Origin of the sequence: Azospirillum sp. TSH58 (assembly GCF_003119115.1) — a bacterium.
Taxonomy (GTDB): Bacteria; Pseudomonadota; Alphaproteobacteria; order Azospirillales; family Azospirillaceae; genus Azospirillum.
Window position 1 is genome coordinate 1,277,772 of the sequence record NZ_CP022364.1, and the last position, 56,122, is coordinate 1,333,893.

A 56,122-nucleotide genomic window follows, 5' to 3' on the forward strand; every position below is an offset into this window, starting at 1 on the left:
AAGACCGCTTGGGGGAATGCCATGGCCGCCACCGCCCGCCCGCGCCGCAGCGTGCTCTACATGCCCGGCTCCAACACCCGCGCCCTGGAGAAGGGGCGCAGCCTGCCCGCCGACGGGCTGATCCTCGACCTGGAGGACGCCGTCGCCCCCGACGCCAAGGCGGAGGCCCGCGCCACCATCAAGGCGTCCATCGCCGCGGGCGGCTATGGCGGGCGGGAACTGGTGGTCCGCACCAACGGGCTGAACACCCCCTGGGGCTACGACGACCTCGTGATGGCCGCCGCCAGCGGCGCCGACGCGGTGCTGCTGCCGAAGGTGGAGAGCGCCGACATGGTCCGCCAGGCCGAGGCGGTGCTGCGCGCCAACGGCTCGCCGGACGGGCAGACCATCTGGTGCATGATGGAGACCCCGCTCGGCATGCTGAACGCCAAGGAGATCGCCGGGGCCAGCCCGAAACTGGGCGGGCTGGTGATGGGCACCTCCGACCTCGCCAAGGATCTGCACGCGGCCCACACGCGCGACCGGCTGCCGATGCTGACCAGCCTCGGCCTCTGCCTGCTGGCGGCGCGGGCCTACGGCCTCGCCATCCTCGACGGGGTGCATCTCGACCTGAACGACGACGCGGGCTTTGCCGAATCCTGCACCCAGGGGCGCGAGCTGGGATTCGACGGCAAGACGCTGATCCACCCCAAGACCATCGCCGCCTGCAACGCCGCCTTCGCCCCCGGTGACGACGAGATCGCCCAGGCCCACCGCATCATCCAGGCCCATGCCGAGGCCGTCGCCCAGGGCAAGGGGGTGGTTCTGGTGGACGGGCGGCTGGTGGAGAACCTGCATGTCGAGAACGCCCGTCGCCTCGTCGCGATGGCCGAGGCGATCCGGGCGCTGGAGACGGCGGGCTGACACCCGCCGCTCCGGTTTCATAACATCGGATCAGGAATCGCGGCGCGCCTGGGCGTCCTTCACGAACTGCGACACCCGCCCGATCTCGCGCGGATCGGTCTCGACCGTCCGGCGCCCGCTGGGGATCGGGCGCATGCCCTTGCGCGGGGTGCGTCCGGGGGACGGGTGCTGGGGCTGCGCGTCCTTCTTGCGCTTCAGCGCGTCCTGAAGGTTGGCCTGGACGATCGCGCGGCGCCGCTCGGCGCGGAACCGCTCCAGCCGCCCGTTCACCCGCTTCAGGGCGCGCGCGTAGACCTGCTTCTTGGCGGACAGGCCGCGTTCGCTGGCGTCCGCCGACTGCTGGCCGGTTCCGCTGGCCTTGCCCCGCCGACCGCGCCGCCGCGCCGCGATGATGTCGCGCGCCCGGTCGCGCTCCCCGCGCAGCCAACGGGCGAGCGTCAGGGTCTCGTCAGGCGGCAGGCTCTCCAGTTCCGGGTAATGGCTGCGGCGGACCTGCTCGAATTCCTTTTCGGACAACAGCCGTCGTTCGGCCGTGAGTTCGACTCCCATCGTTGAACCTCTCTGCTTCGTGGTCCCGCTTCGGCTTACCCCCGTCCGGTCAACCGATCGGGAGGCGAAGCGTTCCCCGGCTCGACCCGATGCGCCCCACTGCCACTTACGGGTGCCGAAGGAATCGGAATCACGACCTCTCCGGAACCAAGTCGCCCCCCATCGGTTTTCCGACATGTGGCAGAGGTGGAGGTTGAAGATGGCCTCGAAAGACAACGGCCAAGGCGAAGTCCAATCCGGGAGCGGTCGCACGTCGAACCGCGGCTTCGCGTCGATGGACCGTGACCGGCAGCGCCAGATCGCCAGCAAGGGCGGGGAAAGCGTGCCAGCCGACAAGCGCAGCTTTTCCAAGAACCCGGAACTCGCCGCGGAGGCGGGGCGGAAGGGGGGCCGGAGCGTACCGGCATCCTCACGCAGCTTCTCCAAGAACCCGTCCCTGGCCGCCGAAGCGGGGCGGAAGGGCGGGCAGGCGAGCCATGGCGGACGCGGGGCCGCCATACGCCCGGGCGAAGGCGACTGACGGCACCAACGAGAAAAGCCCCTCTCCGGAACCGGAGAGGGGCTTTCTTTTCATGCTCCGCTGGTCAGCAGCCCCCAGCCGGCCGGGCCGGGGGCGCGACCGGTCAGGAGGCCAGCTTGTCCAGTTCGCGCAGGATCGAGTCGCCCATGACGGTCGTGGAGCAGCGGGCCATGCCCGGCGCCATGATGTCCGCCGTGCGCATGCCGCCCGACAGCACGTTCTGCACGGCCTTCTCCAGCATCTTCGCCTCCTCGTCCATGTTGAACGAGTAGCGCAGGCACATGGCGAAGGACAGCAGCGTCGCGCAGGGGTTGGCGAGGTCGCGGCCGGCGATGTCCGGGGCGGAGCCGTGCACCGGCTCGTAGAGCGCCTTGCGCTGGCCGTTGGCGTCCGGGGCGCCGAGCGAGGCCGACGGCAGCATGCCGAGCGAGCCGGTCATCATCGCCGCCTCGTCCGACAGGATGTCGCCGAACAGGTTGTCGGTGACGATCACGTCGAACTGCTTCGGGTTCTTCAGCAGCTGCATGGCGCCGTTGTCGGCGTACATGTGCTCCAGCGTGACGTCGGAGAATTCCTCCTGATGGAGCTTCGTGACTTCCTGGCGCCACAGGAGGCCCGATTCCATCACGTTGGCCTTCTCCATCGAGTGGAGCTTGTTGCCGCGCTTGCGCGCCAGCTCGAAGGCGACGCGGGCGACGCGGCGGATCTCGCTGGTGGTGTAGACCTGGGTGTTGACGCCGCGGCGCTCGCCGTTGCCGATGTCGGTGATGCCGCGCGGCTCACCGAAATAGACGCCGCCGGTCAGCTCGCGGACGATCAGGATATCCAGGCCCTTGATGACGTCGGCCTTCAGGGTCGAGGCGTCGACCAGGGCGTCGAACACCACCGCCGGGCGCAGGTTGGCGAACAGGTTCAGCTCCTTGCGGAGCGACAGCAGGCCGGCTTCCGGACGCTTGGTGTAGTCGGTGGGGTTGTCCCACTTCGGGCCGCCGACGGCGCCCAGCATCACCGCGTCCGCCGCCAGGGCGTCGGCCAGCGTCTCGTCCTTCAGGGGAACGCCATAGGCGTCGATGGCCGCGCCGCCGACCAGCCCTTCGGTGACGTCGAAGGTGACGTTGCGCTTGCGGTCGAGCCAGTCGATGACCCGGCGCACCTGGCGCATGACCTCCGGACCGATCCCGTCGCCGGGCAAAAACAGAAGCTTCTTGTTGGCGGGCATGGCGCACGCACTCCCCATTGGAGACTTTATCAGTGTTGTCTAATCCGCGGACCGACAGGCCGGAAGGTGGTTGCCGCCCCCCCGGTCCGCAAGGCCGTCATGGCCTGATGCCATTGGGCCGCTGACCGGTTGGGCCGGATCAGCCCCAGAGCCAGGGCTGGCCGCCGCGCTGCTTGCCTTCATACTGGTCGATGAAGGCGGCCTGCTGCATGGTCAGGCCGATGTCGTCCAGCCCGTTCAGCAGGCAGTGCTTGCGGAAGGGGTCGACCTCGAAGCTGATCTTGCCGCCGTCCGGACCGGTGATCTCCTGCTTTTCCAGATCCACCGAGACGATGGCGTTCGACCCGCGCGACGCGTCGTCGAGCAGCAGGTCCACCTGCTCCTTCGGCAGCTTGATCGGCAGGATGCCGTTCTTGAAGCAGTTGTTGAAGAAGATGTCCGCGAAGCTCGGCGCGATGATGCAGCGGATGCCGAAATCGGCCAGCGCCCACGGCGCATGCTCACGCGAGGAGCCGCAGCCGAAATTGTCGCCCGAAACGAGGATCTTGGCGCTGCGGTAAGCCGGCTTGTTGAGGACGAATTCCGCGACCTCGGCACCGTCGGGGGTGTAGCGCATCTCGTCGAAAAGATGCTTGCCCAGCCCGGTCCGCTTGATGGTCTTCAGGAATTGCTTGGGAATGATCATGTCGGTGTCGACGTTGATCATCGGCAGCGGCGCCGCAACACCGGTGAGAACCGTAAACTTTTCCATCGCCAGAATCCTGTCGCGCAAAAGAGGCGCAAGCGTGTGCATGCGGAGTTCGGTGAATAGCAGACCCGTCCCGCCATTGCCAGAGGAAGCTTGCCGCAAATGCCGCTCGCGGCGCGCGATTCCGCATCCCGGAACACAGCCGGACGCAACGAAATTGCTTCCGAATTCCCTCCGCCATGTCCTTCGCCGCCCCCGGCCCGGCATCCGGTCCTTGCTGCAGGGCGCTCCCTCGCCTACCAAGGGGCGGACGCTTCCCTGGGTTCCGCGACCTTCATGACCTTGCTCCCCACCGCCCGCCGCCCGCGCACCGCGGCGCTCGCCTTCCTGCTGCTGGCCCCGCCGCTCTACGGCCTGCTCGGGCTGGCGCTCGGCATGGACGCCAACTGGGACCTGCGGAACTACCATTGGTACAACGCCTACGCCCTGCTGACCGGCCGTCTGGGCATGGACATGCTGCCGGCGCAGATGCCCAGCTTCTACAACCCGCTGCTGGACGTGCCCTTCTATCTGCTGGGCAGCCATCTGCCGGCGCGCGCGGCGGGATTCGTCTGGGGGACGCTGCACGGGCTGAACCTGGCGCTGGCCTTCCTGCTGGCCCACGCCGCCCTGCGCGTCGGCGGGGCGGGGCAGCGGGTGGCGCTGGCCGCTTTGCTGGCGGTAATGGCCGGTTTCGGGGGCGGCACGCTGGGGCTGCTCGGCACCACCTTCCACGACAACATGGTCAGCCTGGGCGTGCTCGGCGCGCTGGTCGTGGTGGCGGGATCGCTGCCGCGGCTGATCGACGGGCCGGTGCCGGGCGCGGTCGCGCGGGTGGCCGCGGCGGGGCTGCTGGCCGGGGCGGCGATGGGGATGAAGAACCCCACGGTGATCTACGCGGTCGGGCTCTGCCTCGCCTTCCTGGCGCTGCCGGCACGGCCTTGGCGGCGGCTGTGGCTGGCCTTCGTCTTCGGCCTCGGGGTGCTGGGCGGGCTGGCGCTGTGCGGCGGCTTCTGGATGGCCCATCTGTGGGTGGAGTACGGGAACCCCGTCTTCCCGCACATGAACCAGTTCTTCAAGTCGCCCTTCGCGGCGCTGTCCGGCTACGTCAACGTCAGCTTCTTCCCGGACTCGCGGCTGGAGCGGCTGTTCTTCCCGCTGGTCTTCCCCTTCGCGCCGCTCAAGGTCGGGGAGGTGCCCTTCTTCGACCTGCGCGTCCTGGCGCTGTTCCTTCTCGTGCCCGTCGCCGCGGCGCTGGCGCTGCTCGGGCGGGCCTTCCGCCGGCCCCCGTCCAGCGGAACGGCCGCGGGACTGACCGACACCGCCGCCACGCGCTACCTGCTGACCGCCATGGCGGTGACCTACGCGCTGTGGGTGGGGATGTTCTGCATCTACCGCTATCTGGTGCCGCTGGAGATGCTGGCGCCGCTGGCCATCGTCATGGCGGCGGGCCTGCTGCCGGTGCCGCGCCGGGTGGCGCTCGCCCTGGCGGCGGCCCTCCTGCTGCTGGTCCAAGCCACCGCCCGGCCCGCCGACTGGGGCCGCGTGCCGTGGAGCGAGCGCTGGGTCGAGGCCGCCGTTCCGCCCATCGAGGATCCGGACGACACGATGGTGCTGATGGCCGGCTATTGGGCGATCTCCCACGTCATTCCGGCCTTCCCGCCGCGCATTCCCTTCGTGCGCATCCAGTCCAACTTCCTCCAGCCGGATTCGGTCGGCAACGGCTACCTCGCTTTGATGCAGGACAAGGTGGGGGCGCACCGCGGGCGCTTCCTGATGCTCAGCACCATCCCCGACACCCCCGGCGCGGCGAAGGCCGCCGCCCTGCTGGGGCTGCGGGTGGCGCAGGACAACTGCCGCGTCATCCCCAACAACCTGGGCGAGCCGCTGAACCTCTGCGCCGTGCAACGAATGGCCGACCTTGAAAGGTCAGTGGATTAAATCGGGCGAGTGTGCTGTTTAACCTTACACCAGCACCGTTTCGAAGCGCATCGCCATGACCGTCTCCACCATCGACCGACCGGCCGACCGGCCATCCGACCGGCCCGCGGCGTCCGCAATCCCGGCCCCAATCCCGGAGGCGGACCCGGACACGGCTCCCGTGGTGGCGGTGCTGATCCCCTGCTACAACGAGGAGGCGGCCATCGCCGCCGTCGTGCGCGACTTCCGCGAGGCGCTGCCCGACGCGACGGTCTACGTCTACGACAACAACTCGTCCGACCGCACGGTGGAGGTGGCGAAGGCCGCCGGCGCCGTGGTCCGGCACGAGCCGTTGCAGGGCAAGGGCAACGTCATGCGCCGCATGTTCTCCGACATCGAGGCGGACGTCTACGTGCTGGTCGACGGCGACGACACCTACCACGCGCCATCGGCCCCGCTGATGGTCAAGCGGCTGTGGGACGACCAGCTCGACATGGTCAACGGCGCCCGCGTCACCGAGATCGTCAAGGCCTACCGGCCCGGCCACCGCTTCGGCAACAAGCTGCTGACCGGCATGGTCGCGCGCATCTTCGGCAACCGCATCCAGGACATGCTGTCGGGCTACCGCGTCTTCTCGCGGCGCTTCATCAAGTCCTTCCCGGCGCTCGCCAGCGGCTTCGAGACGGAGACGGAGCTGACCGTCCACGCGCTGGAGCTGAACATGCCCATCGCCGAGATCAAGGCGCCCTACAAGGACCGCCCGCCGGGCTCGCACAGCAAGCTGAACACCATCCGCGACGGCGTCCGCATCCTGCGCACCATCGTCAATCTGGTGAAGGAGGAGCGCCCCCTGCCCTTCTTCGGCGCCATCTTCGCCGCCCTCGCCGCGGCGTCGGTGCTCCTCGCCTGGCCGGTGGTGGCGACCTACCTGCAGACCGGGCTGGTGCCGCGCCTGCCCACCGCCGTGCTGTCCACCGGCCTGATGCTGCTGGGCTTCCTCAGCCTGACCTGCGGCCTGATCCTCGACACGGTCACGCTGGGCCGCCGCGAGGCCAAGCGCATGCGCTACCTGTCCATCCCCGCGCCGGGCGTCCATCCGGTCCGCAAAGCCGCCGGGTCCTGACCATGGGCAACCTCATCGGCGCCCTGTCCGACAGCCGGCTCGGCCGGCTGGCCGTGCAGTTCGGCAAGTTCGGCCTCGTCGGCGTGGTCGGTCTGGTGGTGGACACGGCGGTGGTCTACGCGCTGGTGTTCGGCGCCGGGCTGGAGTTCTTCGCCGCCCGCATCCCGGCCTATCTGGCCGCCGCCACCACGACCTTCGCGCTGAACCGCGCCTTCACCTTCCGCGGGGCCGCCGACGCGCCGCTCTACCGGCAATGGGCGGCCTTCCTGGCCGCCAACGCCTTCGGCGGGGTGGTGAATTACGGCGTCTCGATCGGGCTGGAAGCCACCCTGCCGCTGGCCGAGGCCCATCCGGTGCTGGCCGTCGCCGCCGGTTCGCTGTCCGGCATGGTCCTGAACTTCGCCGCCTCCAAGCATCTGGTCTTCAAGGACGCCTGATCCTTGAAGACCTGAAGGCTCCCTCTCCTTCCGGATATCGCCGGAAGTCTCATTGTGCGCTGCCGCGGACACCCGAAGTCCATGGAATGGGGCGCATCCAACGGGAATGGCCCCAACACCGCCCTGCATCGCAGGAGCCGGGAGGTAGCCATGAACAACGGCGATGTGCTGTGGGCTTGGGTGGCCGGAGTCACCGTGTCCGTTGCCCTGCTGGTCGGGCTGTCCCGCGCGGACGGGCCGCCGACCCACGCCACGGACGGGCATTTCACGCTACCCGACATGGCGATGGGCGCCGCGGGTTGGGATTACGAGGCGTGGGAGCGGACCGGCGGAACGCCGCCGCGGCCCGAGTCGGAGGACGCGCTCGCCCGGATGCTCGACATGCTGGAGGGCATTCCCCCGGCATCGGGCGCCGCCCTGCCCGACGGGGACACGGCCGACACCGGCGGGGCCGAAACCCACTGACTCCGTGAACTGTTTGCCATGGCCACCCCGTGCGGCCATGGACTCCGCGGGCCCGGTCGCCATATAACGGCGGTCATGACGCGCGAATTCCTGAAGATGCACGGGCTCGGCAACGACTTTGTCGTGATCGACGCCCGCAACACGCCGTACACGCCGGCCGAGGCCGAGGTGCGTGCCATCGCCGACCGCAAGACCGGGGTGGGCTGCGACCAGTTCATCGTGATCGAACCGGCGAAAACGGACGGCACGGCGGGCTTCATGCGCATCCGCAACGCCGACGGCGGCGAGGTGTCGGCCTGCGGCAACGCCTCGCGCTGCGTCGGCTGGCTGCTGATGGAGGAGGCGGGGGCGGAGCGCGTCGCCTTCGAGACCAACGCCGGCATCCTTCAGGCCAGCCGCGCCGACAACGGGCGCATCACCGTGGACATGGGGCCGGCCCGCCTGGACTGGGCGCAGATCCCGCTGGCCGGCCCGGCGGACACGCTGCGCGTCGACGCGGTGTCGCACGGTGGCTTCGCCGGTCCGGTCGCCGTCAACATGGGCAACCCGCACGCCGTCTTCTTCGTGGACGACGTCGAGGCGGTGCCGCTGGCCGAGGTCGGCCCGGTGTTCGAGAATCACCCGGTCTTCCCCGAACGCAGCAACGTCGAGTTCGTCCAGGTGCTGTCCCCCGGCCGCGTCCGCATGCGCGTGTGGGAGCGCGGGGCCGGCATCACCCAGGCCTGCGGAACCGGCGCCTGCGCCACCGCGGTCGCCGCGATCCGCCGCGGGCTGACCGACCGCAAGGTCGACGTCATCCTGGACGGCGGCACCCTGACCATCGAATGGCTGGAGGACGGCCGCGTCCTGATGACCGGCCCGGTCGCCCTCAGCTACAGCGGGCGGCTGTCTGCGGAGTTGGCGGCCGCCTGAATGAATGGCCGCCCGTTAGGCTGAAAGAGCATGAGCGACACTGTGACCAACGAGCCGGAGATCGTCACCTTCGGCTGCCGCCTCAACACCTACGAATCCGAGGTGATGCGCACCCATGCCCGCAACGCGGGTCTGGAGGACGTCGTCATCGTCAACACCTGCGCGGTGACCTCGGAGGCGGAACGGCAGGCGCGCCAGACCATCCGCAAGCTGCGCCGCGAGCGCCCCAACGCCCGCATCGTGGTGACCGGCTGCGCCGCCCAGATCGACCCCCAGCGCTACGGCGCCATGCCGGAGGTCGATCAGGTGCTGGGCAACCAGGAGAAGCTGCAGCCCGAGAGCTGGGGCCTGGCCCCGGCGGAGAAGGTGCTGGTCAACGACATCATGTCGGTCAAGGAGACCGCCGGCCACCTGATCGGCGGGTTCGAGGACCGGGCGCGCGCCTTCGTCCAGGTCCAGCAGGGCTGCGACCACCGCTGCACCTTCTGCATCATCCCCTACGGCCGCGGCCCGTCGCGCTCCGTCCCGATCGGGGCGGTGGTGGAGCAGGTGCAGGCGCTGGTGAAGGCCGGCTACAACGAGGTCGTGCTGTCCGGCGTGGACATCACCAGCTTCGGCCCCGACCTGCCGGGCACCCCGACGCTGGGGCAGATGGTGCGCCGCCTGCTCGCCCTGGTGCCGGAGCTGCCGCGGCTGCGCCTGTCCTCGCTCGACTGCATCGAGATCGACGACGACCTGTGGCGGCTGATCGAGACGGAGCCGCGGCTGATGCCGCACCTCCACCTGTCGCTCCAGGCCGGCGACGACATGATCCTGAAGCGCATGAAGCGCCGGCACAGCCGCGCCGACGCCATCGCCTTCTGCGAGCGCGTGCGCGCCCTGCGCCCCGACATGGTCTTCGGCGCCGACTTCATCGCCGGCTTCCCGACCGAGACCGACGAGATGTTCGAGAACACGCTGCGGCTGGTCGGGGAGTGCGGCCTGACCTGGCTGCACGTCTTCCCCTACAGCCCGCGCCCCGGCACCCCGGCCGCCCGCATGCCGCAGGTGGACGGCGGCCTCCGCAAGGAACGCGCGGCCCGTCTGCGCGCGCGCGGCGCCGAGGCGGAGGCCCGTACGCTGGCCTCCCTGGTCGGGCGCGAGGTGTCGGTGCTGGTCGAGAAGGACGACCTCGGCCGCACCCAGCATTTCGCCGAAATCCGCCTGGGCACGCCCCGGCCCCCCGGCTCCGTCCTGCGCGCCACGGTCACCGGCGTGGCCGGCGGCGCGCTGACCGGCACCCCCCTTTGAGAACAGTGGACACGCCATGATCCTGCGTTGGTTCGGCCGCAAGAAGCCCGAAGAGCAAGCCCGCAAGGACGAGACGGCCGCCCCGCTCCCGGAGCCGGTCCCCGCCGAGCCTGCGCCCGCGGAACCGGTGGCCGCAGAGCCGGTGGCCGAGGAGCCGCCGGCCCCCGAGCCGGAGCCCGCGCCGCCGGAGCCGCTTCCCGAACCCGAGCTGCCGCCCCCGCCCGCGGTCGAGACGCCGCCCCCGCCGCCCATCGCCCCGCCGTCCGAACCGGAGGAGCGCGAGGACGCGCCGGAGATCGTCCGCGACGACCTCCCCGCGGCCCTGACCGCCGAGGAGGAGAAGCCCAAGAAGGGCTGGTTCGCCCGGCTGAAGGACGGGCTGTCCAAGTCCTCGTCCAAGCTGACCGAGGGCATCTCCGGCATCTTCACCAAGCGCAAGCTCGACGACGAGGCGCTGGAGGAGCTGGAGGAGCTGCTCATCACCGCCGACCTCGGCCCGACCACGGCGGCCAAGGTGACGGCGGAGCTGGCGCGCACCCGCTTCGGCAAGGAGGTCAGCCCCGAGGAGGTCAAGGCCACGCTGGCCGCCGAGGTGGCGAAGATCGTCGGCCCGGTGGCCAAGCCGCTGGTCATCGACGCCGCGCTGAAGCCCCACGTCATCCTGGTGGTCGGCGTCAACGGCACCGGCAAGACGACGACCATCGGCAAGCTGGCCCGCCAGTTCCGCGCCGAGGGCAAGACGGTCATGCTGGCCGCCGGCGACACCTTCCGCGCCGCCGCGGTCAGCCAGCTGAAGATCTGGGGCGAGCGCACCGGCTGCCCGGTGATCGCCCGCGACACCGGGGCCGACGCCGCCGGCCTCGCCTTCGACGCGCTGGAGGAGGCGCGGCGCCAGGGCGTGGACATCCTGCTGATCGACACCGCGGGCCGCCTGCAGAACAAGGCCGGCCTGATGGAGGAGCTGCGCAAGATCGTCCGCGTCATCAAGAAGGTGGACGAGAGCGCCCCGCACACCACCTTGCTGACGCTGGACGCCACCACCGGCCAGAACGCGCACAACCAGGTGGAGGTGTTCCGCGACATGGTGAACGTCTCCGGCCTGATCCTGACCAAGCTGGACGGCTCGGCGCGCGGCGGCGTGCTGGTCTCGCTGGCCGAGCGCTTCAAGCTGCCGGTGCACGCCATCGGCATCGGCGAGGGCGTCTACGACCTGCGCCCCTTCGACGCCGACCAGTTCGCCAAGTCGCTGATGGGGCTGCCGTCCCAGTAACGGCGGCGTAACGGCGGCCCGGTGGCGGCCCCTTGGCGGCCCGGTGGCGGAAGGAGCGAGAAAGGGACTTCCGGCAGCTTCACCCAGGCCCTATCTGAAGAGTCATGACGGCTGCCCAGACCTCCCCCTCCCCCGTTCCTCCCGGTCCTGTCGAGCGCTTCACCGACGCGGACGCCGCCCTGGCCCTCGTCAAGGACCTCTACGACCGCAACACCGCCTATCTGCGCAATCGCTTCGCCGCCTTCACCCGCGGCGAGGACGGCGGACGGCGGGAGCAGGCCCATTACCCCTATGTCCGCCTCTCCACCGCCTCGGCGGCCACGGTGGACACGCGGCTGGCCTACGGCTTCGTCGAGGGGCCGGGCACCTACTCCACGACGCTGACCCGCCCCGACCTGTTCGACCGCTATTACCGCGAACAGCTCTCGCTCCTGCTGCGCAACCACCATGTTCCGCTGGAGGTCGGGGTCAGCGACGAGGCCATCCCCATCCACTTCGCCTTCCCCCAGGGCATGCATGTCGAGGGCGACCTGACGCCGGAGCGGCTGGCCGGCCTTCCCGACCTGTTCGACCTGCCCGACCTCGCCCGCATGGACGACACCATCGTCAACGGCACCTACGAGGAGGCGCTGAACACGGTGAAGCCGCTGGCGCTGTTCACCGCGCCGCGGGTGGATTTCTCGCTGCACCGGCTGCGCCACTACACGGCGACGGCGCCGGAGGATTTCCAGAACTTCGTCCTGTTCACCAACTACCAGTTCTATGTGGACGAGTTCATCCGCATGGCTCGCGAGATCATGGAGCCGGCCTCCGATCCCGAGCTGGCCGACTACCGCAGCCAGTACGACCGCTTCGTCGAACCGGGCGGCGTCATCGCCCACAACGCGAATCTGGGGGGCGATCCCGGCGAGGCGCCCACCAACGGCGCGCGGCTGCTCCGCCTGCCGCAGATGCCCGCCTACCACCTGACCCGCCCGGACGGCAACGGCATCACGCTGGTCAACATCGGCGTCGGCCCGTCCAACGCCAAGACGATCACCGACCACATCGCCGTGCTGCGCCCGCACGCCTGGATCATGCTGGGCCACTGCGCCGGCCTGCGCAGCACGCAGCGGCTGGGCGACTATGTGCTGGCCCATGGCTATGTCCGCGACGACCATGTGCTGGACGCCGACCTGCCGACCTGGGTGCCCGTCCCGGCCCTGGCCGAGGTGCAGCGCGCCCTGGAGACGGCGGTGGAGCGGGTGACCGGCCTGTCCGGCTACGCGCTGAAGAGCATCATGCGCACCGGCACCGTGGCGACCATCGACAACCGCAACTGGGAGCTGCGCGACCACCGCGAGCCGCTGATGCGCTTCAGCCAGAGCCGCGCCGTCGCGCTGGACATGGAAAGCGCCACCATCGCCGCCAACGGCTTCCGCTTCCGCGTTCCCTACGGCACGCTGCTCTGCGTCTCCGACAAGCCAATGCACGGGCAGCTGAAGCTGCCGGGCATGGCCGACCGCTTCTACCGCGAGCGGGTGGACCAGCATCTGAAGATCGGCGTGCTGGCCATGGAGCTTCTGCGCGAGCACGGCATGGAAACCCTGCATTCCCGCAAGCTGCGCAGCTTCGCCGAGGCGGCCTTCCAGTAAGGTAAGCCATTCTGCCTCACCCGAAAGTGCAGGCGCCAAAGGGCGTCCGCGTCTTATCTTGGGGTGCTCGGCAACGAAGGGAATTGGACCAATATGGCCGTGCGTGCAGGTTGGAGCGTCATCGCCGCCCTCTCATTCGGGCTGGCGGCAGGACCGGTGCTGGCCCAGGACGGTGTTCCGAAAACCGACAGTGCCCCGAAAGCCGACAGTGTTCCGAGCACGGAAACCGCTCCGCCGCCGGAAACCACGCCGCGGTCCGGCCCGTCCATCGGCGCCTGGGTCGACAACGACCTGTTCGGCGGCGGCACCGACCGTTACTACACAAACGGAGTCCAGTTCTACTACGTCTCCGGCGACCGCCCGACCTACGGCAACATCGACTGGCTGGCCAACCTCGTCCCCTGGATCGGGGAGCATGGGGTGCGGCGCTACGGCATCGCCTTCGGCCAGAACATGTACACCCCCAGCGACATCACCAAGCCGATCCCCGACGCCACCGACCGCCCCTACGCCGGCTGGCTGTACGGGCGCCTGTCGGTGATTTCGGAAGAGACGCGGCAGGTGGACCGCATCGACCTAGACCTCGGCATGGTCGGCCCGGCCTCGCTGGCGGAACAGACCCAGAAGGCGGTGCACCGCATCGTCCCCGGCGCCCGCTGGCCGGAAGGCTGGGACTACCAGCTCAAGAACGAGCCGGGCATCATCCTCAGCTACGAGCATGTCTGGCGCGCGGAGCGGCCGACGCGCATCGGCCCCTTCGAGGCGGACATCAGCCCCCACGTCGCCGGCAGCGTCGGCAACGTCCTGACCTTCGGCGGGGCGGGCGTCACGATGCGGCTGGGCGGCAACATGGCGCCGCCGGTCGGCGCGCTGATCCTGCGCCCCACCGCCAGCATCCCCTATCAGGACAGCGTGGCCGCGGGCGCGCCGCGCCCGCCCTTCTCCTGGTACGTCTACGCCGGGGCGGAGGGGCGCGCGGTCGCCCGCAACATCTTCCTCGACGGCAACAGCTTCCGCGACAGCCGGTCGGTCGACAAGCACAACTTCGTCGCCGCCTTCCAGCTCGGCATCGCGCTGCGCTACGGCCCGTTCGGCATCTCCTACGCCCAGAACTTCCTGTCGCCGGAGTTCGAAGGGCAGAAATCCTACAGCAACTACGGCTCGATCCGCGCCTCCTACCGGTTCTGACCAAGCCAGGGGGGATCACCCCGCTTCCCTCTTTATCCCAAGCCCGGTTCGGTCTATGTGAGGGTCATGAACCAATACGCCCGACTGCTGATCGAAGCCGGCCCGCTGGCGGCCTTCTTCATCGCCAATTCCCAGGCCGGCATCATGATCGGCACCGCCGTCTTCATGGTGGCGATCAGCATCTCCGTGCTGGTCTCCTGGCGGTTCGAACGCAAGGTGCCGGTGATGCCGGTGGTCGGGGCGGGTTTCGTCCTGCTGTTCGGCGGACTGACCCTGTGGCTTCAGGACGACCTGTTCATCAAGATCAAGCCGACGCTGGTCAACCTGTTGTTCGCCGCGGTTCTGTTCGCGGCGCATCTGACGCGGCGCAACGTGCTGAAGCATGTCCTGGGGTCGGTGCTGAACCTGACCGACGCGGGGTGGCGCACGCTGGCGATCCGCTGGGCGTGGTTCTTCCTGCTGCTGGCCGCGCTGAACGAGGTGGTGTGGCGCACCATGACCACCGACGCCTGGGTGAACTTCAAGGTGTTCGGCATCATGCCGCTGACCCTGCTGTTCAGCGCCCTCCAGGCCCCGCTGATCCTGCGCCATCAGGTGCCGGAGGAGCCGCCGGCCGAGAAGTCCTCCTCCGCCTCCTGACCGCCCCCTCTTTCCCACGGAGCGCACCCGCCATGTCCCAGGATTACCCGCGCGACCTGATCGGCTACGGGTCCCGTCCGCCGCACCCCTACTGGCCGGGCGGGGCGCGGGTGGCGGTGCAGTTCGTCATCAACTACGAGGAGGGCGGGGAGAACTGCGTCCTGCACGGCGACGCCGCGTCGGAGGCCTTCCTGTCCGAGATCGTCGGCGCCCAACCCATCGTCGGCATGCGCCACATGAACATGGAGTCGATCTACGAGTACGGCTCCCGCGCCGGCTTCTGGCGGCTGCACCGCATGTTCACCCAGCGCGGCCTGCCGGTGACCGTCTACGGCGTCGCCATGGCTCTGGAGCGCAACCCGGACGCCGTCCGCGCCATGCAGGACGCCGGGTGGGAGATCGCCACCCACGGCTACCGCTGGATCGACTACCAGCATCTGCCGGAGGAGGTGGAGCGCGAGCACATGCTGCGGGCCATCGAGGTGCACACCCGCGTCACCGGCTCGCGCCCGCTCGGCTGGTATCTCGGGCGGTGCAGCCCCAACACCTGGAAGCTGGTCTCGGAGGAGGGCGGCTTCCTCTACAACGCCGACAGCTACGCCGACGACCTGCCCTATTGGGACGACCGCTTCGGCCGGCCGCAGCTGATCGTGCCCTACACGCTCGACGCCAACGACATGCGCTTCGCCACCAACCAGGGCTTCAACACCGGAGAGCAGTTCTTCACCTACCTGAAGGACAGCTTCGACGTGCTCTACGCCGAAGGGGAAGACCAGCCGAAGATGATGTCGGTCGGGCTGCATTGCCGTCTGGTCGGGCGTCCGGGGCGCGCCGCGGCGCTGGCCCGCTTCCTCGACTATGTGGGGAGCCACGACAAGGCGTGGGTCGCCACCCGGCTGGACATCGCCCGCCATTGGATGGCCGAACACCCCTACCGGCCGGCGGCCTGATCCGGGAGGAAGCGAACCGGGCGGGCGTCCAGCCCAACTTTCTCACGCCAATTCGTCGCATCGGCGTTTGAACGAACGTCGAAATACAGTAGAAGGTCTTTGGATCGCGGCGCGGCCCTTTCGGGGCCGCGGTCCCGTGACTGCCGATTCCTTGCGATCTTCAACTGGGTGCGCACGCCGCCGTGACGTTCAAGGATGAGATGAAGGCCGCCGGTCAGACGGCGGATCACAAGGCGCGCCCCATGGCCGATGCCCCCGCCGACGATGGCGGGGAGGCCAGGGACGACATCGCCCGCCTTCTGCGCGCCCTCAACGACGACCTGAAGGCCGACCCGGCGGAGGATGACGATCTCCTGTCCCCGGACGCCGGGCGGAAGGCGGAGCGGCACCTGCCCATCGGCAAGATCGCCGCGGCGCTCGCCGCCGCCATCGGCATCGGCGCGGTCGTCGTGATGCTGGACCAGGGCGGGGACGCGCCGTCCCCGCCCCCGGCGCCGCTCATCACCGCCGTCCCCAGCGCCCCGGCCCCCGGCGGCGGCTCGCCCGGCGGCGTGGCTCCGGCCCAAGCCAAACCGGAAGCGCTGATCACCCGCGCGGCGCCCGCCCCCGCTCCGGCCCAACAGACGCCGATGCAGACGCAGACCGTCGTCGCTCCGGCCGCACCGGCGCCCGCCGTGGCCACGCCGCCCATGGCGCTGCCGCAGATTCCGCCGCCCGCGCTGAAGGTGCCGGAACCGCCGGCCCTGCCGCCGCCCGCCCCCGCCGTCACCAAGCCGGCCGACCCCGCGCCGCACCCCGTGGAATCAACGGAGAGCGCCAAGGCCCCGGCGCATCCGCCGGCTTCGACCCCGACGCCGCCTCCGGCCGAGCCCGCCAAGGCCCCGGCCGCCGCCAGGACCACGGAGACGGCGGAGCTTCAGGCCATGCTGTCGGCCCCGCCCCCGCCGGCCGCGACCCAGCGTCCGGCCGCCGCTCCGCGCCCGGCGCCGCAACCGGCCAAGCCGGCGCCCAAGACCGTCTCCACCCCGCCCGCCGCGGCGCCCGCCATGCCGTCGTCGTCGGGCGTGCTGACTCCCCCGCCGTCCGCCGCCGCTGTGGACGGGCGCTACGCCGTGCAGGTCGGGTCCTTCCAGCAGGCCGACAACGCGGAGGGTCTGGTCCGCCGCCTGCGCGGTCTCGGCTTCAACGCCTACGCGCTGGACTGGACGGATGCCGAGCAGCGGTCCTGGCACGTCGTCCGCGTCGGCGGCTATGCCGACACCGCCGCCGCCCGTCAGGCCGCCGCCTCGCTGAAGGGCAAGGTGGAAGCGCAGCCCATCGTCGTCTCGACGCGCTGACCGCAGGCAACGACGGCGCCGCGACAAACTGTCGCTGCCGACTATTCCGCTTCTTTCCTTTGCAAAAGCCCGCCCGCAATTTCGGTATTGCGGGCGGGCTTCGTCTTGATCTGTCCTTCTCCTTGCCGCTAACATGGGATTGAACAGGCACGCATATTAGAACAAGCGCAGCCCGCAAGAAGCCGGCGCACCAGACCGGCGAACCGGAGGAAACCCTGGTATGAAGCCGACGATCCTGGTCGCCGACGATGAGCCCAGCATCGTCCTGTCCCTGCAGGTCCTTTTGCAGAAGGCGGGCTTTGCCGTGCGCATCGCCCGCAACGGCGAGGAAGCCCTTGACTCGGTTGCGGAAAGCACGCCCGACCTGATCCTGCTGGACGCCATGATGCCGCGGCGCGACGGGTTCGACGTCTGCCAGTCGCTGCGCGCCAACCCCGCCTACCAGTCGCTGCCCATCATCATGCTGACGGCCAAGAGCCGCGACGTGGAGCGGCAGAAGGGCATGGCGCTGGGCGCCACCGACTACATCACCAAGCCCTTCTCGACCCGCGACCTCGTCACCACCGTCCGCAAATACCTGAATCCCGAAGGCAGCGCGGGCGGAACCGCGGAGCCGCAGCCATGAGCGCCCCGGCGACCACCGGAAGCGCCGGAACCGCCGCTCCGGCGACCGCCCCGGCGGAGCCCCGGCGGATCATCCCGCTGGCCTTCCGCGCCGCCGGCGTCGGCCTGCCCCTGCTGTCGGTGGGGGCCGCGGTCGGCTTCAGCGCGAACGGCGACCCGAACGCCTTCGTCACCTACGCCGTCACCATGACCGCCGCCATGACCGCCGGGGTCTGGGGCCTGTGGAGTCTGGTCGACCGGCGGCTGCTGCGCGCCTCGGAGACGCTGAGCCGCGAGGCCGGGCTGATCGCCCATGGCGCCGCCGACGGCAAGACCGGCGCGCGCATCCCGCTGGCCCGCTACGGCGACCTCGCCCCGGTGGCCAAGGCGGTCAACGAGCTGTCGGACAAGCTGTCCGCCGCCCGCCGCGACACCGCCCGCATCGTCGCGGAGTCGACCGCCAAGGCGGAGGAGCAGAAGACGCGGCTGGCCGCCGTCCTGCGCGACCTGCACGAAGGCGTGCTGGTCTGCAACCTCAAGCACCAGATCCTTCTCTACAACCAGACGGCGCTCGACATCCTGCATCTGGCCGGCGACCTCGGGCTGGGCCGCTCCCTGCTGCATTTCGTGGTGGCGGAGCCGGTCACCCACACGCTGGAGCGGCTGACGCTCCGCGTCCGCGAGGGGCGGCACGTCAACCACGAGCACGGCACCACCGCCCAGTTCGTCGGCGCCACCACGGACGGGCACATCCTGCTGGCCGGGCGCATGAGCGCCATCCTGCAGGACCCGCCGGAAGGCTCGGACGAGCCGCCGACCATCACCGGCTACGTCATCACCCTGTCCGACGCGACCAGCGAGCTGGCCGCGCTGGGCCAGCGCGACGCCCTGCTGCGCGAGGCGACGGAGGGCTTCTGCGCGCCCATCGCCAACCTGCGCGCCGTGCTGGAGACGCTGGACGACACGCCGGAACTAGGGCCGGAGGAGCGCGCCGCTTTCCAGGCCGCGCTGATGGACTCCTCCAACACCCTGTCGGAGCGGCTGGCCCGCGTTACCAACGCGTACCGCAGCGTCGTCACCGGCTCCTGGCCGATGAGCGACATCCACTCCACCAACCTGATCAACCTGATCCGCCACCGGGTCGGGCCGGACGCCCAGTACGGCGTGACGCTGACCGGCCTGCCGCAATGGGTGCACGGCGACAGCTACAGCCTCGTCATCCTGTTCGGCTATCTGATCGAATACGTCTACGCGCTGACCGGGGTCCCCGCCTACGACCTGTCGGTGGAGCCCGGGGACAGCTGGGTCTATCTCGACATCACCTGGCGCGGCCCGTCGGTGCCCAGCGGCATCGTGGACAGCTGGCTCGACCACCCGCTGCCCGACGCGCTGGGCGGCCTGACCGTCGGCGACGTGCTTCAGCACCACAAGAGCACGATGTGGAGCGAGCCGGTGAAGGGGCCGGGATCGGACGACGAGCTGCTGTCGCGCCTGCGCGTGCCGCTGCCGCCAGCGCTGAAGCCGCCGTCGGCCCACACGGCGGCGCGCGGCGGGGCGCGGCCGGAGTTCTTCGACTTCAACCTGCTGCACCAGCCGCTGGCCACCAGCGAGCTTGGCCGCACGCCGCTCGACCAGCTCCATTACGTCGTCTTCGACACCGAGACGACCGGCCTGTCCCCCAGCACCGGCGACGAGATCATCCAGATCGCCGCCGTGCGCGTCGTCGGCGGGCGCATCCTGACCGGCGAGACCTTCAACACGCTGGTCAACCCGAAGCGGAGCATCCCGGCGGAATCGATCCCCTTCCACGGCATCACCGACGCGATGGTGGCCGACAAACCGACCATCGACAAGGTGCTGCCGCAGTTCCGCGGCTTCGTGTCGGGCGCCGTGCTGATCGCCCACAACGCCGCCTTCGACCTGAAATTCCTGAAGATGAAGGAACGGGCGTCGGGCGTGCGCTTCGACAGCCCGGTGCTCGACACCATGCTGCTGTCGCGGATGCTGCTCGGCGAGGGCGGCGACCACACGCTGGACGGCATCGCCGAGCGGCTGGGGATCGAGGTGGTGGACCGCCACACGGCGCTGGGCGACAGCCTCGTCACCGCCGCGGTCTTCCTGCGCATGGTGGAGATGCTCAAGGAACGCGACGTCCGCACGCTCGACGACGCCATCCGCGGCGCCAACATCATCGTCGAGCTGGCGGCGCGGGAGCGCGCCTTTTGACCGGGGGGCCCGCCCCGCAACCCGCAACCCCGCCCTCCGCGCCCCCCGCACCGCGCCGGGCGGGCGCCGACCGCCTGATCGCGCTGTTCCTGTTCGGCGTCGTCGCCTTCAACCCGCCGCTGCTGCGCGTCTTCGGCGCCGGGGACACGCTGCTCGGCCTGCCGCTGCTGTACGTGTACGCGCTGGGGGTGTGGGGCGGGGTGATCGCGCTGTCCGCCGTTCTGCTGGAACGCAGGGGGCGCTGACATGCCCTGGCCCACCATCGTCGCCGCCAGCTTCGCCTATCTGCTCCTCCTCTTCGCCATCGCCTGGTGGGCGGACCGGCGGGCGGACGGCGGGCGCAGCGTCATCGCGTCGCCGTACGTGTACGCGCTCTCGCTAGCGGTCTACTGCACCACCTGGACCTTCTACGGCTCGGTCGGGCGGGCGGCGTCGCTGGGCATCGGCTTCCTGCCGATCTATCTCGGCCCGACCCTGCTGATGCTGCTGGGGCCGCTGGTGCTGCGCAAGATCCTGCGCATCGCCAAGGCGCAGCGCATCACCTCCATCGCCGACTTCATCGCCTCCCGCTACGGGCGCAGCCAGGGGCTGGGCGGGCTGGTGGCGCTGACCGCGGTGATCGGGGTGACGCCCTACATCGCCCTGCAGCTCAAGGCCGTGGCGGTCAGCTTCGACGTGCTGTGGGGCACCGACCCGTCCGGCGCCACCGGCGGCCTCTCCCTGCCCGTCGTCCTCGACAACGCCTTCTACGTGGCGGTCGTCATGGCGGCCTTCGCCATCATGTTCGGCACGCGCCACATCGACGCGGCCGAGCATCACGAGGGCATGGTGGCGGCCATCGCCTTCGAATCCGTGGTCAAGCTGGTCGCCTTCCTGGCGGTCGGCGCGGCGGTGGTCTGGGGACTGCACGACGGCCCGACCGAGCTGTTCGCCACCGCCGCGGAGCATCCGGAGATCCGCGACCTCTTCACCTCCGCCCCGGCGCTGGCGGACGGGTCGTGGCTGACCATGACTCTGCTCTCCATGGCGGCGGTGCTGTGCCTGCCCCGCCAGTTCCAGGTGACGGTGATCGAGAATGTGGACGAGCGGCACCTGACCCGCGCCCTGTGGCTGTTCCCGCTCTACATGCTGCTGATCAACCTGTTCGTCCTGCCGGTGGCGGTGGCCGGGCTGATGCGCTTTCCCGACCGGGCGGTGGACCCGGACATGTTCGTGGTGGCGCTGCCGCTGGCCGCCGGGGAGGACTGGCTGGCCCTGCTGGCCTTCATCGGCGGGCTGTCGGCGGCCACCGGCATGATCGTGGTCGAGGCCATCGCGCTCTCCACCATGGTGTGCAACGACATCGTGATGCCGCTGCTGCTGCGCGCCCGCAGCGCCCGGCTGGAGCGGCTGCACGACCTGTCGCCGCTGCTGCTGACCATCCGGCGCGCCGCCATCGTGGCGATCCTGCTGCTCGGCTACCTGTATTTCCGCATCGCCGGCTCGGCCTACGCGCTGAGCGCCATCGGCCTGATCTCCTTCACGGCGGTGGCGCAGTTCGCCCCGGCGCTGATCGGCGGCGTCTATTGGGCGGGGGCGACCCGGCGCGGCGCTCTGGCCGGCCTCAGCGCCGGCATCCTGACCTGGGCCTACACGCTGCTGCTGCCCAGCTTCGCGCGGTCCGGCTGGCTGCCCGCGTCCTTCATCGACCAGGGGCCGTGGGGCGTCGCCCTGCTGCGGCCCTACGCCCTGTTCGGGCTGGACGGCATGGACCCGCTGACCCATGCCCTGTTCTGGAGCATGCTGCTCAACATCGGCCTCTACGCCGTGGTGTCCCTGCTCGACCGCCCCGGCCTGGGCGAGCGGGCGCAGGCCACCGCCTTCGTCGAGGTGTTCCAGCACCGCGACCCCCCCCTGCCGACGGGCGCGTGGCGCGGCACCGCCACGGTCGGCGACCTGCAGCGCATCGTCGCGCGCTTCCTCGGCCCGCAGCGGGCGGAGGCGGCCTTCGCCCAGCATGTCCGCCGCCACGGGCCGCTGGAGCCCGACCGCCGGGCCGGGGCGGAGCTGGTGCGCTTCGCCGAACGTCTGCTCGCCGGGGCCATCGGCGCCGCGTCGGCGCGGGTGGCGCTGGCCTCCGCGGTCGAGGGCGGCGAGGTCAGCTACCCCGAGCTGATGCGGATGCTCGACGAGACCAGCCACGTCATCGAATACAGCCGCCAGCTCGAACACAGGACGGCGGAACTGCAGCGCGCGTCGGCCGCGCTCCGCGCCGCCAACTTGCGGCTGACGGAGCTGGACCGGCTGAAGGACGAGTTCCTGTCCACCGTGACGCACGAGCTGCGCACGCCCCTGACCTCCATCCGCGCCCTGACCGAGGTGCTGCACGACAACCCCGACATCGAGCTGGAGCAGCGGCAGGAGTTCCTCGGCCTCGTCATCACCGAGAGCGAGCGGCTGACCCGCCTCATCAACCAGGTCCTCGACATGGCGAAGATCGAGGCCGGGGAGATCGACTGGCAGGTCGGCCCGATGGACCTGGGGTCCGCGCTGGAGCAGGCGGCGGCGGCCACCGCCCGGCTGTTCCACGAGCGCGGCATCGCGCTGGCCGTCGCCATCCCGCACGGTCTGCCGGCGGTGCGCGGCGACCATGACCGGCTGGTGCAGGTGGCGGTGAACCTGCTGTCCAACGCCGCGAAGTTCACCCCGGCGGGCGGGCGGGCCGCGCTGTCCGTGGCGGCGGAGGGCGAGGCCCTGCGCGTGACCGTCACCGACAGCGGCCCCGGCATCGCCGCGGAGCATCAGGCCATCGTCTTCGACCGCTTCCGGCAGGTCGGCGACACCATGACCGACAAGCCGCAGGGCACCGGGCTGGGGCTGGCCATCAGCAAGCGCATCGTCGAGCATCTCGGCGGCCGCATCTGGGTGGACAGCGCCCCCGGCCGCGGCGCCACCTTCGCCTTCACCGTTCCGCTGGCAGGAACAGGTGCGGCAGGAACTGGCGAGCGGGCTGTGTCACAAAACGATCAAACGGCGAAAGAACCGGACCATACCGGCGGAACGCGCTCCGGTTGACACAGGTCAGTCCAGTTGCCTTAACGAATCCTTATACGTGTTTCAGGCAGGTTTTTTACCAAATGCCGGACATGAACAGTCTCCCGGACGGGGCGTTGCCCGGTCGGGTTGCAAGGAGACGGGCGGTGACTTTGATCAAGTGGAGCGACGAGGGGGGGACGGTGCGGCTGGGCCTGCCCAGCGACCTCGACCTCGCCATGGCCCAGCCCCTGCTGGACAGCCTGCGCGCCGGCTTCGCCGCCTCCGGCACCGTCATCGCCGAGGCCGCGGCCGTGGAGCGGGTCAGCACCGCCTGCGTCCAGGCGCTCCTGGTCGCCTCCCGGCACGCCGCCGAACAGAACCGTACGTTCGCCATCGCCCAGCCGTCCGAGGTCCTGGCGGAAGCCTGCGAGGATCTGGGGCTGGACGGCTGGTTGAAGCAATGGAGCCAAGCGTGAAGAAGAAGGTACTCACCGTCGACGATTCGCGGACCATGCGGGACATGGTCTCCTTCACGCTGAAGGGCGCCGGCTACGACGTGGTCGAGGCCGCCGACGGCCAGCAGGCGCTGGGCGTCATCGGCGCCAACAAGGTGGACCTCGTCATCACCGACCTGAACATGCCGGTGATGGACGGGCTGACCCTGATCCGCCGGCTGCGCGCCACCCCGGCGCACCGCACGCTGCCCATCCTGATGCTGACCACCGAGGCCGACGAGAAGAAGAAGTCCGAAGGCCGGGCGGTGGGGGCGACCGGCTGGATCGTGAAGCCCTTCAACCCGGAGAAGCTGATCTCCGTCGTCCAGAAGGTGTGCGGCTGACGCCGCGTCCTGGCTTGTGAGGGGGCGTCCGTGGAAGACCTGAGCCGGTTCAAGCAAACCTATTTCGACGAAAGCGCGGAGCTGCTGGAGGTCGCCGAGGCCGGCCTGCTGCGGCTGACGCCGGGCGAGGTCGATTCCGACGAGGTCAACGCCATCTTCCGCGCCGTCCATTCCATCAAGGGCGGCGGCGGCGCCTTCGGCTTCACCGAGCTGGTCGCCTTCGCGCACGAGTTCGAGACGGTGATGGACGGGGTGCGCAACAACACCGTCCCCGTCACGACCGAGCTGGTGGACACGCTGATCCGCGCCAACGACCTGCTGGGCCAGATGCTGGCCTACGCGCGCGAAGGCGACCCCGCCCCGGCGGGGACCACCGACGGCACCGTGGCCGCCCTGCGCCGCCATCTGTCGGGTGGGGCTCCGCAGGCCCAGGCTCCGGCCGCGGCCCCCGCCGCTCCGGCGCCGGTTCCCGTCTACGCCGACGACGAGGACGACGAGGCCGGGCTGTTCGGCGACGCCATGGCGGCCATCGCCGCCGCCCGCGCGGAGGAGGACCCGGTTCCCCCCGGCAAGCTGCGCTGGACCATCGTCTTCCGGCCGCGGCCCGACCTGCTGATGTCGGGCAACGAGCCGGCCTTCATGCTGCGCGCGCTGCGCCGGTTGGGCGACGCCACCGTCGAGTGCCACACCGACGCCCTGCCCACCCTCCAGACCCTGGAGGCGGAGCTTCTCCACCTCTCCTGGACGGTCACGCTGCTCGCCGACGCGGACGTCGATCTGGACAAGATCAACGACGTCTTCGAGTTCGTGGCCGACGACTGCGACATCCGCATCACCGCGGACGCCCCGCCGCCCGCCGCGCCCGAGGCGCCGCCGCCGGTCACCGATCCGCTGCCCGTCGCCGCCCCGCCGGCGGTGGTCGCGGCGGTCCCCGAGCCTCCCCCCAAAACGCCCGGGGCCGACGCCCCGAAGGCCGAGGCCGCCCGCCCGCGCCCCAACGGCGGCGGGGCGGAGCATGCCGGGCTGACCAGCCACACCATCCGCGTCGATCTCGACAAGATCGACCGGCTGGTCAACATGGTCGGCGAGATGGTCATCACCCAGGCGATGATCGCCGAGCATGTGCGCGAGCTGCCCCCCGGCGAGTTCCAGGAGCTTCTGGAAGGGCTGGAGCAGTTGGCCCAGCACACCCGCGAACTGCGCGAAAGCGTGATGTCGATCCGCGCCCAGCCGGTGTCGAGCGTCTTCTCCCGCATGCCGCGGCTGGTCCGCGAATGCGCCGCCACGACCGGCAAGGAGGTCCAGCTCGTCACCAGCGGCGAGACGACCGAGGTCGACAAGACGGTGGTGGAGAACCTCGTCGATCCGCTGACCCACATGATCCGCAACTCCATCGACCACGGGCTGGAGGGGCCGGAGGAGCGGGAGCGCGTCGGCAAGCCGCGCGCCGGCACCGTGCATCTGTCGGCGCAGCACCGCTCGGGCCGCATCGTCATCGAGATCACCGACGACGGGCGCGGCATCAACCGGCCCAAGGTGCTGTCCAAGGCCATCGAGAAGGGCCTCGTCCAGCCGGGCGCCACCCTGTCGGACGAGGAGATCGACAACCTGATCTTCCTGCCCGGCTTCTCCACCGCCGATCAGGTCTCCAACCTGTCGGGCCGCGGCGTCGGCATGGACGTGGTGCGGCGGAACATCACCTCGCTCGGCGGGCGCATCGGCGTCTACTCGACGCCGGGTGAGGGCTCGCGCTTCGTGCTGTCGCTGCCGCTGACCCTGGCGGTGCTCGACGGCATGGTGATCTCGGTCGGCGAGGAGCGCTTCGTCCTGCCGCTGACCAACATCGTGGAGAGCCTGCGCCCCAAGGCGGCGGACCTGCACGGGCTGGTCGGCAAGTGCGACGTGATGATGGCCCGCGGCGAGTATGTGCGGCTGGTCTACCTGCACCAGCTGTTCGGCATCCCCGGCGCCGTCGCCGACCCCACCCGCGCGCTGGTCGTGCTGGTCGAGACGGAGGACGGCTCCCGCCTCGGCCTCGTCGTCGACGAGGTGCTGGGCCAGCAGCAGGTCGTCATCAAGAGCCTGGAAGCGAACTTCCGCCGTCTCGACGGCGTCGCCGCCGCGACCATCCTGGGCGACGGCCGCGTCGCCCTGATCCTGGACGTCGCCGGCCTGCGCGAGATGAGCCGGCACATGGATTCCAGGGCGCCGCGTCCGCCGTCTTCGCCGGTGGCCGCGCTGCCCGCACCCGCACTCGAACCGGTCTGAGGCCACAGCGATGAGCAGTTCCACCGCGCTCGCCACCGTCGGCGGTACCCGCACCGACGCGCGAAACGACGTCATGGCGGTCAACGCCGCCGAGGAGCAGTACGTCACCTTCACCGTCGGCAGCGAGGAGTACGGCGTCAACATCCTGTCGGTCCGCGAGATCCGCGGCTGGACGCCGGAAAGCCGCCTGCCGAACCTGCCGGACTATGTGCGCGGCGTCATCAACCTGCGCGGCATCATCATCCCCATCTTCGACCTGCGCGCCCGCTTCGGCGGCGGTGCCACGTCGGTCACCAAGCGCCACGTCGTCGTGGTGATCCAGGTGGGGGAACGCACCCGCGGCATCCTGGTGGACGCCATCTCCGACATCCTGGCGATCGGCCACGACGCGATCAAGCCGCCGCCCGACGTGGACGGGGGCATGGTCGACGCCGAGTATCTCAGCGGCCTCTACACCGCCGACGACCGCATGGTCACGCTGCTGAGCGTCGAGAAGCTGTTCTCGGTCGAGAACAGCGAGCTGGACTCGGCGACCAAGGCCCTGCCGGCGCTGGAGCGGGCGTCCTGACCGGCACGCACGCCCGGACGCGCCCACACGGGCGCCGACGGGGGTGCGTCATGTCGCGGCTTTTCACACGGGTTGGTTTCAAATAAGGGCTAACGCCGGCGTGACGCGGCGGGCAAGGGGGATGGCATGGCGAAAGGGGTCGGTTCGTTCGTTGGGTCGATGGGCATCTCGAAGCGGCTGTGGCTGGCCTTCGCGCTCCTGCTCGCCCTGCTGGCCGCCCAGGTCGCCGCCAGCCTGCTGAGCATCCGCAGCCTGAACGGCAGCGTCGACGCGGTGCTCACCAGCGGCGAACTCGCCACCTTCGCCAAGGACCTCTCGGCCCGCCTCGCCAACCAGCGCATCCACGGGCGCGACTATCTGGTCTCCGGCGATGCCGCCGCGCTCAACCGCCAGCGCGCGCTGCGCACCGAGTTCGATCAGGCGCTGGCCGCCCACGGCGCGGCCATCCAGCGCTCCAGCCAGGCGGCGGCCTTCACCGAGCTGGCGCGGCTGCACACCGAATACCACACCCAGTTCGAGGCGATCCGCGTCGTCCGCGACCGCTACGACGCGGCCATCCGCCAGACCATGGACCCGCTGGGCACCCAGATCACCGAGACGCTGGAGCGCGTCGTCGAGAGCGCCCAGGCCACCGGCGACAAGGACGCCGCCCTGGTCGGGGAGGAGATGGAGAAGCACTGGGTGCTGAGCCGCCTCTTCGCCAACCGCGCGCTCGGCATGCGCGACGCCGCCGCCGCGGGGCCGATGGAAAAGAACCTGGACGAGATGCTGGAGCATGTGCGCGAGGCGCAGGCCCTGCTGACCGAACCCCGCGTCGCGGCGATGCTGCGCGAGGTGGCGGAGCGGGCGCCGGGCTACCGCACCGCCTTCCGCGACGCCATCGCCGCCGACAAGGAGATCGACCGCCTGCGCGCCGAGGTCGTCGCCAAGGTCGTCACCGCCCTGAACGCGACGCTGGACTCCATCGCCACCGCCATCCAGGCCGAGCAGAAGGGGATCGAGACCCGCGCCGAGGCCGAGGTGGAGAACAGCGTCCTGCTGGCCCTGGTGCTGGGCGGCCTGTCGCTGCTGCTGGGCATCGGCGCCGCCCAGGTCATCGCCCGTTCGATCACCGGCCCGGTCCAGGGCATCCGCAAGGTGATGACCGACCTCACCGACGGCCATCTGTCGGTCACCGTCCCCCACACCGACGGGCGCGACGAGCTGGGCGAAATGGCCCGCGCCGTCGCCGCCTTCAAGGAGGACGCGGTGACCGCCGTGCGGGCCGGGATCGCGCTCGACCGCGTGTCCTCCTGCATCATGACGGTGGGCGAGGACGGGACCGTCACCTATTGCAACGCCGCCGCCCTGGCGATGTTCAAGGCCGCCGAGAGCGACCTGCGCAAGGCCCTGCCCGCCTTCGACGCCGCCGGGCTGATCGGGACGACGCTCGATGCGCTGGACGCCGAGGCCCCGCGCCTGCGCAGCAGCCTGACCGGCCTCGCCAGCCCCCACAAGGGCATGGTGAAGGCGGGCCGCCGCAGCTTCGAGATCACCGCCAGCCCGGTCGCCGGGCGCCACGGCGAGAAGCTGGGCCTCGTCGTCGAATGGCGCGACCTGACGGCGGAGCTGTCCATCGAGGCGGAGATCGCCGCCATGGTGGACAGCGCCGTACGCGGCGACTTCTCCCAGCGGATCGCGCTGGACGGCAAGACCGGCTTCTTCCGGCTGGTCAGCGAGGGCATGAACCGGCTGGCCGCCAACGTCTCCGGCGTGACCGAGGATCTGGCCGCCATGCTGGAATCGCTGTCCCAGGGCGACCTGTCGCGGCGCATCGACAAGCCGTACGAGGGCGTGTTCCTGCGCCTGAAGGACGATTTCAACGGCACGGCGGAAAAGCTGTCGGAAATCGTCCGCCGCATCAACGGCGCCGCCGAATCCATCGCCGCGGCCAGCCGCGAGATCGCCGACGGCAGCCTCGACCTGTCCGAGCGCACCGAGCAGCAGGCCTCCTCGCTGGAGGAGACGGCGGCGAGCATGGAGGAGCTGGCGGCCACCGTCCGCTCCAACGCCGACAACGCCCAGCAGGTCAACGCCTTCGCCAACGACGCCCGCCGCGCCGCCGAGAAGGGCGGTCAGGTCGCCGCCAGCGCCGTGGAGGCGATGCGCGGGATCGAGCGCTCGTCCCAGAAGATTTCCGACATCATCGGGGTGATCGACGAGATCGCCTTCCAGACCAACCTGCTGGCGCTGAACGCGGCGGTCGAGGCGGCGCGCGCCGGCGACGCCGGGCGCGGCTTCGCCGTGGTGGCGCAGGAGGTGCGCAACCTCGCCCAGCGCTCCGCCCAGGCGTCCAAGGAGATCAAGACGCTGATCCTCGACAGCGGGGCGCAGGTCAAGGACGGGGTGGAGCTGGTCCGCTCCGCAGGCTCCTCGCTGACCGACATCGTGGCGGGCATCGCGCGGGTCGCCGACCTCGTGTCGGAGATCGCCCGCGCCACCGCCGAGCAGGCGTCCGGCCTGGACGAGGTCAACACCGCCGTCGCCCAGATGGACGAGATGACCCAGAAGAACGCCGCGCTGGTCGAGGAAAGCACCGCCGCCGCCCGCTCGCTGGAGGAGCAGGCCGGACAGCTGCGCCAGCAGATGGCCTTCTTCTCGCTGGACGCCGGCCACGCCCATGGCGGGTCCGAGCTGGCCCGCCACATCCAGCTCATCGAGAACACCAAGATCGACCATGTGACCTTCCGCGAGACTGTGCTGAAGGCCGTCCAGGGCCAGGGCGACGCCAGCGCGGACCGGCTGGCCGACCATCACGGCTGCCGTCTGGGCAAGTGGTACGACACGGTGAGCGACGCCGCCGTGCGCTCCTGCCCGTCCTTCGACCGGATCGCCGAGCCGCACGCCCGCTTCCATGAGGCCGGCAAGCGCGCCCTGCGCGCCCATGAGCAGGGGGACGCCGCCGCCGAGGCCCAGGCCCTGGCCGATCTCGACCGGCTGTCGGGCACCGTGCTGGGCCTGCTGGACAGGCTCGCCGACGAAGCCCGGGCCAAGACCCGCGGACGGGCGGCATGAGCCCGGCCCCCAGCCCTTCCCCTGCCCCGGCCTCGGACGCGGCCGACCGCGGCGCCGTTCCCCCGGCGACGTCGGGCCGGCGGGAGTTCCCGTTCGAGCGTCGGCACTTCGACTTCATCGCCCGCATGCTCTACCAGCTCGCCGGGATCGCGCTGGCCCCGCACAAGATCGAGATGGTCTATTCCCGCCTCGCCCGGCGGCTGCGCGACCTGCGCCTGACCGATTTCGACAGCTACTGCGCCCTGCTGGAGAGCGAGGAGGGGGCGAACGAGGTCGGCTTCCTGGTCAACGCCCTGACCACCAACCTGACCAGCTTCTTCCGCGAATCGCACCATTTCGACTTCCTGGCGAAGACGGCGGTGCCGGAGATGCGCACGCGCCATGCCGGGGAGTCCTCCCACCCGCGGCTGCGCATCTGGTCCGCCGGCTGCTCCTCCGGGCAGGAGCCCTACACCATCGCCATGGTCCTGGCCTCCAGCTTCGGGCCGGAGCTGCGGCGCTGGGACGCGAAGATCCTGGCGACCGACATCGACACCCACATGGTCGACACCGCCCGGCGCGGCGTCTATCCCGCCGATCTGGCGAACAGCATCCCCGCCCCCTTGCGCGACCGCTACACCCGGCGCCAGCGCGAGGACGGCGAGCCGATGGTGGCGATGGACGAGGAGCTGAAGCGGCTGATCACCTTCAAGCCGCTGAACCTGCTGGAGCATTGGCCCATGAAGGGGCCGTTCGACGCGATCTTCTGCCGCAACGTGCTGATCTATTTCGACCGCGTCGGGCGGACCCAGGTCATCGGCAACTTCGCCCGCATGCTGGAGCCCGGCGGCTACCTGTTCCTCGGCCATTCGGAGAGCCTGTACGGCGTGTCGGACCGCTTCCGCCAGACCGGCCCCACCATCTACCGGAGGCTGTGACGCATGACCGCCTTCGCAAGCCGTCGCGCGGCCGAGGCCCGGCAGACCGGCGGCTACTTCCACCCGCAGTTCCGCGCCCACACGATGAAGGTCTTCCTGGGCCATCATCTGGTCAGCGACCGCTCGGACGTGATGATGGTGACGACGCTGGGCTCCTGCGTGGCCGCCTGCGTCCACGACCCGGCGACGGCGATCGGCGGCATGAACCATTTCCTGCTGCCCGAGGTCCCGGAGTCCGAGGACGCCGGCACCGGGGCCGCGGCCCGCTACGGCTCGGTCGCCATGGAACGGCTGATCAACGATCTGCTGGCGCGCGGCGCCCAGCGCGGCCGGCTGGAGGTCAAGCTGTTCGGCGGCGCCCGCGTCATCGCCTCCAGCTTCGACGTCGGCCAGCGCAACGCCGCCTTCGCGCTCGACTATGTGCGGCGGGAGGGGTTGAAGCTGGTCGGCCAGGATCTGGGCGGCGCGTCGGCCCGGCGCATCCACTACTTCCCGCACACCGGCAAGGCCATGCGCAAGATGCTGCGGCCCGAGGCCCTGTCGGAGACGGCGAACCAGGAACTGCATTTCCGCTCCACCCTGCGGCACCAGCCGATCGAGGGCGACGTGGAACTGTTCGGGGAGGACTGAGCCATGACACGCTCCATCCGCGTCGTGATCGTGGACGACAGCAGCCTGATGCGGGAGATGCTGAAGGCCATCATCTCCGAGGAGCCCGGCATCGAGGTGGTCGGCGTCGCCCGCGACCCCTACGAGGCGCGCGACGTCATCAAGCGGACCAACCCGGACGTCGTCACGCTGGACGTCGAGATGCCGCGGATGGACGGACTGTCCTTCCTGGAGAAGATCATGACGCTGCGCCCGACGCCGGTCGTCATGGTGTCCTCGCTGACCCAGGAGGGGTCGGAAGCGACGATCCGCGCGCTGGAGATCGGCGCGGTGGACTGCGTGGCCAAGCCCGACGGCTCGGAGGGCCACGGCTTCGAGGCGATGGCCCACGAGCTGGTCGGCAAGATCCGCATCGCCGCCACCGCCCGCCTGTCGATGCGGCGGCCCAAGCCCGCGACCTCGCCCCTCCAGACGCCGCGCCGCGCCGGGTCGGGCACCCGCTTCATCGCCATCGGCGCCTCCACCGGCGGGGTGGAGCGCATCCGCGACGTGCTGGCGGTCATGCCCGCCGACTGCCCGCCCATCGTCATCACCCAGCACATGGGTCCCAGCTACGTCCCCAGCTTCGCCGCCCGGCTCGACCGCATCTCGCCGCCGTCGGTGGAGGTCGCCACCCAGGGCGCCCGGCTGGTCCAGGGCAAGGTCTACATCGCCCCCGGCGACCGGCATCTGGTGATCATCCGCGATGCCCAGGGCTATTCCTGCCACATCCAGGACGGGCCGGCGGTCAGCGGCCACCGCCCGTCGGTGGACGTGCTGTTCTCCTCCGTCGCCAAGGCGGCGGGGGCGAACGCGGTGGGGGTGATCCTGTCCGGCATGGGCCGCGACGGCGCGTCGGGCATGCTGGCGATGCGCGACGCGGGGGCCTATACCATCGGCGAACAGGAATCGAGCTGCGTCGTCTACGGCATGCCGCGCGCCGCCCGGGAAGCCGGGGCGGTCGCCGTCGAACTGCCGCTGGCGCAGATACCGGCCGAGATGCTGCGCGCGTTCGACGCCATCGGCGAACACCGCACGCGCGCGAACTGAGGAGCAGCACCATGTCTTTCTACGGCCGCGCGCCCCGCCTGGAAGCCGGACCGGAACCGGAGAAGCCGGACCTTCCCGACGATGGCGCTCCCGTGCACAGCCTGCCCGAGATCGGCGACAAGATCCCGGTCACCGGCGAGCTTCTGGCGACCTGGATGGGCTACGCCGACATCCAGCGCCGCACGCTGGAGGCCGTGCAGAACGAGCTGACCCGCACCTCGTCCACGGTCGAGGACGCCACGCTCGACCTTTCCTCGCGCTTCCGCGAACTGGCCGAGAAGGCCATGCAGCAGTCGGAGCGGGTGGAGCAGATCGTCGGCATGGCCGGCTCCGTCTCCATCGACGGGGAGCGGGTGCCGATGGACCAGCTCGTCACCGGCATGCAGCAGATGATCGCGGACATGATCTCCAACATCGTCATGCTGTCGCGCCACGCCATGAGCATGGTCTATCTGCTGGACGACGTGCAGAAGGACGTGGCGGAGCTGGAGAAGTCGATCGGCGACATCGACGCCATCAACCGCCAGACCAACTTCCTGGCGCTGAACGCCACCATCGAGGCGAGCCGCGCCGGCGAGGCCGGCCGCACCTTCGCCGTGGTCGCGCAGGAGGTGCGCCACCTCTCCCGCTCCACCGGGGCGCTGGCCGACCGCATGCGCTCCAAGGTCACCGCGGTGGTCAAGGGGGTGCGCAACGGCCACGACATCCTGCGCCAGATCGCCGACACCGACATGTCCCCCCAGATGCTCGCCAAGGAGCGGGTGGACAAGACCATGGACAGTCTGGTCGACCAGACCAACCACTTCCAGGCGGTGCTGGAGACGGCGGCGAACGTGTCGTCGGACATGTCCGCCACCATCAGCCGCATGGTCACCGGGATGCAGTTCCAGGACCTGACCAAGCAGCGGCTGGAGGCCATCAACGACAGCCTCGCCATCATGGCGGAAGGGCTGAACGAGCTGGAAAACCGCACCCGCGTCGAAATGCCCGCTTCCTTGGGGCCGCAGGTTCCGCAGGAATGGCTCGACGAGCTGCTGGGCCGCTTCAAGCTGAGCGAGATGCGCCAGCGCTTCGTGCGCCGGCTGCTGCTGGAAGGAACGGCGCTGGACGAGCATGGCGTTCTTGACGTCGATGCCGGCCAGGACGACAGTTCCGGCGGCGACATCGAACTTTTCTGAGGCCAAGGGATTCTCTGGAATCCCCGGCCTGTCTTGCTCCATTCTGGCGTGGTCCGCACAAGGCCACCCGCCCCAATGCCCCTTCAGGAACACCCTTCAGGAACACCGGACCGATGGACTACGGAATTGAGGACAAGGAGCAGGAGACCCTGGTTCGGTTGCGCGGTCGCCTGACCTTCAACGACCACGCCAAGCTGCGCGCCCTGATCCGGGAGATGCTGCAGAACAAGGCCAAACGTCAGGTGCTCGACCTCTCCACGCTGGAATTCGTCGATTCGGCGGGAATCGGCATGCTTCTGATCGCGCGGGAGGAAATGGCGAACGCGGACAAGCAGCTCGTCCTGCGCTCCGCCGCCGGGCAGGTCAAGCGCGTGCTGACGGTGGCCCAGCTCAACAAGATCGTCACGATCGAGGACTGACCCCCTTGGTCCCTTCCCCCACCCGCGTCGCCGCCCTGCAAGGCCTGGGCGTGCCGGCCGACCGGCTGGACCGGCTGTCGGCGGCGCTTCGGCTTCCGCCCCGGCGGCCCGGCTCCCCGGCGGGGGAGGAGTTCGGCGCCTCCGTTCTGCTTCTGGTGGGCGACGCCGCCGCCGTCGAGGCGCCGGAGTTCTGGCAGAGGCCCTATGGCGCCTGGATCGAGGTCGCCGGCCTGTCCGACGCCCAGATCGTCGAGGCGGCGCGCCGCGCCGCCCGTTCCGACCTGTTCGCCTGCGTGACGACGGTGACCGCCAACCGCCTGCATCTGGCCGGGCGCATCCTGAACGGGCTGGCCGCCCTGCACCCGATGCCGGAGGCCCAGCGCGACGACATGGAACTGGCGCTGCACGAGGCGATCAGCAACGCGGTGGTCCACGGCAACCTTCAGGTCGAAGGCATGAAGGGGCTGAGCGTGGAGGCGCTGGAGCGCTTTTCCCACGATCTGGCGGCGCGCATGGCCGACCCCGCCTTCGCCGACCGCCGGATCGAGGTCGCCGCTTGGCTGGAAAGCGCCTGCGCGGTGGTGGAGGTCGCCGACGAGGGAACCGGCTTCGCCCGGCCGGAGCGCATCGACTACGGCGCCTCGGGCCGCGGGCTGGACCTGATCGCCGCCATCGTCGAGGAGCTTCAGCTGCTCGACGGCGGGCGCCGCATCCGCATGAGGTTTCCCCTCTGATGGACGACGCCATCGCCGCCTGCCGCATCCTGGTGGTGGATGACACCGACTTCAACCGCACACTGATCGGCGCCCTGCTCGGCGAAGCCGGATTCCAGAACGTCGCCTACGCCAAGGACGGCTTCGACGCGCTGGCCCAGATCGCCGCCGAGGCGCCGGACCTGCTGATCCTCGACATCATGATGCCGGGGATGGACGGGTTCGAGGTCTGCCGCCGCCTGCGCGCCGACCACGCCTACGCCGACCTGCCGGTGCTGGTGCAGACCGCCCTGTCCTCCAGCGACGACCGCAACCGCGCCTTCGCCGCCGGCACCACCGACCTGATCTCCAAGCCGCTGGACCGGACGGAGCTGGTCGCCCGCGTGCGCATCCATCTGCAGAACCGGGTGCTGATCCGCGACCTGCAGACCTACCGGGCGCGGGTCGAGGGGGAGCTGGCGATGGCCCGCTCCATGTACGACCATCTCCTGCCCTCCCCGGCGCTGTGCGCCGCGCTCTCGGACAGCGCGGGGGTGACGCTGCGGTCGCACACGGCGCTGTCCTCCGACCTCGGCGGCGACCTCTGGGGGGTGCTGCCGCTGACCGGCGGGCGGTTCGGGCTGTTCCTGCTGGACATGGCCGGACGCGGCGTGTCGGCGGCGCTGAACGCCTTCCGCATGCACACGCTGATCCACGAGCTGGCTCCCCATCTCGGCGAGCGGCCCGGCGCCTTCCTCACCGAACTGAACGAGCGGGCCGTCTGCCTGCTGGAGCTTGGGCAGCACGCCACGGTGATCTACGGCGTCGTGGACGGCGCGGCGGAGCGCTTCACCTACGCCGCCGCTGCGGCCGCCCCGCCGGTTCTGGTGCCGCCCGACGGCGCGCCGCTGGTCTTCGGCGAAGGGTCCGGCCAGCCGGTGGGCGTCGCCGTCGGCGCCCGCCACGAGGAACGCGACCTGCCCTTCCCGCCGGACTCGGCGCTGGTCCTGCACTCGACCGCCGTGCTGGACACGCTGGGCGGGCGCAACGGCGGCCTCGCCGCCCTGCTGGGGAGCGCCGCCGTCCGGAACGCCATGGCCAGCGGCGGCGAGGGTGGCGACGCCTTCGCGGCGGTGACCGCGGCGCTCGCCGCGGCCCAGGGCGACGTGCCGCAAGACGACCACACGCTGGTCTGGATCGGGCGCGGGGGTGCGCGATGAACAACCTGCCGGAGGTTCCGGGGCTGGAGTCGGCCCGCGTCCTGGTGGTGGACGACAACCGCGTGAACCGCCACCTGCTCCAGGCCCTGCTGGAACGCGGCGGCGTCACCCGCATCGAGATGGCGGAGGACGGCAACGACGCGCTGGCCCGGCTGGACGCCTTCCGGCCCGACCTGATCCTGCTCGACCTGATGATGCCGAACCTGGACGGGTTCGAGATGTGCCGGCGCCTGCGCGCGATCCCCGCCTGGAAGGATCTGCCGGTCCTCGTGCAATCCAGCCTGAACCGGGCGGAGGACCGCGCCAAGGCCTTCGCCGCCGGGGCCACCGACTATGTGACCAAGCCGATCAACGCGGTCGAGCTGCTGGCCCGCGTGCGCATCCATCTGCAGAACCGCGCGCTTCTCCACGACCTCCAGTGTTTCCGCGAGCGGACGGAGAGCGAGCTGTCGCTCGCCCGCAAGATGCAGGAGCGGCTGATGCCCTCGCCGGAGCGGCTGGCCGAGGTGGAGGCCGCGGCGGCGGTGGGCATCGCCGCCCATTTCGCCCCCTCGTCGGAGCTGGGCGGCGATTTCTGGGACCTGCGGCACGACACCGTCGAACCGCGCCAGGGGCAGGGGCAGGGGCAGGGACAGGAGCAGGGCCGGACCATGCTCTACATGGTCGATTTCTCCGGCCATGGCGTCGGCGCGGCGCTGAACACCTTCCGCCTGCACGCGATCTGCCAGCAGATGGACGTATCCGGCCTGACCCCGGCGGAGTTCCTGTCCACCGTCAACCGGCGGCTGTGCGCCCTGCTTCCCAACGGGCAGTTCGCCACCATGCTGGCCGGGGTGGTCGAGCCGGCGGAGAACCGCTTCGTCTACGCCTCCGCCGGATCGACGCGCCCGATGGTCTGGGCGCCGGGCGATGCCGCGCCGCTGCTGGGCGACAGCGCCGGCCTGCCGCTCGGCCTGCTCGCCTCGGCGGAATATGAGGAGCGCTCCCTCCCCCTGCCGCCCGGCGGGCGTCTGTTCCTCTATTCGGACGGCGCCATCGAGATCCCGGTCGGCGGCGACGTTCTGGACGAGCCGGGACTCGCCGCCCTGGTCGCCGAGCGGATGGGCGAGACGGACGGCGGCCGCTTCCTGGACGGGCTGCTGGAGCGCCTGCGCGCCGTCGGTCCGATCGACGACGACCTGACCGCCCTGCTGCTGACCCGCAAGGGCTGACCGGCCCATGGAGCCGACGGGCGCATGACCGCAAGCCCCCACCACGCCGCCCCGCCATTCCGGGCCGTCTCCGTCCGGGTGGTTCTGGACACCAACATCCTCGTCGGCTACGCCCTGCTGGGCGCCGAGGTGCCCCGCCGCAGCCTGGCCATCCAGCGCAGCGTGGAGGCGGTGCGGGCGCGGGGATCCGCCTTCGTGTCCGACGCCACCCTGGCGGAGCTGCGCGAGGTGCTGATGCGCCCGGACTTCGACCGCTACCGCCCGGCGGGGGAGCGCGCCGCCTTCCTGGCCGCCTTCGCCGCCGAGGCCCGGCGGGTCGAGCCCGCCCCGGTGGAGCGGCTGTGCCGCGACCCCGACGACGACATGTTCCTGGCCGTGGCGCTGGCCGCCGACGCCGATTGGCTGGTGACGGTGGACCGGCAGCTTCTCTCGGTGCGCCAGGTGGGCCGCACCCGCATCCTGCGCCCCGAACGGTTCCTCGACGCGATCGCCTGACTCCGCGTCTCACCCTTCCACCCGTTGTCAACGTTCCGCCCGAAAAGTTTCCGCTCGACTTCCGATCTCCGTTCTCTAGAATGAAAAGAGAACACTTCGCAAACTAGCGGTGAACGGATCGCGGGTGACCGGATGAGCACGCAACCTCTCCTGTTCGACAGCCTGCCCGAGACGGAGCGGGCGCGCAAACCGGCGCGCCGGTCCCGCGCCACCACCGTGGCGGCGCCGGTGGCCGTCGATGTGGTGCGGGAGGATGTTCCGTCACCGTCGGCCCCGGCGCCCATGACCCTCGCGCTCGTCCCGCCGCCGCCCGTCCCGATGGCCCCGCGCGCCGACTTCGACCCGGCGGCCCTGACCAACGCGGAGCTGCGGGCGCTGGCCCAGGCCCTGCCCGACCACAAGCTGGCCCATCTGCTGATCGAAGCCGCGCGCGAGCTGAAGCGCCGCGCCGCTCCGGGGGCCTGGGAGGAGGAGGGAGAGGACGGCCCGTCCGAGCCGAATCCCCTTCTGCTGCGCGCCGCCCGGCAGGCGGTCGGGGAACTGTCGGGCGAGGATGGCTGACCAAGTCACGAACATTGACCGATTCACAGAATACGTGTCCGGAAACAAAATAATCCCGCCGCAATAGACCGTTTCGTACCCCAACTTTGTGCGGCTTCCTCCCCCCGATTCGGGAATGATTGCGCGACAAGACACGCACTTATGTGCAATGATGTGTCCGTAGCCTGGCCAATGGCCGCGCCTGCGTTTCCGCGGCGCATCGCCGGCGGTCCGAGCCGAAAAGGAACGACCCGCGGGGAGGGTGATTTGGACTGGATGACCTGGCTCCAGGATTGGGGCGATGCCTTCTATCCCCTGGCCTTCATATGGGCCTTCTTCGAAGGCGAGACCTTCGTCATCTTCGGCGGGATGGGCGCGCATCTGGGGATCATCAACCTTTACTGGTTGGTCGCCGCCGTCTGGATCGGCAGCTTCATGGGCGACCAGTGTTATTTCTGGATCGGCCGCAAATGGGGCGCCAAGGCGCTGGCCCGCTTCCCGGCGGCGGAGGCCCGCGCGTCCCGCGTGCTGTACTGGCTGGAAACCTACGGCGTCGGCTTCATCCTGGCCTTCCGCTTCCTCTACGGGGTGCGCAACATCGCCTCGGTCGCCGTCGGCACCTCGCGCATGCCCTGGCGCAAATTCCTGTTCTGGAACTTCATCGCCGCCGGCATCTGGGCCTGGAGCTTCGCCGGGGCCGGCTATCTGTTCGGTGAGGCCGCCGCCGCCATCGGCGAGAACGGCCCGAAGATCCTCCTGCTCATCGCGCTGGGCATCGGCGTCACGCTCTTCGCGGTGAAGAGCGTGATGTGGGTCCGCCGCCGCTACGCCGCGTCCGAGACGCAGGCGTAACAGCGCCCCTCCCCCCGAGACCACGGCAAAGGGCCGCCGCGGGAAACCGCGGCGGCCCTTTTCGTTTAAGCGTGCCCTTTTCGTTTAAGCGTGCCCTCATCGGTCAAGCGTGCCCTCACGCCCGGCGGGCGATCCACACGGCGGTCAGGTCGTCGCGCAGCGGCAGGCTGGTGCGGGCGTAGAAGCGCTCCAGCAACGGTCCCAGCGGGCGGGCGCGGTTGGCGGCGATGGCGCCGCGCAGCAGGTCGGGCACTCCGTCCTGGCCGATCGGTTCGTTGTCCGGGCCGCTGCATTCGATCAGCGCGTCGCTGTAAAGGAACAGGCAACTCCCGCGCGGCAGGCGCAGGCTGCGGTCGGCGTAGACGGCGCGACGCGACGCGCCCAGCACCAGCCCCGCCGAGTCGAGCAGCCGTAGCTCCCCGGCGATCCCCACCACCGGATTGGGCGCACCGGCCGAGGCGTAGGTCAGCGTGTCGGTGTGCAGGTCGAGGATGCCGAAGAAGGCGGTGGCGAACTGCCCGACCGGCAGCACCTCCTTCAGCGCCCGGTTCAGCCCGGCCAGCCATTCCGAGGGCGGCACATGCTGCATGGGAAAGCGGTCGATCAGCGTGTGCAGGCGGAAGGTGTTGATGGCGGCGGTGATGCCGTGCCCGGCGAAATCGACCATCAGGAAGGCGACGCGGTGGCTGTCCAGCGGGTAGACGTTCCAGAAATCGCCGCCCAGCTCCGACGAGGTTTCGAAATGGGCGTCCAGCACCAGCTCGTACCGCTCGGCGACGGCGTCCAGCTCCTTCGGCTCGGGCAGCAGGGACAGCTGCATCGCCTTGGCGTGCTTCAGCTCCCGCTCCACCCGCCCGCGGAAATTGGCGAGGTCGGTGAAGAGCTTGCGCTTTTCGAGCTGGTGGCGGACGCGGGCGACGCACTCGCCGGGCTTGATCGGCTTGGAGATGAAATCGCTGCCCCCGGCCTCGAAGCAGCGGACCTGCTCCTCGTCGCTGTCCAGCGCCGTCTGGAACAGGATCGGCAATTCCTCGTGGGTCAGCCGCTCGCGCAGGCGCCGGCACATCTCCAGCCCGTCCATCACCGGCATGCTGACGTCCAGCAGCACCAGATCGGGGCGGAAGCTCTCCACCTTGCGCAGCCCCTCCACCCCGTTCTCGGCGACCTCGATCTGGGTCAATCCGGCGCGGCGGATCATCAGGGCCAGCGACTTCCTGTTGAACTCGTTGTCGTCGACGATCAGGACGCGGCTGGCGGCGAGGGAAATGGGCATGCGTGGACCCGTCCGTCCGTCACAGGTCGAACTGCAGCAGGGTGCAGCGCCCGCCGTCGGTCACGTGGATGCGCCGGGCCAGCGCCCGCATGAACACGAAGCCGCGGCCCGAATGGGCGCCGCTGTCGGTGTCCTGCGGCAGGGCGGCGGCGTCGAACCCGTTGCCCTGGTCCACCACCGCGATGGACAGGCTGTCGGCGGTCCAGCGCGCGAAGATGTCGATCCGCCGCTGCCGCACGGCGCCGTCGCCCAGCCGTTCGCGCAGCAGCCGGCTGAACAGACGGTAGCCCTCCGGCTGCTCCTTGGTCGCGCTGGGAATGCCCAGATTGCCGTGGACGATGGCGTTGGCGATGGCCTCGTGCAGGCACAGCTCGATGTTGCCGCGCCGCTCCGGCGTCAGCACGCCGCGCCGGGTCAGCTCGTCGCAGACCAGAACCGCGCATTGCAGGCCATAGGCCGTGCCGGTGGTCAGCGACAGGTAGAATCCCCGCTCCACCGGCGGGGCGCCCAGCCAGTCGGCGTCGATGGCGCCGGTGCCGTCCTCCCGCTCCGTCAGCTCCACCGTCAGGAAGCGGTTGAGCCCGAAGGCGCCGCGCAGGATGTCCCGGTCGGCCTGGGCCAGCAGCACCGCGGCCGCCGCCCGGCCGTCGACGGCGTCTCCGCCGGCCTCTCCAAAAGCGTTTCCGCTGGCCTCGCCCAGGCCGAAGCGCGCCGCGACCCGCGCCGCGATGTCCGCCGGCACGCGGTCCCGCACCACGCTGAAGGGTCGCACGGCGCCGGCCGGGCCGGAGGGCGGGCAGGCGGCGGAGGCGGGGGAGCCGTCCATCGCCCGCTCACCGCTCGATGGTGACGACTTCGCCGATCCGAGCGAGGTCGATGGATCGCAGCACATCCCCCTGCAGCTTGCGGAGGACCAGCTTGATGTTGCGCTGCTCCGACTCGTCCTGAAGGATCAGCAGCATGCCGATTCCCGCGGAGTCGATGAAGGTCAGCCCGTCCATGTCCAGGACGAAGCGGCGCGCGCCCTCCCCGTTCAGCAGCTCCACGATGTCGGGGAGGCTGTCATGGTCGGTGAACTCCAACCGGCCGCTCAACAGCACCTCGATGGTTTCGGAGGAACGGCGCACCTGGAAATTCATGACATCCTCTTGTGTTGCACCGCGCAAGCGGCTCCCGCGAACAGTAGTGCAAGGCCGACAGCCCCTCAAGCAGCAAGCAACCATTTCGGTGATTTTTTCGATCCACAGGAGAAATTTCACGCAATTCACGCCGTAGACGAGGCGTGCCTGTTGATAGTACAACCGCAAGACCGGGAAGGGCGGCGCCGTGCCGCCGGTCCGCCCGGCTTGCGGCCCCGGTGGCGGCCCCGGTTGCGGGAATACCCTTCATGACGGTGATCGAGCAGGCGTGGAAGACGGTGCCGACGGTGTCGGCGAAGTTCCTGCTGATCCTGATTCCCATCCTGATCCTGACCACGCTCGGCTTCTCCTCGATCTTCTTCTACGGCAAGTACAAGGATCTGCGCGGCGCCCTGCGCGACCGGATCGAGGCGGTGGCGGAGATCAACGCCGTCGCCCTGTCCTCCAGCCTGTGGGCCGTGGACGTGCCGGCCATCCGCAACATCATCCAGGCGATCTCCGTCAACCGCGAGCTTCTCTGCATCGAGGTGGCCGACGAGCTGGCCGACGGCCGTTTCGCGTGGCCGGACGCCGACTGCCGCTCCTTTGCCGGGCGCGAGACGGTGCGCCGTCCGATCCAGGTGCAGAACCGCCGGCTCGGCACGCTGACCCTCCATTTCAGCTACGCCCCGGTGGACGAGCAGATCCGGCAGGAGATGGTCAACACGCTGTGGCTCCTGCTGCTGATGCTGGTCGGCACGCTGGTCACCGCGCTGACCGCCCACCGGCTGACCATCGGCGTGCCGCTGGGCCGGCTGATCGCGTCGATCCGCACCGCCGAGCAGGAGCATCTGCGCCAGCGCGTGCAATGGTCGTCGGCCGACGAGCTGGGGCGGGTGATCGCCGCCTACAACGGCATGCTGGCCCGGCTGGACGAGGAGGAGGCCGCCCTGCGCCAGAGCGAGGAGCGGCTGGGGCTGGCCATCACCGCCACCCGCTCCTCGGTCTGGGATTACGATCTGCGGACCGGCCAGTACTGGTGGTCGAAGGAGTTTCCGGCCCTGCTCGGCTACGGCCCGGCGGAGCTGGCGATGACCGCGCGGACCTGGGAGTCGCTGATCCATCCGGAGGAGCGGCGGCGCGTCATCGCGGAGTCCCGCAGCCGCGTGCGCGACAAGGACAGCGCCCACGCCGCCGTCTACCGCATGCGCCGCCGGGACGGCGGCTGGAGCTGGATCGAGGACCGGGCGACCGCCCTGCGCGACGGCGAGGGAACGGCGGTCCGCCTGACCGGCACCATGTCCGACGTGACGGAGCGCATGCAGGCCGAGCGGGATCTGGCGCGCGAACGGAACGTCCTCCAGATCACGCTCGACAACACCGACCAGGGCATCATCATGGTGGACCGCAACCTGCGGGTCGTGATGTCCAACCGCCGCGCGGCGGAGCTTCTCGACGTGCCGGCGGCCTTCCTGGCCGGCAACCCGCTGTTCCCCGAGATCATCCGGCTCCAGCGCGCCCAGGGCGCCTTCGAGGATTTCAGCATCGATCCCGACCTGGAGCTGGACGAGACCGCCGTGGTCCCCGACCTCCCCTTCGCCTTCAAGCGGCGGCGGCCCGACGGCACGATCATCGAGGTGCGGTCCAACCCCCTGCCGGAGGGCGGCTTCGTCCGCACCTTCACCGACGTGACGGTGGAGGCGCGCTCCGCCGAGGAGGTGTTCCACGCCATGGAGGCGCTGGAGACCGCCTACGCCGACCTCAAGGAGACCCAGGACAGCCTCGTCCAGGCGGAGAAGATGGCCTCGCTCGCCCTGCTGGTGGCTGGCGTCGCGCACGAGATCAACACGCCGGTGGGCATCGCCTACAGCTGCTCCACCCATCTCGCCGCGAAGACGCGGACGCTGACCGAGGCCTTCGCGAAGGGCGCGCTGAAGAAGTCCGACCTGACCGCCTATGTGGCGGCGGCGGGGGAATCCTCGCGCCTGATCGAGCAGAACCTGACCCGCGCGGCGGAGCTGATCCAGAGCTTCAAGCGCGTCGCCGTCGACCAGACCAGCCAGGAGCGCCGCCGCTTCGACCTGCGTTCCTATCTCGACGAGATCATCACCTCGCTGGGGCCGCGCCTGCGCAAGAGCCCCCACCGGATGACCGTCACCTGCCCGGACGGCATCACCATGGACGGCTATCCCGGCGCGCTCAGCCAGGTCATCACCAATCTGGTCATCAACGCGCTGACCCACGCCTTTCCCGACGGCCGGGAGGGCGCCATGGCGCTGACCGTGGAGGAGCTGCCGGACGGCGAGCTGGACATCCGCTTCGCCGACGACGGGGTCGGCATCGCCCCGGACAATCTGCCCAAGGTGTTCGAGCCCTTCTTCACGACGAAGCGCGGCACCGGGGGCAGCGGGCTCGGTCTCCACATCGTCTTCAATCTGGTGACGCAATCGCTGGGCGGCCGGATCTCGGTGGAGAGCCCGGCGCCGCGCCATTCGGCACCCGACAACCCCGCGGGCGGAGGCACCGGCTTCCTCCTGCGGATTCCCGTGACGGCCCCCCGGACGGCCGCCGCCGCCGGGAAAGACCCGGCAACCGACGCAGCATGACGGACGCAGCATGACCGACGAGCTGATCATGCCCGACACCGACGACGAGATCCTGTTCGCCGACGAGGAGGGCGAGGAGGGGGACGAGACCCCGCCCTGGCCCATCCTGGTGGTGGACGACGAGGACGACGTCCACTCCATGACCGCCCTCCTGCTGGACGACGTGGAGTTCCAGGGCCGCCGGCTGGAGCTGATCGGCTGCCGCTCCGCCGCCGAGGCGCGCGCCGTGCTGCGCTGCCGGCGGGACATCGCCGTCATCCTGCTGGACGTGGTGATGGAGGACGACGACGCCGGGCTGACGCTGGTGCGCTGGATCCGCGGCCCGCTGGGCAACCTCGACGTCCGCATCATCCTGCGCACCGGCCAGCCGGGGCAGGCGCCGCAGCGGGACGTGATCGTCGGCTGCGACATCAACGACTACAAGTCGAAGGCCGACCTGTCGGCGGAGGGTCTGTTCACCGCGGTGATCGCGGCACTGCGCGCCTACGACTACATCCGCTCCATCGAGACCAAGGTGGCCGAACGCACGCACGAGCTGCGGCAGAGCCGCGAGCAGATGCGCGCCATCCTGGAAGCGAGCCCGGTCGGCGTCTGCGCCTACACCCACGACGGCGTCCTGGTGATGTGCAACGACCGGCTGGTCCATCTGCTGGGCGTGCCGAAGGAGCGGCTGGTCGGCGTCTCCATCGCCGACCTGTTCATCGAGCCGGACAACACCGAGGCGCACGAGACGCACTGGACCTTCTTCCGCCGCTCGCTGCGCGACGCCGAGGTGCGGGTACGGCGGGCCGACGGCTCCATCTTCTGGGCGCTGGTGTCGGTGGACCCCACGCTGCTCGACGGCCGCCCGGTCCATCTCGCCTGGGTCTACGACATCACGCGGCGCAAGCTGGCCGAACGCCAGATGGAGGTCGCCAAGGAGCAGGCGGAGCAGACGACCGCCGCCAAGTCGGCCTTCCTGGCCACCATGAGCCACGAGATCCGCACCCCCATGAACGGCGTGCTGGGCATGCTGGAACTGCTGGAGCGCACGCCGCTGGACGGCGGGCAGCGCGACACCGTGGCGACCATGCGGGAGTCGGCGGCCTCGCTGCTGCGGATCATCGACGACATCCTCGACTTCTCGAAGATCGAGGCCGGCAAGATGGATCTGGAGCAGGTGCCGGTCTCCATCCCCGCCCTGGTCGAAGGGGTGGCCGACACGCTGGCCCCGGCGGCGCGGGCCAAGGGGCTGGCGCTGCTGACCTACGTGGAGCCGGCGCTCCCGCCGGCGCTGACCGGCGACCCGGTGCGGCTGCGCCAGATCCTGTTCAACCTGTGCGGCAACGCCATCAAGTTCACCGAGCGCGGGCGCATCCTCGTGCAGGCCACCCTGGCGGCGCGGACGGGCGATGACCGGTGGGGCGGCACCCGGCTGCGCATCGAGGTGGCGGACACCGGCATCGGCATTTCCGAGACCACGCGCCATCAGCTCTTCCAGCCCTTCACCCAGGCGGAAAGCTCGACCGCCCGGCGTTTCGGCGGCACCGGGCTGGGCCTGTCGATCAGCCGGCGGCTGGTCGCGCTGATGGGCGGGACGATCGGGGTGGACAGCGCGCCGGGCGCGGGCTCGACCTTCTGGGTCGAACTGACGCTGGGCGCCGCGGCCGACCCCGCGCCGCCCGGCCCTCCGGCGGCACCGGATGAGCCGGACCTCTCCGGCCTGACCGTCCTGGTCGGCCTGCCGGACGGGGAGGAGCGCCGGATCGTCGCCCACTATCTGGAAGCGGCCGGAGCGCGCGTGCTGGCCGCCGGGGAAGCGGACGCGCTGGCCGAACAGGCCCGCATGGCCCAGGTGGAACGCGGGGCGCTGAACGTCGTGGTGGTCGACGAGGCGCTGCACACCCCCGCCGCCGCCCAGGCGCCGCAACTGCTGGGCCGCCGCGTCGGGGAGGCGCAGGTGCCGACGGTGCTGCTCCAGGACCCCACGGCGCTCGGCGGCCGCCTCGCCGACGGGTCGGTCCCGGTGAGCCGCCCGGTCCGCCGCATGCCCCTGGTGCGCGCCGTCGCGGTGGCCGCCGGACGCGCCCTGACGGACGCCGCCCCCTGCGAAGACCCGCCGCCCGCAGCACCCTGCGCCCCGGCCCCGCTCAGTCCGGAGCGGGTCATCGCGGAGGCGGAGGCCCTGGGGCGGCTGATCCTGGTGGCGGAGGACAACGCCATCAACCGCAAGGTCCTGCAGATGCAGCTCACCGCGCTCGGCCACACGGCGGAGCTGACCACCGGCGGGGCGGAGGCCCTGGCCGCGCTGGGGCGGCGGCGCCACGCCCTGCTGCTGACCGACATCCAGATGCCGGAGGTGGACGGGTTCGAGCTGACCCGGCGCATCCGCGCGGCGGAGCGCGCCACCGGCGCCCATCTGCCGATCATCGCCCTGACCGCCAACGCCGCCCCGGCGGACATCGAGAGCTACCGCGCGGCGGGCATGGACGAGGCGCTGAGCAAGCCGCTGGATCTGGCGAAGCTCGACGCCGCGCTGACCCGCTTCCTGCCGCCCGCGGTGGCGGATCCGGTGGCGGCCCCGGAAGTGGCCCGAGCGAGCGACCCGGGAGCGCCGGAAAGCCCGCCGATCGGCCTGCCCCCGATCAACCTCGATGTGCTGGGCCGGCTCTGCGGCGACGACCGGGCGCTGATGGACGAGCTGTTGACCGACTTCGTCGGCATCGGCCGCCACATCGCGGACGAGGTCGCCGACGCCGTCGCCGCGCGCAACGGAACGGCGATCCGCGCCGGTGCCCACAATCTCAAGGGCTGCTCCCGCAACGCCGGGGCGACGCCGCTCGGCGACGCCGCGCAGGCGCTGGAGCAGGCGGTGATGCAGGACGCCCCCTGGGAGCGGGTGACCGCGCTGGCCGCGGCGCTGGAACAGGCGATGCGGGAGGTCGAACGCGTCATCGCCACGGCTTCGCCCCCCGGAACAGCTCTTTGAAGGTCTCCCCGAACGTCTCCCCCGAACGTCCCCCCAAACGTCCTTTGTCCGTTCGAACCGGCGCGCGATTGAGGTATCGTCCCCGCAACCCGCCACGCCGCGAGACGCGCATGAACCGCCGCCAGTTCTCCAGCCTGCTGCTCTCCCTGCCGGTGCTCCCCTACGCCGCCCCGATCGCCGCGCAGGAGAAGGTTCCGGCCCTGGGGGAGGAGCTGACCCCCTTCGGCGCGGTGCGCGACGCCAGCCGGACGCGGGCCATCCCAGCCTGGAGGGGCGGGCTGACCCAGGTTCCCGGCGGCTGGAAGCCGGGCAGCCGCCTGCCCGATCCCTACGACGAGGACGGACGCTGGTTCACCGTGGGATCGGCGGATCTCGACCGCTACAAGGTCCGCCTGTCCGCCGGGCTCCAGGCGATGCTGACCAAGTACCCGTCCTTCGAAATTCCGGTCTTCCCCAGCCGCCGCAGCGCCGCCGCCCCCCAGCGCGTCTACGACGAATCCATCGGGAACGCCAAGCGCGCCAAGCTGGGCGAGAACGGTCTGGCGCTGAGCGGGGCGCGGGGGGGCGTGCCCTTCCCCATCCCGGCCAACGGCGTGCAGGCGATGTGGAACCACATCCTGCGCTGGCGCGGCACGTCCGTCAGCCGCACCGGAGCCACCGTCCTGCCGGAGGCCGGCGGCATCCACACCGCGGCGGTCTACCGCGAGGACTGGCAGTCCAGCTACGCCGCAGGAATCGACGGCGGCCGTCCCTTCCACTACCGCCGCACCACCCTGATGCCCAAGGCGGAGGCCGGGACCACCCTGCTGCTGCACGGCACGCTGAACCCGATCCAGGCCGGCTTCGCCGCCTGGTTCCGCCAGGGTGAGACCGGCAAGCCCGTCCGCGCGCCCGACTTCGTCTACGACACGCCGGACCCGGCCAGCGGCGGCATCCGCACCGCCGACATGCTGGACATGTTCAGCGGCCCGCTGGACCGCTTCGACTTCGCGCTGGTGACGCGGCGGGAGATGTATGTGCCCTACAACGCCAGCCGGATGAACACGCCCGGCCTGGCGCCCGCGGATTTCCTGTGGCTGGGCCACCCCAACCCGCAGTTCCTGCGCTACGAGATGCACCGGGTGTGGATCGTCGAGGCGCGGGCGAAGCCCAACTTCCGCCACGCCCTGCCGGAGCGCACCTACTATCTGGACGAGGATTCCTGGCAGATCGTCATGGCCGACCATTACGACGCCAAGGGCGATCTGGTCCGCTACGCGGAGGCGCACGGGATCGCCTATCCCCAGGTGCCCGTCTTCGCCCCGGCGCTGGAGATCACCTACGACCTCACGGGCGACCGCTATGCGGTGAACGGCCTCGACAACCAGCTCGCCCCGCCGGACTTCGCCAAGCCCCTGCGGCCCGAGGACTTCGCCCCCGACACGCTGGAGCGCAAGCGGCGGCCCTGGTGAGGAGGCGCGGGAGGCCGGCGGTCAGTGCCGGACCGGACCGGCCACCCACTGGCTGACGATGGTTTCCGCCTGGAAGGGCGGGGTTTCCGGATGGTGGTAGCGGAAGACGGTCACCGCCGCCTCCAGCGCGTAGCGTTCCGGCTGGCCGCAGTCGCACAGGCCGGCGTAGCAGCGCTGGACGGCGTCGCGGCAATTCAGGCTCACCGCCGGGTAGGGGTCGATCGTCAGCCAGCGCATGCTTTTCATCGACGCTCCCCGCCATCCCCAGAGTTGCCGTCCAGCGCACCGCCACCGTCGAGAGAGACGCCGTCGAGCGGAACGCCGTAGATTTCCAGCCGGTGACCGACGATGCGGTAGCCCAGCTCCCGCGCGATGCGCTCCTTCAGCGCCTCCAGCTCCGGGCTGGCGAATTCGATGATCCGCCCGCTGCGCGTGTCGATCAGGTGGTGGTGATGGTCGGTGGACGCCTCTTCATAGCGGGCGCGCCCGTCGCCCAGGTCCACCTTCTCGATCACCTGCGCGTCCTCCAGGAGGCGCATGGTGCGGTAGACCGTGGCGATGGAGATGCGCGGGTCGATCAGGACGGCGCGGCGATGGACCTCCTCCACGTCGGGATGGTCCTCCGACTCCGACAGGACCTGGGAAATGACCCGGCGCTGGCCGGTCATCTTCAGCCCCTTTTCCAGGCACAAGGATTCGAGACGCGACGTCATTGCCCCACCGCCTTTGCCATCCGTTCCGGCGCCGTGTCCCGCGATCCGGGGCGCCATGCTGCAGCGCCCATCATAATACTGAAATTCATTCGCAATCCTATACCCCGTTTTTTTGTCCGGGAATTAACGCGGCAAAAAGCCGCACGCCCGGTGCAACGGCGCCGCCCGTTCCCCACTGTCTCCCGCCAAGGGCTGCCGGCACAGGGACATTTCCGGTCCGGAACATGGCCAAGGCCCTTGTTTGCTTGCCAAAAGCCCCCCCACCGCCTATGTGTGGTCGGTCGATTTTGCTTTGGGGCTGCCGGCTCCTCGTCGTCCCGGTACCGGCGCCGCTAGCGCCTTCCCACGGTGAATTGATGGCTCCGCGCACTCCCGCGGCGGAGCGCCCCAAGCCACGCCGCCCCGGCATTGTCCGGGCACGGCCCAGGTGCAGCCTCTGTTCACGTGACCAGGACCCTCCCCGTATGACCGAATTCAGTGGCCTCGGCCTGATCGAGCCCCTTCTGCGCGCCGTCGCCGAAGAGGGTTACCAGACCGCCACGCCGATCCAGGCCGGCGCCATCCCCGTTCTTCTGGAGGGCCGCGACGTGCTCGGCCTCGCCCAGACCGGCACCGGCAAGACCGCCGCCTTCACCCTGCCGATCCTCCAGCGGCTGTTCCAGAACAAGAAGCGCGTGCAGGCCAAGGCGCCGCGCACGCTGATCCTGACGCCGACGCGCGAGCTGGCGCTGCAGATCGGCGAGAGCTTCCGCACCTACGGCCGGCACCTGCCGATCCGCCGCACGGTGATCCACGGCGGCGTCGGGCAGAGCCCGCAGGTCGCGGCGCTCGCCCGCGGCACCGACGTGCTGGTGGCGACGCCGGGCCGCCTGCTCGACCTGATGGCCCAGAAGCAGTGCGTGCTCGATCAGGTCGAGATCTTCGTCCTGGACGAGGCCGACCGCATGCTCGACATGGGCTTCATCCGCGACGTGCGGAAGGTGGTCGCGGTCCTGCCGAAGCAGCGCCAGACCCTGCTGTTCTCCGCCACCATGCCGGAAGGCGTGGTCGAGCTGGCGCACAGCATCCTGACCGACGCCGAGCGGATCGAGGTGGCGCCGCAGTCCACCACGGTGGAGCGCATCGCCCAGCGCGTGCTGTTCGTGGACCGCGCCGACAAGCGCCGCCTGCTCGCCGACCTGCTGCAGGACGGCGCCATGGGGCGGACGATCGTCTTCGCCCGCACCAAGCACGGCGCCGACCGCATCGCCGACCACCTGAAGAAGGCCGGCGTCGCGGCGGACGCGATCCACGGCGACAAGTCGCAGTCGGCCCGCGTGCGCGCGCTGGAGTCCTTCCGCAGCGGCGACCTGAAGGCGCTGGTGGCGACCGACATCGCAGCGCGCGGCATCGACATCGACGGCATCACGCACGTCATCAACTTCGACCTGCCGAACGAGCCGGAAAGCTACGTCCACCGCATCGGCCGCACCGCCCGCGCCGGCACCGACGGCAGCGCGGTGTCCTTCTGCGACGCGGAGGAGGTGGCCTACCTGAAGGCCATCGAGAAGACCATCCGCCAGCCGGTCCCGGCGGACCACGACCACCCCTACCACGCCTCGGTGGTGGCGGCGATCCACGCCTCCTCCGCCAAGCCGCCGAAGCCGGCGCCCAAGCAGCCCCGTCCGGGCCGCGGCCAGCCCCAGCAGGCGGGCGGCAACAAGCCGCAGGGCCAGAAGCCTCAAGCCCCGAAGGCCCATGGCGCGAAGCCGCCGGTGCCGCAGGGCGCGCGGGTGGCCGGCGCCACCGGCGACCAGCCGCTGAAGGCCAAGGTGTCGGCCAACCAGCAGAACCGCCACAACCGCCGTCCCGCCCCGCACGGCGGTCAGCCGGGTGGGAACAAGCGGTCCGCGGCCTGAGTCAGAGCGGCCTGGGTCTGAGCGGTCTGGGTCTGTCGGGTACGCGGCGGGATCACCGTCCGCCGCGCACCGCCCGACTGGCCGCGGCCTGCTCGTCGATCAGCGCGCCACGGGTCGGCGCCGGGCCGCTGTCGCCGTAGCGCTGGACCTGGGCGCTTCCTCCAAGCTGTTTCACGATGGCGGCGGCGATCACGTCCCGCCGCTGCGCGTCGGACAGGGACGCGGACTGCCGTTCCAGCGCCGTCCAGTCGAGCCGCGCCGCAAGCCCGTTGCCCATCTGCGTCTGCCCGTCCCGCCAGACGGCGGCGACGACCTGACCGCCCTGCCGGACCACGGTGTGGGCCTGCACGGCACGGCTGCGCGCCGCGACCGCCGGGTCCACGGCGTTCGGGTCGCCGGCGATCCTCATCTGCTGCTGAAAGGCGGAGTCGCCGACCCCGACCCGCGCCATCATCTCCGGCGTCGCCCTGGTCGCCGCGGAGACGCGGGTGACCCTGCCGCCATTCAGTGCGTACGCGCCGGATGATCCGAATCCCGGCGCGGAGACGGGCGGACTGCTCATGGGACACCTCACGGTTGATCGGCGAAATTGCTTCGGCAATTTCCCATTAGCAGCTTCCATGCCACTCCGCTGGCGCGGGGGCGTGGTCTTTCGCTGGGGCGGAGGGGAAAATTGGACCCGGTGGCGCGCGCCGAATCGTCCCTCCGGGGTGAAGGAAATGCCGATGGCGTCGAAGCATCGCCGCCGGCATCACCGCGCGAAAATCTGCCCCATGTCCTGGAAGCTCTTGAACTCCAGGGCGTTCCCGCTCGGGTCGAGGAAGAACATGGTGGCCTGCTCGCCCACCTGGCCCTTGAAGCGGATCTGCGGCTCGATGAGGAATCGCACGCCTTCGGCCTTCAGCCTGTCGGCCAGCGCGTGCCAGTCGTCCCAATCCAGGATCACGCCGAAATGGCTGGCCGGCACGTCCTCGCCATCGACCGGGTTGGTGGCGCGGGCCCCGGCATCCTCCGTCACATGCGCCACCACCTGATGGCCGTAGAGGTCGAAGTCGATCCAGCGGTCGGACTCGCGCCCCACGCCGCAGCCCAGCAGGCCGGCGTAGAAGGCGCGCGCCTCCTCCTTGTCGCGGACGGGAAAGGCGAGGTGGAAAGGGGGAACGGGTTTGCGGTCGGTTGCGCTCATGCTCGTCGGGGCCTTCGCCCCCTCCCTGCCGATGATTGCCTGAGCAGTCTACTCGGGCAATCATCGGCCTGTCTCGGGATCGAACAGGCGCGTCCAGAAGGCGATCAGGCGGTCAGGCGATCCCTTCCGCCGCCAGCGCCGCGGCCACGGCCGGGCGCCCGGCGACGCGGGCCATGTAGGCGGTGATGTTCGGGTAGCCGTCCAGCGGCAGCCCGACCCGCGGCGCCCAGCGCAGCACCGTGAAGCCATAGGCGTCGGCCACCGTGAAGCGGTCGCCCGTCAGGTAGTCCTTGCCGGCCAGCCCGGCCTCGACGACCGCGAACTTGGCCGTCAGCGTCTGCTTGGCGATGTCCTTGAAGGCGTCCGGCGTGGTCGGGCGGAACAGCGGGCTGAAGGTCTTGTGCAGCTCCGTGCCGATGAAGTTCAGCCACTCCAGCACGCGGTAGCGCTCCATCGTCCCGACGGCGGGCAGCAGACCGGTCTCCGGCACGCGGTCGGCGACATACTGAACGATCGCGGCGCCCTCGGTCAGGATGGCGCCGTCGTCGAGCGCCAGCGTCGGCACCTGGCCCTTCGGGTTGACGGCCAGGAAATCGCCGCCGTCCTCCAGCTTCTTGGCGGCGAGGTCGACGGCCGCGACGTCGAAGGCCAGACCGCTCTCGCGCAGGACAATATGCGGCGACAGCGAGCAGGCGCCCGGCTTCAGGTAGAGCTTCATGACGTTTCTTATCCTTGTTTCCGGCGGGACATGACGGATCGATAGAGGGACACGGGGCGGCGGCGAATGCAACAGCGCCGCCCCGGTCAATCCGCCACCCGGTCAATCCGGCAGACGCTCAATCCGGCAGACGCCGCCCGGACTCCGCGTCGAACAGGTGCAGGGCGTCGGGCGGGGCACCGACGCGCAGGGTCTCGCCCTCGCGGCAGGAGGGCAGGCCGGCGACCCGGACCACCAGCGCCTCGCCGTCCGGCAGGCGGCCGTAGACCACCGTGTCGGCGCCCAGGGCCTCCACCAGATCGACCGTGACGATCAGCGGCCCGTCGCCGGGCGTGACGGCCAGATGCTCCGGCCGCACGCCGAGCTTGACCGGCCGTCCGGCCATGTCGGGCCGCGGGCGCGGCAGGAGGAAGGCGGTGCCGCCGGGCAGCGCCACCGCCTGCCCGGCGGCGTCGAAGCGCGCGTCCAGCACGTTCATCGGCGGCGACCCGATGAAGCCGGCCACGAACAGGCTGGCCGGGCGCTGGTAGACCTCCAGCGGCGTGCCGACCTGCTCCGCCACCCCGTGGTTCATCACCAGGATGCGGTCGGCGAGCGTCATCGCCTCCACCTGATCGTGCGTCACATAGAGGCTGGTGATGCCCAGCCGGTCCTGGAGCCGCTTGATCTCGACGCGCATCTGGGTACGCAGCTTGGCGTCCAGGTTGGACAGCGGCTCGTCGAACAGGAAGGCGGCGGGCTCGCGCACGATGGCGCGGCCCATGGCGACGCGCTGGCGCTGCCCGCCGGAAAGCTGGCTGGGCCGGCGGTCGAGGAAGCGGCCAAGCTCCAGGATCTCCGCGGCCTTCGCCACGCGCGCCTGGATCTCCGCCTTGGGCAGGCCGCGGATCTTCAGCCCGTAGGCCATGTTCTCGAACACGCTCATGTGCGGGTAGAGCGCGTAGTTCTGGAACACCATGGCGATGTCGCGGTCCTTGGGCTCCAGCCCGTTGACCACCCGCCCGCCGATGGCGATCTCGCCCCCGGTGATGCTCTCCAGCCCGGCGACCATGCGCAGCAGCGTGGACTTGCCGCAACCCGAGGGGCCGAGCAGCACGAGGAACTCCCCGTCCGCGACGCTGATGTCGATGCCCTTGATGGCCTCGACGGAGCCGTAGGACTTGCGGACCCGATTCAGATCGACCGTTGCCATTTCTTATTTCTCGCTGTCCACAAGGCCTTTGACGAACCAGCGCTGCATCAGCACGACCACCGCCACCGGCGGCAGCATGGCCAGCACCGTCGTCGCCATGATGAGGTTCCAGTCGGTCGCGGCCTCGCCGTTGCCGATCATCTTGGTGATGCCGATGACCACCGTCTCCATCTCCGCGCTGTTGGTGATCAGCAGCGGCCACAGATACTGGTTCCAGCCGTAGATGAAGAGGATGACGAACAGCGCCGCGATGTTGGTGCGCGACAGGGGCAGCACCACGTCCACGAAGAAGCGCAGCGCCCCCGCCCCGTCGATCTTCGCGGCCTCCACCAGCTCGTCCGGGATGGTCAGGAAGAACTGGCGGAACAGCAGCGTCGCCGTGGCCGAGGCGATCAACGGGATGGTCAGCCCGGCGTAGCTGTCGATCAGGCCGAGGTTGGCCACCACCTCGTAGGTCGGGATGATGCGCACCTCCACCGGCAGCATCAGCGTGATGAAGATCATCCAGAAGAAGACCATGCGCAGCGGGAAGCGGAAGAAGGCCACCGCGTAGGCCGAGATGATCGAGATGGCGATCTTGCCCAGCGCGATGACCAGCGCCATGACGAGGCTGTTCCACATCATGATGCGCACGGGCGTGTGCATGACGCGGTTGCCCTGCGATTCGCTCCAGGCCGAGGCGTAGTTGTTCAGCATCTCGCCGCCGGGGGTCAGCGGCAGGTTGCCGCGCCCGATGGTGGCGGCGTCCCAGGTCGAGCCGATGATCGTCACGTAGATCGGGAAGGCGAAGATCAGGACGCCCAGCATCAGGATCAGGTGCGGGACCATGTCCATCAGGCGCCCGCCGGAGCGCGGGTCGGCACGGTCGCGGGTCATGAGTAATGCACCTTGCGCTCGACGAAGCGGAACTGGATGGCGGTCAGCGCGATGACGATGACCATCAGGATCACCGACTGCGCCGAGGAGCCGCCGAGGTCGTGGTTGACCACGCCGTCCTGGTAGACGCGGAAGATCAACGTCTCCGTGGCCTTGCCCGGCCCGCCGTGGGTCAGGGCGTGGATCGTGCCGAAGGTCTCGAAGAAGGCGTAGACGATGTTCACCACCAGCAGGAAGAAGGTGGTCGGCGACAGCAGCGGGAAGGTGATCGTCCAGAAGCGGCGCACCGCCCCCGCCCCGTCGATGCTCGCCGCCTCCAGCACGGAGCGCGGGATGGCCTGCAGCCCGGCCAGGAAGAAGATGAAGTTGTAGGAGACCTGCTTCCAGCTCGCCGCCAGGATGACCATGGTCAGCGCCTGCCCGTCGTTCAGCCGGTAGTCCCAGGCGTAGCCGAGGTTGTTCAGCGCGCGGCCCAGGATGCCGATGTCCGGGTTGAAGATGAACATCCACAGCACCGCCGCCACCGCGGGCGCCAGCGCGTAGGGCCAGATCAGCAGCGTCTTGTAGGCAGACGCCGCCCGGATCTTCGAATCGGCCATCACCGCCAGCCCCAGCGCGGAGGCCAGCGACAGGACGGTCACCGACGCGCTGAAGATGATGGTGGTCTTCACCGTCTCCAGATAGTTCGGGTCGCTCAGCACCGACTCGAAATTCTCCAGCCCGACGAACTGGCTGCGCAGCCCGAAGGCGTCCTGGAGATGCACCGACTGCCACAGCGCCTGCGCCGCCGGCCAGATGAAGAAGATCAGCGTCACCGCCACCTGCGGCGCCAGCAGCAGGTAGGGCAGCGCCCTGTTGTCGAAAATCACGCGACGTTGCATGGAACCCCTTTCAACCCTCTCCCCTCCGGGGAGAGGGTGGCCCGAAGGGCCGGTGAGGGGGTTGCGCATCGCGGAGCGTCCGACACAAGCGCATCCCCCTCACCCCTGCCCTCTCCCCAGGGGGGAGAGGGAGTTACGCTCAGTTCTTGTTGGCGCGCTCGAAGTTGCGCAGGACCGTGTCGCCGCGCTTCACCGCGTTGTCCAGCGCCTGCTGGGCGGTCTGCTGGCCCTGGAACGCCTTCTCCATCTCCTCCTGGATGATGTTGCGGATCTCCGGCAGGTTGCCCAGCCGCAGCCCCATGGTGTTCTCCGTGGTGGCGGTGCGGGTCAGCTGCTCCGCCGGCACCTCGGCGCCGGGGTTCTTG

The 56,122-nt window shown here is 70.3% G+C and carries 53 protein-coding genes (1 of these 53 running past the window's edge); 38 read left to right on the top strand and 15 right to left on the bottom strand.

Annotation, left to right across the window (positions count from 1 at the left end; genetic code table 11):
- The first annotated feature begins 21 nt into the window (after positions 1–21).
- Positions 22–903 (top strand): CoA ester lyase, encoded by an 882-nt coding sequence (locus TSH58p_RS09585; protein ID WP_109469215.1) that lies wholly within the window; start codon positions 22–24, stop codon positions 901–903.
- 30 nt (positions 904–933) lie between these two features.
- Here TSH58p_RS09585 and TSH58p_RS09590 read toward each other — a convergent pair whose 3' ends face one another.
- Entirely contained in the window at positions 934–1,452 is a 519-nt protein-coding gene (locus tag TSH58p_RS09590) for a hypothetical protein (RefSeq protein ID WP_109469216.1), read from the bottom strand.
- 199 nt (positions 1,453–1,651) lie between these two features.
- Between TSH58p_RS09590 and TSH58p_RS09595 the strand changes: the two genes are divergently transcribed.
- Positions 1,652–1,972, top strand: coding sequence for a general stress protein (locus TSH58p_RS09595; protein WP_109469298.1), 321 nt, complete (start codon positions 1,652–1,654; stop codon positions 1,970–1,972).
- 103 nt (positions 1,973–2,075) lie between these two features.
- On the opposite strand, the gene leuB is transcribed toward TSH58p_RS09595, so the two are convergent.
- Positions 2,076–3,191 (bottom strand): 3-isopropylmalate dehydrogenase, encoded by a 1,116-nt coding sequence (leuB, locus tag TSH58p_RS09600; protein ID WP_014241645.1) that lies wholly within the window; start codon positions 3,189–3,191, stop codon positions 2,076–2,078.
- 139 nt (positions 3,192–3,330) lie between these two features.
- Positions 3,331–3,942, bottom strand: a complete 612-nt coding sequence (gene leuD / locus TSH58p_RS09605; protein WP_014241647.1) for a 3-isopropylmalate dehydratase small subunit — start codon at positions 3,940–3,942, stop codon at positions 3,331–3,333.
- 273 nt (positions 3,943–4,215) lie between these two features.
- Here leuD and TSH58p_RS09610 point away from each other — a divergent pair, with 273 nt between their 5' ends.
- The 32 genes from TSH58p_RS09610 to TSH58p_RS09765 all read left to right on the top strand — a co-directional run bounded on the left by TSH58p_RS09610 (position 4,216) and on the right by TSH58p_RS09765 (position 38,877).
- A complete protein-coding gene (locus tag TSH58p_RS09610) occupies positions 4,216–5,859 on the top strand; it encodes a hypothetical protein (protein ID WP_109469217.1) in 1,644 nt (547 codons plus the stop codon).
- A gap of 55 nt (positions 5,860–5,914) precedes the next feature.
- Complete coding sequence (locus TSH58p_RS09615; protein WP_247895525.1) at positions 5,915–6,961, top strand: glycosyltransferase family 2 protein; 1,047 nt, start codon at positions 5,915–5,917, stop codon at positions 6,959–6,961.
- Positions 6,962–6,963: 2 nt separating this feature from the next.
- Entirely contained in the window at positions 6,964–7,398 is a 435-nt protein-coding gene (locus tag TSH58p_RS09620) for a GtrA family protein (protein WP_109072114.1), read from the top strand.
- Positions 7,399–7,548: 150 nt separating this feature from the next.
- On the top strand, positions 7,549–7,863 hold the full coding sequence (locus TSH58p_RS09625; RefSeq protein ID WP_109072113.1) for a hypothetical protein: 315 nt from the start codon (positions 7,549–7,551) through the stop codon (positions 7,861–7,863).
- Between the two features lie 75 nt (positions 7,864–7,938).
- Positions 7,939–8,775, top strand: a complete 837-nt coding sequence (dapF, locus tag TSH58p_RS09630; RefSeq protein ID WP_109072112.1) for a diaminopimelate epimerase — start codon at positions 7,939–7,941, stop codon at positions 8,773–8,775.
- 30 nt (positions 8,776–8,805) lie between these two features.
- The gene (gene mtaB / locus TSH58p_RS09635; RefSeq protein ID WP_109072111.1) at positions 8,806–10,065 is read left to right on the top strand and encodes a tRNA (N(6)-L-threonylcarbamoyladenosine(37)-C(2))-methylthiotransferase MtaB; all 1,260 of its coding nucleotides are present in this window, start codon (positions 8,806–8,808) and stop codon (positions 10,063–10,065) included.
- A gap of 16 nt (positions 10,066–10,081) precedes the next feature.
- A complete protein-coding gene (gene ftsY, locus TSH58p_RS09640; protein ID WP_109072110.1) occupies positions 10,082–11,335 on the top strand; it encodes a signal recognition particle-docking protein FtsY in 1,254 nt (417 codons plus the stop codon).
- Positions 11,336–11,439: 104 nt separating this feature from the next.
- Positions 11,440–12,969 carry an AMP nucleosidase gene (locus TSH58p_RS09645; protein WP_109072109.1) on the top strand — a complete coding sequence of 510 codons (1,530 nt, stop codon included), beginning with the start codon at positions 11,440–11,442 and terminating at the stop codon, positions 12,967–12,969.
- Positions 12,970–13,062: 93 nt separating this feature from the next.
- Entirely contained in the window at positions 13,063–14,157 is a 1,095-nt protein-coding gene (locus TSH58p_RS09650; RefSeq protein WP_109072108.1) for a lipid A deacylase LpxR family protein, read from the top strand.
- A gap of 66 nt (positions 14,158–14,223) precedes the next feature.
- A complete protein-coding gene (locus TSH58p_RS09655; RefSeq protein ID WP_109072107.1) occupies positions 14,224–14,796 on the top strand; it encodes a septation protein A in 573 nt (190 codons plus the stop codon).
- 32 nt (positions 14,797–14,828) lie between these two features.
- Positions 14,829–15,746 (top strand): allantoinase PuuE, encoded by a 918-nt coding sequence (gene puuE, locus TSH58p_RS09660; protein ID WP_109072106.1) that lies wholly within the window; start codon positions 14,829–14,831, stop codon positions 15,744–15,746.
- A 182-nt stretch (positions 15,747–15,928) separates the two neighbouring features.
- Positions 15,929–17,083: an SPOR domain-containing protein gene (locus TSH58p_RS09665; protein ID WP_158282647.1), complete on the top strand. Its 1,155-nt coding sequence runs from the start codon at positions 15,929–15,931 to the stop codon at positions 17,081–17,083.
- A 220-nt stretch (positions 17,084–17,303) separates the two neighbouring features.
- The gene (locus tag TSH58p_RS09670) at positions 17,304–17,708 is read left to right on the top strand and encodes a response regulator transcription factor (protein WP_109072104.1); all 405 of its coding nucleotides are present in this window, start codon (positions 17,304–17,306) and stop codon (positions 17,706–17,708) included.
- Positions 17,705–19,912, top strand: a complete 2,208-nt coding sequence (locus TSH58p_RS09675; RefSeq protein WP_109072103.1) for an exonuclease domain-containing protein — start codon at positions 17,705–17,707, stop codon at positions 19,910–19,912. The genes TSH58p_RS09670 and TSH58p_RS09675 overlap by 4 nt, the downstream gene beginning before the upstream one ends.
- Positions 19,909–20,157: a hypothetical protein gene (locus TSH58p_RS09680; protein ID WP_109072102.1), complete on the top strand. Its 249-nt coding sequence runs from the start codon at positions 19,909–19,911 to the stop codon at positions 20,155–20,157. Before TSH58p_RS09675 ends, TSH58p_RS09680 begins: the two co-directional genes overlap by 4 nt.
- A 1-nt stretch (position 20,158) precedes the next feature.
- Positions 20,159–22,966, top strand: a complete 2,808-nt coding sequence (locus TSH58p_RS09685; RefSeq protein WP_109072101.1) for a sensor histidine kinase — start codon at positions 20,159–20,161, stop codon at positions 22,964–22,966.
- Positions 22,967–23,091: 125 nt separating this feature from the next.
- Entirely contained in the window at positions 23,092–23,403 is a 312-nt protein-coding gene (locus tag TSH58p_RS09690; RefSeq protein WP_109072100.1) for a lipid asymmetry maintenance protein MlaB, read from the top strand.
- The gene (locus TSH58p_RS09695) at positions 23,388–23,765 is read left to right on the top strand and encodes a response regulator (RefSeq protein WP_014241666.1); all 378 of its coding nucleotides are present in this window, start codon (positions 23,388–23,390) and stop codon (positions 23,763–23,765) included. Before TSH58p_RS09690 ends, TSH58p_RS09695 begins: the two co-directional genes overlap by 16 nt.
- A gap of 30 nt (positions 23,766–23,795) precedes the next feature.
- Positions 23,796–26,033: a chemotaxis protein CheA gene (locus TSH58p_RS09700; RefSeq protein ID WP_109072099.1), complete on the top strand. Its 2,238-nt coding sequence runs from the start codon at positions 23,796–23,798 to the stop codon at positions 26,031–26,033.
- Between the two features lie 10 nt (positions 26,034–26,043).
- A complete protein-coding gene (locus tag TSH58p_RS09705) occupies positions 26,044–26,601 on the top strand; it encodes a chemotaxis protein CheW (protein ID WP_109072098.1) in 558 nt (185 codons plus the stop codon).
- 126 nt (positions 26,602–26,727) lie between these two features.
- Complete coding sequence (locus TSH58p_RS34535) at positions 26,728–29,655, top strand: methyl-accepting chemotaxis protein (RefSeq protein WP_109072097.1); 2,928 nt, start codon at positions 26,728–26,730, stop codon at positions 29,653–29,655.
- Complete coding sequence (locus TSH58p_RS09715; RefSeq protein ID WP_109072096.1) at positions 29,652–30,572, top strand: protein-glutamate O-methyltransferase CheR; 921 nt, start codon at positions 29,652–29,654, stop codon at positions 30,570–30,572. Before TSH58p_RS34535 ends, TSH58p_RS09715 begins: the two co-directional genes overlap by 4 nt.
- Before the next feature lie 3 nt (positions 30,573–30,575).
- Positions 30,576–31,202: a chemotaxis protein gene (locus TSH58p_RS09720; protein ID WP_109072095.1), complete on the top strand. Its 627-nt coding sequence runs from the start codon at positions 30,576–30,578 to the stop codon at positions 31,200–31,202.
- Between the two features lie 3 nt (positions 31,203–31,205).
- A complete protein-coding gene (locus TSH58p_RS09725; RefSeq protein ID WP_109072094.1) occupies positions 31,206–32,270 on the top strand; it encodes a chemotaxis response regulator protein-glutamate methylesterase in 1,065 nt (354 codons plus the stop codon).
- An 11-nt stretch (positions 32,271–32,281) separates the two neighbouring features.
- The gene (locus tag TSH58p_RS09730) at positions 32,282–33,448 is read left to right on the top strand and encodes a methyl-accepting chemotaxis protein (protein WP_109072093.1); all 1,167 of its coding nucleotides are present in this window, start codon (positions 32,282–32,284) and stop codon (positions 33,446–33,448) included.
- A gap of 113 nt (positions 33,449–33,561) precedes the next feature.
- On the top strand, positions 33,562–33,867 hold the full coding sequence (locus TSH58p_RS09735) for an STAS domain-containing protein (protein WP_014241675.1): 306 nt from the start codon (positions 33,562–33,564) through the stop codon (positions 33,865–33,867).
- A gap of 5 nt (positions 33,868–33,872) precedes the next feature.
- Positions 33,873–34,601, top strand: coding sequence for an ATP-binding protein (locus tag TSH58p_RS09740; protein ID WP_158282646.1), 729 nt, complete (start codon positions 33,873–33,875; stop codon positions 34,599–34,601).
- Positions 34,601–35,779, top strand: a complete 1,179-nt coding sequence (locus TSH58p_RS09745) for a response regulator (RefSeq protein WP_109072091.1) — start codon at positions 34,601–34,603, stop codon at positions 35,777–35,779. Before TSH58p_RS09740 ends, TSH58p_RS09745 begins: the two co-directional genes overlap by 1 nt.
- On the top strand, positions 35,776–36,990 hold the full coding sequence (locus tag TSH58p_RS09750) for a PP2C family protein-serine/threonine phosphatase (protein ID WP_109072090.1): 1,215 nt from the start codon (positions 35,776–35,778) through the stop codon (positions 36,988–36,990). Before TSH58p_RS09745 ends, TSH58p_RS09750 begins: the two co-directional genes overlap by 4 nt.
- Before the next feature lie 24 nt (positions 36,991–37,014).
- Positions 37,015–37,485 (top strand): putative toxin-antitoxin system toxin component, PIN family, encoded by a 471-nt coding sequence (locus TSH58p_RS09755; protein ID WP_109072089.1) that lies wholly within the window; start codon positions 37,015–37,017, stop codon positions 37,483–37,485.
- A gap of 132 nt (positions 37,486–37,617) precedes the next feature.
- The gene (locus TSH58p_RS09760) at positions 37,618–38,046 is read left to right on the top strand and encodes a hypothetical protein (protein ID WP_109072088.1); all 429 of its coding nucleotides are present in this window, start codon (positions 37,618–37,620) and stop codon (positions 38,044–38,046) included.
- A 255-nt stretch (positions 38,047–38,301) separates the two neighbouring features.
- Positions 38,302–38,877 carry a DedA family protein gene (locus tag TSH58p_RS09765; RefSeq protein WP_247874251.1) on the top strand — a complete coding sequence of 192 codons (576 nt, stop codon included), beginning with the start codon at positions 38,302–38,304 and terminating at the stop codon, positions 38,875–38,877.
- A gap of 115 nt (positions 38,878–38,992) precedes the next feature.
- Here the strand turns inward: TSH58p_RS09765 and TSH58p_RS09770 are convergent, their stop codons facing one another.
- The 3 genes from TSH58p_RS09770 to TSH58p_RS09780 are packed head-to-tail and all read right to left on the bottom strand — an operon-like array spanning position 38,993 to position 41,289.
- Positions 38,993–40,150: a PP2C family protein-serine/threonine phosphatase gene (locus TSH58p_RS09770; protein ID WP_109072086.1), complete on the bottom strand. Its 1,158-nt coding sequence runs from the start codon at positions 40,148–40,150 to the stop codon at positions 38,993–38,995.
- 19 nt (positions 40,151–40,169) lie between these two features.
- Complete coding sequence (locus TSH58p_RS09775; protein WP_109072085.1) at positions 40,170–40,976, bottom strand: ATP-binding protein; 807 nt, start codon at positions 40,974–40,976, stop codon at positions 40,170–40,172.
- A 7-nt stretch (positions 40,977–40,983) separates the two neighbouring features.
- Entirely contained in the window at positions 40,984–41,289 is a 306-nt protein-coding gene (locus TSH58p_RS09780; protein ID WP_109072084.1) for an STAS domain-containing protein, read from the bottom strand.
- A gap of 248 nt (positions 41,290–41,537) precedes the next feature.
- Between TSH58p_RS09780 and TSH58p_RS09785 the strand changes: the two genes are divergently transcribed.
- From TSH58p_RS09785 to TSH58p_RS09795, 3 genes are all read left to right on the top strand, one after another.
- Positions 41,538–43,874, top strand: a complete 2,337-nt coding sequence (locus TSH58p_RS09785; RefSeq protein WP_109072083.1) for a PAS-domain containing protein — start codon at positions 41,538–41,540, stop codon at positions 43,872–43,874.
- 10 nt (positions 43,875–43,884) lie between these two features.
- Entirely contained in the window at positions 43,885–46,842 is a 2,958-nt protein-coding gene (locus TSH58p_RS09790) for an ATP-binding protein (RefSeq protein WP_109072082.1), read from the top strand.
- A gap of 110 nt (positions 46,843–46,952) precedes the next feature.
- The gene (locus TSH58p_RS09795; protein WP_109072081.1) at positions 46,953–48,293 is read left to right on the top strand and encodes a DUF1329 domain-containing protein; all 1,341 of its coding nucleotides are present in this window, start codon (positions 46,953–46,955) and stop codon (positions 48,291–48,293) included.
- Between the two features lie 21 nt (positions 48,294–48,314).
- On the opposite strand, the gene TSH58p_RS09800 is transcribed toward TSH58p_RS09795, so the two are convergent.
- Positions 48,315–48,539, bottom strand: a complete 225-nt coding sequence (locus tag TSH58p_RS09800; protein WP_014241688.1) for a hypothetical protein — start codon at positions 48,537–48,539, stop codon at positions 48,315–48,317.
- Entirely contained in the window at positions 48,536–49,006 is a 471-nt protein-coding gene (locus TSH58p_RS09805; protein ID WP_247874250.1) for a Fur family transcriptional regulator, read from the bottom strand. The genes TSH58p_RS09800 and TSH58p_RS09805 overlap by 4 nt, the downstream gene beginning before the upstream one ends.
- Positions 49,007–49,470: 464 nt before the next feature.
- Here TSH58p_RS09805 and TSH58p_RS09810 point away from each other — a divergent pair, with 464 nt between their 5' ends.
- On the top strand, positions 49,471–50,904 hold the full coding sequence (locus tag TSH58p_RS09810) for a DEAD/DEAH box helicase (protein WP_109072080.1): 1,434 nt from the start codon (positions 49,471–49,473) through the stop codon (positions 50,902–50,904).
- Between the two features lie 52 nt (positions 50,905–50,956).
- Here TSH58p_RS09810 and TSH58p_RS09815 read toward each other — a convergent pair whose 3' ends face one another.
- The 7 genes from TSH58p_RS09815 to ugpB all read right to left on the bottom strand — a co-directional run.
- On the bottom strand, positions 50,957–51,466 hold the full coding sequence (locus TSH58p_RS09815) for a hypothetical protein (RefSeq protein WP_109072079.1): 510 nt from the start codon (positions 51,464–51,466) through the stop codon (positions 50,957–50,959).
- 189 nt (positions 51,467–51,655) lie between these two features.
- On the bottom strand, positions 51,656–52,090 hold the full coding sequence (locus TSH58p_RS09820; protein ID WP_109072078.1) for a VOC family protein: 435 nt from the start codon (positions 52,088–52,090) through the stop codon (positions 51,656–51,658).
- Between the two features lie 112 nt (positions 52,091–52,202).
- Positions 52,203–52,808: a glutathione transferase GstA gene (gstA, locus tag TSH58p_RS09825; RefSeq protein ID WP_109072077.1), complete on the bottom strand. Its 606-nt coding sequence runs from the start codon at positions 52,806–52,808 to the stop codon at positions 52,203–52,205.
- Between the two features lie 118 nt (positions 52,809–52,926).
- Positions 52,927–54,000, bottom strand: coding sequence for a sn-glycerol-3-phosphate import ATP-binding protein UgpC (locus TSH58p_RS09830; protein ID WP_109072076.1), 1,074 nt, complete (start codon positions 53,998–54,000; stop codon positions 52,927–52,929).
- Positions 54,001–54,003: 3 nt separating this feature from the next.
- Complete coding sequence (gene ugpE, locus TSH58p_RS09835; RefSeq protein ID WP_109072075.1) at positions 54,004–54,876, bottom strand: sn-glycerol-3-phosphate ABC transporter permease UgpE; 873 nt, start codon at positions 54,874–54,876, stop codon at positions 54,004–54,006.
- Positions 54,873–55,757 carry a sn-glycerol-3-phosphate ABC transporter permease UgpA gene (ugpA, locus tag TSH58p_RS09840; protein WP_109072074.1) on the bottom strand — a complete coding sequence of 295 codons (885 nt, stop codon included), beginning with the start codon at positions 55,755–55,757 and terminating at the stop codon, positions 54,873–54,875. Before ugpA ends, ugpE begins: the two co-directional genes overlap by 4 nt.
- A 139-nt stretch (positions 55,758–55,896) precedes the next feature.
- A protein-coding gene (gene ugpB, locus TSH58p_RS09845; protein WP_109072073.1) for a sn-glycerol-3-phosphate ABC transporter substrate-binding protein UgpB crosses the window boundary here: on the bottom strand, positions 55,897–56,122 show its 3' portion. Its footprint extends 1,112 nt past the window's final position; 226 of the gene's 1,338 nt are visible here — the last part of the coding sequence; the start codon falls outside the window, past its right edge — the gene reads right to left on this strand; its stop codon occupies positions 55,897–55,899.

What these genes read in the sequence shown, in the direction of transcription:
- TSH58p_RS09695 (WP_014241666.1), top strand. Translation starts at nt 23,388, where the DNA reads ATGGAGCCAAGCGTGAAGAAGAAGGTACTCACCGTCGACGATTCGCGG.
- TSH58p_RS09775 (WP_109072085.1), bottom strand. Translation starts at nt 40,976, where the DNA reads ATGGACGGCTCCCCCGCCTCCGCCGCCTGCCCGCCCTCCGGCCCGGCC.
- TSH58p_RS09765 (WP_247874251.1), top strand. Translation starts at nt 38,302, where the DNA reads ATGACCTGGCTCCAGGATTGGGGCGATGCCTTCTATCCCCTGGCCTTC.
- mtaB (WP_109072111.1), top strand. Translation starts at nt 8,806, where the DNA reads ATGAGCGACACTGTGACCAACGAGCCGGAGATCGTCACCTTCGGCTGC.
- puuE (WP_109072106.1), top strand. Translation starts at nt 14,829, where the DNA reads ATGTCCCAGGATTACCCGCGCGACCTGATCGGCTACGGGTCCCGTCCG.
- ugpA (WP_109072074.1), bottom strand. Translation starts at nt 55,757, where the DNA reads ATGCAACGTCGCGTGATTTTCGACAACAGGGCGCTGCCCTACCTGCTG.
- TSH58p_RS09755 (WP_109072089.1), top strand. Translation starts at nt 37,015, where the DNA reads ATGACCGCAAGCCCCCACCACGCCGCCCCGCCATTCCGGGCCGTCTCC.
- TSH58p_RS09785 (WP_109072083.1), top strand. Translation starts at nt 41,538, where the DNA reads ATGACGGTGATCGAGCAGGCGTGGAAGACGGTGCCGACGGTGTCGGCG.
- TSH58p_RS09585 (WP_109469215.1), top strand. Translation starts at nt 22, where the DNA reads ATGGCCGCCACCGCCCGCCCGCGCCGCAGCGTGCTCTACATGCCCGGC.
- TSH58p_RS09610 (WP_109469217.1), top strand. Translation starts at nt 4,216, where the DNA reads ATGACCTTGCTCCCCACCGCCCGCCGCCCGCGCACCGCGGCGCTCGCC.
- ftsY (WP_109072110.1), top strand. Translation starts at nt 10,082, where the DNA reads ATGATCCTGCGTTGGTTCGGCCGCAAGAAGCCCGAAGAGCAAGCCCGC.
- ugpE (WP_109072075.1), bottom strand. Translation starts at nt 54,876, where the DNA reads ATGACCCGCGACCGTGCCGACCCGCGCTCCGGCGGGCGCCTGATGGAC.
- TSH58p_RS09725 (WP_109072094.1), top strand. Translation starts at nt 31,206, where the DNA reads ATGACACGCTCCATCCGCGTCGTGATCGTGGACGACAGCAGCCTGATG.
- TSH58p_RS09650 (WP_109072108.1), top strand. Translation starts at nt 13,063, where the DNA reads ATGGCCGTGCGTGCAGGTTGGAGCGTCATCGCCGCCCTCTCATTCGGG.
- TSH58p_RS09620 (WP_109072114.1), top strand. Translation starts at nt 6,964, where the DNA reads ATGGGCAACCTCATCGGCGCCCTGTCCGACAGCCGGCTCGGCCGGCTG.
- TSH58p_RS09820 (WP_109072078.1), bottom strand. Translation starts at nt 52,090, where the DNA reads ATGAGCGCAACCGACCGCAAACCCGTTCCCCCTTTCCACCTCGCCTTT.
- TSH58p_RS09675 (WP_109072103.1), top strand. Translation starts at nt 17,705, where the DNA reads ATGAGCGCCCCGGCGACCACCGGAAGCGCCGGAACCGCCGCTCCGGCG.
- TSH58p_RS09770 (WP_109072086.1), bottom strand. Translation starts at nt 40,150, where the DNA reads ATGCCCATTTCCCTCGCCGCCAGCCGCGTCCTGATCGTCGACGACAAC.
- TSH58p_RS09800 (WP_014241688.1), bottom strand. Translation starts at nt 48,539, where the DNA reads ATGAAAAGCATGCGCTGGCTGACGATCGACCCCTACCCGGCGGTGAGC.
- leuB (WP_014241645.1), bottom strand. Translation starts at nt 3,191, where the DNA reads ATGCCCGCCAACAAGAAGCTTCTGTTTTTGCCCGGCGACGGGATCGGT.
- dapF (WP_109072112.1), top strand. Translation starts at nt 7,939, where the DNA reads ATGACGCGCGAATTCCTGAAGATGCACGGGCTCGGCAACGACTTTGTC.
- TSH58p_RS09805 (WP_247874250.1), bottom strand. Translation starts at nt 49,006, where the DNA reads ATGACGTCGCGTCTCGAATCCTTGTGCCTGGAAAAGGGGCTGAAGATG.
- TSH58p_RS09730 (WP_109072093.1), top strand. Translation starts at nt 32,282, where the DNA reads ATGTCTTTCTACGGCCGCGCGCCCCGCCTGGAAGCCGGACCGGAACCG.
- TSH58p_RS09705 (WP_109072098.1), top strand. Translation starts at nt 26,044, where the DNA reads ATGAGCAGTTCCACCGCGCTCGCCACCGTCGGCGGTACCCGCACCGAC.
- TSH58p_RS09735 (WP_014241675.1), top strand. Translation starts at nt 33,562, where the DNA reads ATGGACTACGGAATTGAGGACAAGGAGCAGGAGACCCTGGTTCGGTTG.
- TSH58p_RS09815 (WP_109072079.1), bottom strand. Translation starts at nt 51,466, where the DNA reads ATGAGCAGTCCGCCCGTCTCCGCGCCGGGATTCGGATCATCCGGCGCG.
- TSH58p_RS34535 (WP_109072097.1), top strand. Translation starts at nt 26,728, where the DNA reads ATGGCGAAAGGGGTCGGTTCGTTCGTTGGGTCGATGGGCATCTCGAAG.
- gstA (WP_109072077.1), bottom strand. Translation starts at nt 52,808, where the DNA reads ATGAAGCTCTACCTGAAGCCGGGCGCCTGCTCGCTGTCGCCGCATATT.
- TSH58p_RS09590 (WP_109469216.1), bottom strand. Translation starts at nt 1,452, where the DNA reads ATGGGAGTCGAACTCACGGCCGAACGACGGCTGTTGTCCGAAAAGGAA.
- TSH58p_RS09670 (WP_109072104.1), top strand. Translation starts at nt 17,304, where the DNA reads ATGAAGCCGACGATCCTGGTCGCCGACGATGAGCCCAGCATCGTCCTG.
- TSH58p_RS09645 (WP_109072109.1), top strand. Translation starts at nt 11,440, where the DNA reads ATGACGGCTGCCCAGACCTCCCCCTCCCCCGTTCCTCCCGGTCCTGTC.
- TSH58p_RS09615 (WP_247895525.1), top strand. Translation starts at nt 5,915, where the DNA reads ATGACCGTCTCCACCATCGACCGACCGGCCGACCGGCCATCCGACCGG.
- leuD (WP_014241647.1), bottom strand. Translation starts at nt 3,942, where the DNA reads ATGGAAAAGTTTACGGTTCTCACCGGTGTTGCGGCGCCGCTGCCGATG.
- TSH58p_RS09760 (WP_109072088.1), top strand. Translation starts at nt 37,618, where the DNA reads ATGAGCACGCAACCTCTCCTGTTCGACAGCCTGCCCGAGACGGAGCGG.
- TSH58p_RS09810 (WP_109072080.1), top strand. Translation starts at nt 49,471, where the DNA reads ATGACCGAATTCAGTGGCCTCGGCCTGATCGAGCCCCTTCTGCGCGCC.
- TSH58p_RS09595 (WP_109469298.1), top strand. Translation starts at nt 1,652, where the DNA reads ATGGCCTCGAAAGACAACGGCCAAGGCGAAGTCCAATCCGGGAGCGGT.
- TSH58p_RS09745 (WP_109072091.1), top strand. Translation starts at nt 34,601, where the DNA reads ATGGACGACGCCATCGCCGCCTGCCGCATCCTGGTGGTGGATGACACC.
- TSH58p_RS09625 (WP_109072113.1), top strand. Translation starts at nt 7,549, where the DNA reads ATGAACAACGGCGATGTGCTGTGGGCTTGGGTGGCCGGAGTCACCGTG.
- TSH58p_RS09830 (WP_109072076.1), bottom strand. Translation starts at nt 54,000, where the DNA reads ATGGCAACGGTCGATCTGAATCGGGTCCGCAAGTCCTACGGCTCCGTC.
- TSH58p_RS09715 (WP_109072096.1), top strand. Translation starts at nt 29,652, where the DNA reads ATGAGCCCGGCCCCCAGCCCTTCCCCTGCCCCGGCCTCGGACGCGGCC.
- TSH58p_RS09795 (WP_109072081.1), top strand. Translation starts at nt 46,953, where the DNA reads ATGAACCGCCGCCAGTTCTCCAGCCTGCTGCTCTCCCTGCCGGTGCTC.
- TSH58p_RS09790 (WP_109072082.1), top strand. Translation starts at nt 43,885, where the DNA reads ATGACCGACGAGCTGATCATGCCCGACACCGACGACGAGATCCTGTTC.
- TSH58p_RS09750 (WP_109072090.1), top strand. Translation starts at nt 35,776, where the DNA reads ATGAACAACCTGCCGGAGGTTCCGGGGCTGGAGTCGGCCCGCGTCCTG.
- TSH58p_RS09685 (WP_109072101.1), top strand. Translation starts at nt 20,159, where the DNA reads ATGCCCTGGCCCACCATCGTCGCCGCCAGCTTCGCCTATCTGCTCCTC.
- TSH58p_RS09780 (WP_109072084.1), bottom strand. Translation starts at nt 41,289, where the DNA reads ATGAATTTCCAGGTGCGCCGTTCCTCCGAAACCATCGAGGTGCTGTTG.
- TSH58p_RS09720 (WP_109072095.1), top strand. Translation starts at nt 30,576, where the DNA reads ATGACCGCCTTCGCAAGCCGTCGCGCGGCCGAGGCCCGGCAGACCGGC.
- TSH58p_RS09655 (WP_109072107.1), top strand. Translation starts at nt 14,224, where the DNA reads ATGAACCAATACGCCCGACTGCTGATCGAAGCCGGCCCGCTGGCGGCC.